At 38.1% G+C, this 48,104-nt stretch carries 52 protein-coding genes and 1 tRNA gene; 21 read left to right on the top strand and 32 right to left on the bottom strand.

Annotated features, from left to right (window positions below; translation table 11 throughout):
- Window positions 1-100 precede the first annotated feature (100 nt).
- Together QZ413_RS05015 and rpoN are read right to left on the bottom strand one after the other, a co-directional pair.
- Window positions 101-1,195, bottom strand: coding sequence for a sugar-binding transcriptional regulator (locus QZ413_RS05015; RefSeq protein WP_297077148.1), 1,095 nt, complete (start codon window positions 1,193-1,195; stop codon window positions 101-103).
- Window positions 1,196-1,336: 141 nt separating this feature from the next.
- Entirely contained in the window at window positions 1,337-2,644 is a 1,308-nt protein-coding gene (gene rpoN / locus QZ413_RS05010; protein WP_297077144.1) for an RNA polymerase factor sigma-54, read from the bottom strand.
- 51 nt (window positions 2,645-2,695) lie between these two features.
- On the opposite strand from rpoN, the gene QZ413_RS05005 reads away from it, so the two are divergent.
- Window positions 2,696-2,767: transfer RNA gene (locus QZ413_RS05005), tRNA-Arg, on the top strand.
- Between the two features lie 153 nt (window positions 2,768-2,920).
- Here the strand turns inward: QZ413_RS05005 and rpoE are convergent.
- The gene (rpoE, locus tag QZ413_RS05000) at window positions 2,921-3,532 is read right to left on the bottom strand and encodes a DNA-directed RNA polymerase subunit delta (protein ID WP_297077142.1); all 612 of its coding nucleotides are present in this window, start codon (window positions 3,530-3,532) and stop codon (window positions 2,921-2,923) included.
- 84 nt (window positions 3,533-3,616) lie between these two features.
- Window positions 3,617-4,048: a DUF1934 domain-containing protein gene (locus QZ413_RS04995; RefSeq protein ID WP_297077139.1), complete on the bottom strand. Its 432-nt coding sequence runs from the start codon at window positions 4,046-4,048 to the stop codon at window positions 3,617-3,619.
- 145 nt (window positions 4,049-4,193) lie between these two features.
- Between QZ413_RS04995 and QZ413_RS04990 the strand changes: the two genes are divergently transcribed.
- The 3 genes from QZ413_RS04990 to yidA are packed head-to-tail and all read left to right on the top strand — an operon-like array spanning window position 4,194 to window position 7,166.
- Window positions 4,194-4,988: a lipoate--protein ligase family protein gene (locus QZ413_RS04990; RefSeq protein WP_297077137.1), complete on the top strand. Its 795-nt coding sequence runs from the start codon at window positions 4,194-4,196 to the stop codon at window positions 4,986-4,988.
- Window positions 4,985-6,343 (top strand): HD domain-containing protein, encoded by a 1,359-nt coding sequence (locus tag QZ413_RS04985; protein ID WP_297077147.1) that lies wholly within the window; start codon window positions 4,985-4,987, stop codon window positions 6,341-6,343. Before QZ413_RS04990 ends, QZ413_RS04985 begins: the two co-directional genes overlap by 4 nt.
- Window positions 6,344-6,356: 13 nt before the next feature.
- Window positions 6,357-7,166 (top strand): sugar-phosphatase, encoded by an 810-nt coding sequence (gene yidA, locus QZ413_RS04980; RefSeq protein WP_297077135.1) that lies wholly within the window; start codon window positions 6,357-6,359, stop codon window positions 7,164-7,166.
- Window positions 7,167-7,203: 37 nt separating this feature from the next.
- On the opposite strand, the gene QZ413_RS04975 is transcribed toward yidA, so the two are convergent.
- Window positions 7,204-7,647 carry an NUDIX hydrolase gene (locus QZ413_RS04975; protein ID WP_297077133.1) on the bottom strand — a complete coding sequence of 148 codons (444 nt, stop codon included), beginning with the start codon at window positions 7,645-7,647 and terminating at the stop codon, window positions 7,204-7,206.
- A 136-nt stretch (window positions 7,648-7,783) separates the two neighbouring features.
- On the opposite strand from QZ413_RS04975, the gene QZ413_RS04970 reads away from it, so the two are divergent.
- Both QZ413_RS04970 and QZ413_RS04965 read left to right on the top strand, forming a co-directional pair.
- Complete coding sequence (locus QZ413_RS04970; RefSeq protein WP_297077132.1) at window positions 7,784-8,158, top strand: VOC family protein; 375 nt, start codon at window positions 7,784-7,786, stop codon at window positions 8,156-8,158.
- Between the two features lie 52 nt (window positions 8,159-8,210).
- A complete protein-coding gene (locus tag QZ413_RS04965; RefSeq protein ID WP_297077130.1) occupies window positions 8,211-8,936 on the top strand; it encodes a gamma-glutamyl-gamma-aminobutyrate hydrolase family protein in 726 nt (241 codons plus the stop codon).
- A 16-nt stretch (window positions 8,937-8,952) separates the two neighbouring features.
- On the opposite strand, the gene uvrC is transcribed toward QZ413_RS04965, so the two are convergent.
- From uvrC to zapA, 5 genes are all read right to left on the bottom strand, one after another.
- Window positions 8,953-10,740: an excinuclease ABC subunit UvrC gene (uvrC, locus tag QZ413_RS04960; RefSeq protein WP_297077128.1), complete on the bottom strand. Its 1,788-nt coding sequence runs from the start codon at window positions 10,738-10,740 to the stop codon at window positions 8,953-8,955.
- 64 nt (window positions 10,741-10,804) lie between these two features.
- Window positions 10,805-11,119 carry a thioredoxin gene (gene trxA, locus QZ413_RS04955; protein ID WP_297077126.1) on the bottom strand — a complete coding sequence of 105 codons (315 nt, stop codon included), beginning with the start codon at window positions 11,117-11,119 and terminating at the stop codon, window positions 10,805-10,807.
- Between the two features lie 74 nt (window positions 11,120-11,193).
- On the bottom strand, window positions 11,194-13,557 hold the full coding sequence (locus QZ413_RS04950; RefSeq protein ID WP_297077125.1) for an endonuclease MutS2: 2,364 nt from the start codon (window positions 13,555-13,557) through the stop codon (window positions 11,194-11,196).
- Between the two features lie 81 nt (window positions 13,558-13,638).
- Window positions 13,639-14,184 carry a CvpA family protein gene (locus tag QZ413_RS04945; RefSeq protein WP_297077123.1) on the bottom strand — a complete coding sequence of 182 codons (546 nt, stop codon included), beginning with the start codon at window positions 14,182-14,184 and terminating at the stop codon, window positions 13,639-13,641.
- Window positions 14,185-14,199: 15 nt separating this feature from the next.
- Window positions 14,200-14,640, bottom strand: a complete 441-nt coding sequence (gene zapA, locus QZ413_RS04940; protein ID WP_297077122.1) for a cell division protein ZapA — start codon at window positions 14,638-14,640, stop codon at window positions 14,200-14,202.
- Between the two features lie 125 nt (window positions 14,641-14,765).
- On the opposite strand from zapA, the gene rnhC reads away from it, so the two are divergent.
- A complete protein-coding gene (gene rnhC / locus QZ413_RS04935) occupies window positions 14,766-15,692 on the top strand; it encodes a ribonuclease HIII (protein ID WP_297077120.1) in 927 nt (308 codons plus the stop codon).
- Window positions 15,693-15,704: 12 nt separating this feature from the next.
- Here rnhC and QZ413_RS04930 read toward each other — a convergent pair whose 3' ends face one another.
- On the bottom strand, window positions 15,705-16,646 hold the full coding sequence (locus QZ413_RS04930; protein WP_297077118.1) for a glycosyltransferase family 2 protein: 942 nt from the start codon (window positions 16,644-16,646) through the stop codon (window positions 15,705-15,707).
- Between the two features lie 153 nt (window positions 16,647-16,799).
- Here QZ413_RS04930 and QZ413_RS04925 point away from each other — a divergent pair, with 153 nt between their 5' ends.
- Window positions 16,800-17,900, top strand: coding sequence for an FAD-dependent oxidoreductase (locus tag QZ413_RS04925; protein WP_297077116.1), 1,101 nt, complete (start codon window positions 16,800-16,802; stop codon window positions 17,898-17,900).
- A 145-nt stretch (window positions 17,901-18,045) separates the two neighbouring features.
- On the opposite strand, the gene QZ413_RS04920 is transcribed toward QZ413_RS04925, so the two are convergent.
- Entirely contained in the window at window positions 18,046-18,702 is a 657-nt protein-coding gene (locus QZ413_RS04920) for a Crp/Fnr family transcriptional regulator (RefSeq protein ID WP_297077114.1), read from the bottom strand.
- A 203-nt stretch (window positions 18,703-18,905) separates the two neighbouring features.
- On the opposite strand from QZ413_RS04920, the gene QZ413_RS04915 reads away from it, so the two are divergent.
- The 3 genes from QZ413_RS04915 (at window position 18,906) to QZ413_RS04905 (ending at window position 20,608) form a co-directional block, all read left to right on the top strand.
- Window positions 18,906-20,102 (top strand): MFS transporter, encoded by a 1,197-nt coding sequence (locus tag QZ413_RS04915; RefSeq protein WP_297077112.1) that lies wholly within the window; start codon window positions 18,906-18,908, stop codon window positions 20,100-20,102.
- On the top strand, window positions 20,099-20,281 hold the full coding sequence (locus tag QZ413_RS04910) for a hypothetical protein (protein ID WP_297077110.1): 183 nt from the start codon (window positions 20,099-20,101) through the stop codon (window positions 20,279-20,281). Before QZ413_RS04915 ends, QZ413_RS04910 begins: the two co-directional genes overlap by 4 nt.
- 72 nt (window positions 20,282-20,353) lie before the next feature.
- A complete protein-coding gene (locus QZ413_RS04905; RefSeq protein WP_297077109.1) occupies window positions 20,354-20,608 on the top strand; it encodes a hypothetical protein in 255 nt (84 codons plus the stop codon).
- Window positions 20,609-20,740: 132 nt separating this feature from the next.
- Here the strand turns inward: QZ413_RS04905 and QZ413_RS04900 are convergent, their stop codons facing one another.
- Both QZ413_RS04900 and QZ413_RS04895 read right to left on the bottom strand, forming a co-directional pair.
- Window positions 20,741-22,141, bottom strand: a complete 1,401-nt coding sequence (locus QZ413_RS04900; RefSeq protein ID WP_297077107.1) for an MFS transporter — start codon at window positions 22,139-22,141, stop codon at window positions 20,741-20,743.
- 84 nt (window positions 22,142-22,225) lie between these two features.
- Window positions 22,226-23,575 (bottom strand): aspartate ammonia-lyase, encoded by a 1,350-nt coding sequence (locus tag QZ413_RS04895; RefSeq protein WP_297077104.1) that lies wholly within the window; start codon window positions 23,573-23,575, stop codon window positions 22,226-22,228.
- 152 nt (window positions 23,576-23,727) lie between these two features.
- Between QZ413_RS04895 and QZ413_RS04890 the strand changes: the two genes are divergently transcribed.
- Window positions 23,728-24,183: an Lrp/AsnC family transcriptional regulator gene (locus QZ413_RS04890; protein WP_297077102.1), complete on the top strand. Its 456-nt coding sequence runs from the start codon at window positions 23,728-23,730 to the stop codon at window positions 24,181-24,183.
- On the opposite strand, the gene QZ413_RS04885 is transcribed toward QZ413_RS04890, so the two are convergent.
- The 5 genes from QZ413_RS04885 to QZ413_RS04865 all read right to left on the bottom strand — a co-directional run bounded on the left by QZ413_RS04885 (window position 24,180) and on the right by QZ413_RS04865 (window position 29,915).
- The gene (locus tag QZ413_RS04885; protein ID WP_297077101.1) at window positions 24,180-25,178 is read right to left on the bottom strand and encodes a LacI family DNA-binding transcriptional regulator; all 999 of its coding nucleotides are present in this window, start codon (window positions 25,176-25,178) and stop codon (window positions 24,180-24,182) included. The two genes, QZ413_RS04890 and QZ413_RS04885, sit on opposite strands and share 4 nt — an antisense overlap.
- A gap of 56 nt (window positions 25,179-25,234) precedes the next feature.
- Window positions 25,235-26,107, bottom strand: a complete 873-nt coding sequence (gene scrK / locus QZ413_RS04880; RefSeq protein WP_297077097.1) for a fructokinase ScrK — start codon at window positions 26,105-26,107, stop codon at window positions 25,235-25,237.
- A 13-nt stretch (window positions 26,108-26,120) separates the two neighbouring features.
- Window positions 26,121-27,545, bottom strand: coding sequence for a sucrose-6-phosphate hydrolase (locus tag QZ413_RS04875; RefSeq protein WP_297077095.1), 1,425 nt, complete (start codon window positions 27,543-27,545; stop codon window positions 26,121-26,123).
- Between the two features lie 42 nt (window positions 27,546-27,587).
- The gene (locus QZ413_RS04870) at window positions 27,588-28,862 is read right to left on the bottom strand and encodes an MFS transporter (RefSeq protein ID WP_297077093.1); all 1,275 of its coding nucleotides are present in this window, start codon (window positions 28,860-28,862) and stop codon (window positions 27,588-27,590) included.
- A gap of 162 nt (window positions 28,863-29,024) precedes the next feature.
- On the bottom strand, window positions 29,025-29,915 hold the full coding sequence (locus QZ413_RS04865) for an SDR family oxidoreductase (RefSeq protein ID WP_297077089.1): 891 nt from the start codon (window positions 29,913-29,915) through the stop codon (window positions 29,025-29,027).
- Window positions 29,916-30,195: 280 nt separating this feature from the next.
- Between QZ413_RS04865 and QZ413_RS04860 the strand changes: the two genes are divergently transcribed.
- Window positions 30,196-30,564: a ribonuclease G gene (locus tag QZ413_RS04860; protein WP_297077086.1), complete on the top strand. Its 369-nt coding sequence runs from the start codon at window positions 30,196-30,198 to the stop codon at window positions 30,562-30,564.
- Between the two features lie 93 nt (window positions 30,565-30,657).
- On the opposite strand, the gene QZ413_RS04855 is transcribed toward QZ413_RS04860, so the two are convergent.
- From QZ413_RS04855 to QZ413_RS04825, 7 genes are all read right to left on the bottom strand, one after another.
- A complete protein-coding gene (locus QZ413_RS04855) occupies window positions 30,658-31,011 on the bottom strand; it encodes a hypothetical protein (protein WP_297077083.1) in 354 nt (117 codons plus the stop codon).
- Between the two features lie 368 nt (window positions 31,012-31,379).
- A complete protein-coding gene (locus tag QZ413_RS04850) occupies window positions 31,380-31,700 on the bottom strand; it encodes a DUF1292 domain-containing protein (RefSeq protein WP_016185856.1) in 321 nt (106 codons plus the stop codon).
- A 22-nt stretch (window positions 31,701-31,722) separates the two neighbouring features.
- Window positions 31,723-32,154: a Holliday junction resolvase RuvX gene (gene ruvX / locus QZ413_RS04845; RefSeq protein WP_297077078.1), complete on the bottom strand. Its 432-nt coding sequence runs from the start codon at window positions 32,152-32,154 to the stop codon at window positions 31,723-31,725.
- Window positions 32,154-32,420 carry an IreB family regulatory phosphoprotein gene (locus QZ413_RS04840; RefSeq protein WP_297077075.1) on the bottom strand — a complete coding sequence of 89 codons (267 nt, stop codon included), beginning with the start codon at window positions 32,418-32,420 and terminating at the stop codon, window positions 32,154-32,156. Before QZ413_RS04840 ends, ruvX begins: the two co-directional genes overlap by 1 nt.
- A 92-nt stretch (window positions 32,421-32,512) precedes the next feature.
- Complete coding sequence (locus QZ413_RS04835) at window positions 32,513-33,352, bottom strand: TIGR03943 family putative permease subunit (protein WP_297077073.1); 840 nt, start codon at window positions 33,350-33,352, stop codon at window positions 32,513-32,515.
- Window positions 33,353-33,355: 3 nt separating this feature from the next.
- A complete protein-coding gene (locus QZ413_RS04830; protein ID WP_297077070.1) occupies window positions 33,356-34,276 on the bottom strand; it encodes a permease in 921 nt (306 codons plus the stop codon).
- 134 nt (window positions 34,277-34,410) lie between these two features.
- Window positions 34,411-35,067 carry a redox-sensing transcriptional repressor Rex gene (locus tag QZ413_RS04825; RefSeq protein ID WP_297077067.1) on the bottom strand — a complete coding sequence of 219 codons (657 nt, stop codon included), beginning with the start codon at window positions 35,065-35,067 and terminating at the stop codon, window positions 34,411-34,413.
- 236 nt (window positions 35,068-35,303) lie between these two features.
- On the opposite strand from QZ413_RS04825, the gene QZ413_RS04820 reads away from it, so the two are divergent.
- Genes QZ413_RS04820 through QZ413_RS04810 form a run of 3 tightly spaced genes read left to right on the top strand, consistent with a single transcriptional unit; the run spans window position 35,304 to window position 39,132 of the window.
- A complete protein-coding gene (locus QZ413_RS04820; protein ID WP_297077063.1) occupies window positions 35,304-37,235 on the top strand; it encodes an ABC-F family ATP-binding cassette domain-containing protein in 1,932 nt (643 codons plus the stop codon).
- A gap of 21 nt (window positions 37,236-37,256) precedes the next feature.
- Window positions 37,257-38,639 carry an MATE family efflux transporter gene (locus QZ413_RS04815; RefSeq protein WP_297077060.1) on the top strand — a complete coding sequence of 461 codons (1,383 nt, stop codon included), beginning with the start codon at window positions 37,257-37,259 and terminating at the stop codon, window positions 38,637-38,639.
- 13 nt (window positions 38,640-38,652) lie between these two features.
- Window positions 38,653-39,132 carry a GNAT family N-acetyltransferase gene (locus tag QZ413_RS04810; RefSeq protein WP_297077058.1) on the top strand — a complete coding sequence of 160 codons (480 nt, stop codon included), beginning with the start codon at window positions 38,653-38,655 and terminating at the stop codon, window positions 39,130-39,132.
- 67 nt (window positions 39,133-39,199) lie between these two features.
- On the opposite strand, the gene QZ413_RS04805 is transcribed toward QZ413_RS04810, so the two are convergent.
- The 4 genes from QZ413_RS04805 to QZ413_RS04790 are packed head-to-tail and all read right to left on the bottom strand — an operon-like array spanning window position 39,200 to window position 43,017.
- Window positions 39,200-40,273 (bottom strand): PotD/PotF family extracellular solute-binding protein, encoded by a 1,074-nt coding sequence (locus QZ413_RS04805; protein WP_297077056.1) that lies wholly within the window; start codon window positions 40,271-40,273, stop codon window positions 39,200-39,202.
- Window positions 40,270-41,112 (bottom strand): ABC transporter permease, encoded by an 843-nt coding sequence (locus QZ413_RS04800; RefSeq protein ID WP_297077054.1) that lies wholly within the window; start codon window positions 41,110-41,112, stop codon window positions 40,270-40,272. Before QZ413_RS04800 ends, QZ413_RS04805 begins: the two co-directional genes overlap by 4 nt.
- A complete protein-coding gene (locus QZ413_RS04795; RefSeq protein WP_297077052.1) occupies window positions 41,109-41,921 on the bottom strand; it encodes an ABC transporter permease in 813 nt (270 codons plus the stop codon). The genes QZ413_RS04800 and QZ413_RS04795 overlap by 4 nt, the downstream gene beginning before the upstream one ends.
- 10 nt (window positions 41,922-41,931) lie before the next feature.
- A complete protein-coding gene (locus QZ413_RS04790) occupies window positions 41,932-43,017 on the bottom strand; it encodes an ABC transporter ATP-binding protein (RefSeq protein WP_297077049.1) in 1,086 nt (361 codons plus the stop codon).
- Between the two features lie 229 nt (window positions 43,018-43,246).
- Between QZ413_RS04790 and coaB the strand changes: the two genes are divergently transcribed.
- Genes coaB through QZ413_RS04775 form a run of 3 tightly spaced genes read left to right on the top strand, consistent with a single transcriptional unit; the run spans window position 43,247 to window position 45,196 of the window.
- Window positions 43,247-44,002: a phosphopantothenate--cysteine ligase gene (coaB, locus tag QZ413_RS04785; RefSeq protein ID WP_297077046.1), complete on the top strand. Its 756-nt coding sequence runs from the start codon at window positions 43,247-43,249 to the stop codon at window positions 44,000-44,002.
- Window positions 43,999-44,544: a phosphopantothenoylcysteine decarboxylase gene (coaC, locus tag QZ413_RS04780; RefSeq protein ID WP_297077043.1), complete on the top strand. Its 546-nt coding sequence runs from the start codon at window positions 43,999-44,001 to the stop codon at window positions 44,542-44,544. The genes coaB and coaC overlap by 4 nt, the downstream gene beginning before the upstream one ends.
- Before the next feature lie 16 nt (window positions 44,545-44,560).
- Window positions 44,561-45,196: an ECF transporter S component gene (locus QZ413_RS04775; protein ID WP_297077040.1), complete on the top strand. Its 636-nt coding sequence runs from the start codon at window positions 44,561-44,563 to the stop codon at window positions 45,194-45,196.
- Window positions 45,197-45,262: 66 nt separating this feature from the next.
- Here the strand turns inward: QZ413_RS04775 and murB are convergent, their stop codons facing one another.
- Window positions 45,263-46,162, bottom strand: a complete 900-nt coding sequence (gene murB, locus QZ413_RS04770) for a UDP-N-acetylmuramate dehydrogenase (RefSeq protein WP_297077037.1) — start codon at window positions 46,160-46,162, stop codon at window positions 45,263-45,265.
- A 154-nt stretch (window positions 46,163-46,316) separates the two neighbouring features.
- Here murB and QZ413_RS04765 point away from each other — a divergent pair, with 154 nt between their 5' ends.
- Window positions 46,317-47,084 carry an exodeoxyribonuclease III gene (locus QZ413_RS04765; RefSeq protein WP_297077034.1) on the top strand — a complete coding sequence of 256 codons (768 nt, stop codon included), beginning with the start codon at window positions 46,317-46,319 and terminating at the stop codon, window positions 47,082-47,084.
- Entirely contained in the window at window positions 47,081-47,617 is a 537-nt protein-coding gene (locus QZ413_RS04760; RefSeq protein ID WP_297077031.1) for a 3'-5' exonuclease, read from the top strand. Before QZ413_RS04765 ends, QZ413_RS04760 begins: the two co-directional genes overlap by 4 nt.
- A gap of 154 nt (window positions 47,618-47,771) precedes the next feature.
- Here QZ413_RS04760 and QZ413_RS04755 read toward each other — a convergent pair.
- On the bottom strand, window positions 47,772-48,104 hold a 333-nt coding region (locus QZ413_RS04755; protein ID WP_297077028.1), incomplete at its 5' end, for a GNAT family N-acetyltransferase.

Below are 48,104 nucleotides of genomic sequence, written 5' to 3'. Positions count from 1 at the left end.
TACGACGGAATGCTAAGCGTCCGATACGTCCAAATCCATTAATACCTACTTTAACTGTCATTTAAGATTTCCTCCTTATGAAAATCATAAAAAATTTATTTTAAAGGGTTACCCCTTTTAAAATCTCATTTGCCGCAGCCTCATCAGTAATGAGCCACGTTTGCTTTGGTGCATTTTTCATATACGCATGAATGGCTTTTGCTTTATCTTTACCACCTGCGATCGCAAATACGTAAGGAATATTTTGAATGTCTTTTAACTGCAATCCGATTCTAGGAATCTTATGAATAATTTCGCCTTTTTCATTAAAAAAGTAACCAAATGATTCTGCGACTGCATTATGTTGTTTGAGCATCAAAATTTCACTTTCAGACATTTTTCGTCGTGCCGCCATGTGAAGGGCACGTCCAATTCCATGAATGACGCAATTTGCTTGATTGATCAGATTCAACACTTCTTTAATAGAAGGTTCCTGCAACAAGGTTTCATACGCTAATGAACTCAACTGTTCTGGGACAAATAACGACCGGTATTCTCCTTGCGAGCGAATCGCCATGACTGCACTCACTGAGTTGGCTTGGACATTAACGGTTTCACCGATCCCACCTCGTGCTGGTACGAAGATATTATGTCGTTTTTCAGTTTCCAATTTGCCTATTTCTTCGGCAACAGTAGCCATTGTTGTACCACCCATTACAGCGATGATATTTTGACCATCTGGCAATCGAGTCAGCAAACTTTCATTTACCATCTCACCAAATGAACTGATAACTTTAGTTTGTTGATTTGAGTCTCCTTTGGCAATCAAACATTTCTCAATTCCTAGATACTTCGCTAGCTGTAATTCAACTTGCTTCGTTTCAAATAATTGATCCATGATCGTTCCCATTTCAAGATAAACCAAATCCCCTTTGTTTGTCAACATCATGCCACTTTTTGAACTTTCGACTAAACCAATCTGCTTTAAAAAATCGGTCTCTGTTCTAAGCACACGCTCTGTCAAACCAAGTTGTTCTGATAAATTTCTTCTTCCTACAGGTTGCATCCAATAAATCTGTTGAAGAATACGATACCGTTCTTGCAGTACGGTCAAAATATCAGGAATAATCCCCTCTAACAATTTTAATTCGTCTTGCATTTTTCTCGATCCTTCCATTGGACGTTTAATGTCCAACATAGACTTATTACGACCCATTAAGGTTAAAAAAAATATCAATGTAAGAATTTCAATGCTTCCTACAAAAAATATGATAGCACGATTTTTCTCCTCGTGCAACTTAAAACTCCCTTTCGAAGCGAAAAAAACAGCGTGTGCCCTAAAAAGGTAACACGCGCTTTAAGAAAAACGTTTTCGCTGTTTTGAAGTCGGAATCGCTAGTGCTTCACGATATTTTGTGACGGTTCGTCTTGAGATCGTAAAGCCAACTTTACTTAATAAATCTGCTAATTTCTGGTCAGATAATGGTTTGGTCTTGTCTTCATGAGTAATCATCTGTTTCAAATGTTCTTTTACTTGAGTTGTTGCAATCTCTTCTCCAGAGGCAGTCAAGACTCTGGTGGTGAAAAAATGTTTTAATTCATAGGTACCAAATGGAGTCGCGATGTATTTTTTATTAACCGCTCGGCTAATAGTCGATTCATGCAGCTCTAAGACTTCTGCAACTTCACGCATAGTTAAAGGATTTAAAGGATGAGCATCTTTTAAAAAGAAATCAGCTTGGCGTTGGATGATCAGCTCACCGATTCGTAAAATCGTTTGTTCCCGATGGTCTAACGTTTGCTTTAGCCAATCAAAGGTTTGGCGACTTTGTTTTAAAAATTGTGAAATTTCTTGGTTGTTCACCTGATTCAATTCTTCATAATAAGCCTGATTGAACTTTAAAGGAGGTTGCATCGAACGCAAGCTAGAAAGCGTCAATTCATTATTCTCAATTATCACTTCTAGATCTGGAATGATCATCAGTCCTTCTTCACGCTCAAAAGCTGCACCAGGTTTCGGCGTTAATGTTTGAACATAATCAAAAACTTGTTGAATCTCTTTGATGTCGCAAGGTATTGTTGTCGCAATTTCCTCCCACTTTCGTTCAACAAAGGACATAAAATAAGATTCTAAAATCAAGTAAGCCAGATTAGGTGCTTGACGATCTCTTTCTGTTTGCAGCATGAGACATTCTTGCAAATTTTGAGCACCGACCCCTGGTGGATCTAATTGTTGTAAAAGTGTCAATGCATCTAGCCATTCTACATAGGATTCTTGATGCTCTGTAGCGATTTGTGATAAAGAGGTAACCAACCAACCATTCGAATCGATATATTCTAATAATCGCAAGATACGTTTTCTTATTGGTGTATCACGGTAATTCAAATGGACTTGTCCTACTAAGAAATCAAACAAAGATTGTTTAGTATCCTGTAACTGACCGAAATTGACTTCATATGTATTAGCCGTGTGCGTTTGACTTAATCCTGAAAAATACCGATCGTTTAAAGCAATCAATGGGTTTTCTAGCGTTTTTTGGTTGATAAATTCAAACAATTCTTCGCTTGAATAATTCAATACTTGCAACGATTGTTGTAACTGTTGTGTAAGGGCTAACTTTTGGGTTTGTTTTTGTTGCTGTGATAACTGTTGCTCAAATTTCATCTAACTCCCCCTTGTTTTTTTAAAAATTTCCGGTATACTTAATGAGTATTTGCATCCTTAGTGTAGTGGATATCACGCAAGATTCCGGTTCTTGAGACAGGGGTTCGATTCCCTTAGGATGCGTTGGCATGTTCAAAATGAACATGCTTTTTTTATTGGCTAAATTAAAGCGCCACCATCTCTTGTTGTAGTATAGCATATCTAATCAAAAATATTCTGTACAAAAATAGATTAAATAAAACGTGCATGAAATCCTAAGATCTCATGCACGTTTTATTATTCTTCGTTCTCTTCGTATTCATCATCGAATTCGTCTTCTTCGTCATCATCGATAATCGTTAAGTCTTCTTCAATATTTTCTGGAACAACTTCTTCATCATCAGAGTTATCTGCGCCAATTTCTTGTAAGTCAGAATTGTATGCTGAGATTTCTTCATCATCTTCATCTTCATCTTCAAATAAATCGTCATCGTCTTCATCTTCAGATAGATCAGTATCTTCTGGATCATCATCGTTGTAGTCAATTGCATCTTCATCATCATTGATAAAGGCATTTACTTTTTTACGTTTACGTTTTCTTGGTGTATCTTCATCATCTTCATCTAAGCCATGATTGATCTCTTCATCGATTGAGTCGATTGCATACCAAGAGCGTAATCCCCAACGATTATCACCTAATGAAATAAAACTTCCATCAATATTCAAATCCGTATAAAATTGAGCCAAAGCATCACGAATTTCACCATCAGATTTTCCAAGGTAGGTTTGGATTTGATTGACTAAATCAGAAAAATCCATCACATCTCCACGTTGTTCTAAAATCGCATGCGCCACTTCAATCATGGACAATTCGCTTCTATCCAGGCCTTCAAATACATTAATTTCCAATCGGGACACGTCCTTTCACAGTCTACTCCTAATCATACAAAAATGTCGCCGAAAAAGCAATTTTTTCTTTCAAATTCTTAAAATTTATGCTGTGAAGGATAACTTCATCTGATACTCGCCGGCTTTTTGATCTGCTAAATATAGATCATATGTCAACGCAATCTCACCTGCAGTCGGACGATCTTTTAAGCTAACGTGCATATCGTGCGTAAAAGTACTAAAAAACATCATGCCATAAGGAGTTTTATAATGGCTTTCGACAGTTTGTTTATACTCGAATTTTAATCTTAAACGCATCTCACTTGCTCGTATTAGCTGTAAGCTACCATCTGGTAATAATTTGATCGTAACCGGAATTTGCCCTTCTTCGGTCTCTTCTTTATACCGAATGTATAGTGTATCTCCAATTTTAACAAGTTGTCCTGTCAAATCAAATACAAAATTTTGTGTTTCGCCTTCTTGTTGCACAATCGTTTCTAAATGGATCGCGATTGCTTGCCCTTGTTTTTCTACCACACTTTGACCTCCTTGTGTTTTCTGTTCACATTTTCAACGGTTTTACTCGATTTGTCAACGATTCTTCATTTTAATGGGAAGTTTTCGCAAAAAAAGCATGAAATCGTTTATAATATAATTAGGAAATTAGAGAAAGGATTTTTTTATGACTGTTTTTTTATTCGATCAGTTGCAGCTTACTGATCAAGAAGCATTATTACCATTTGTGTTTACCGATTGTTTATTAGACGCTTTACCAGCTGATGAACAAGTTTTACACTTTTGGCAACTTCAACAATCTTTTATTTTAGGAATGAAAGACACTAAAGTTCCAGAACTTCTAAGTGGCTTAACTCAATTACGAACGCAAAAATTCACACCGATCGTACGCAATTCTGGCGGTCTAGGTGTAGTGGCTGATCAAGGCGTGCTCAATCTATCTTATATTTTCAAAAAAAATGAAACTGTCCAATCGATCGATGATGCCTACGCACACTGCATGGCCTTCATCCAACAGGCTTTTCCTGAACTTAACATTGAAGCTTATGAAATTACTCAATCATACTGTCCTGGAACATTCGATCTGAGTGTCAAAGGCAAAAAAATTGCCGGAATGGCCCAAAGAAGAATCAAAGACAATATTGCGGTAATGGTGTATCTTAGTGTCAACGGTGATCAATTTGCGCGCGGGGCGATAGCTAAAGCCTTCTATACTGCTGCGAACATTATACCCGATTCTGGCTATCCGGATATTGAACCGACATGCATGACCACCTTAGCGTCGGTATTAGGGTACGAGATCAGTATCGCTGAAACCAAGGAACGATTGATGAATGCTTTTCAAGCAACTGATGATCCTAAAGTTCAACACGCATTAAAAGAAACATTGCCGAAAAACCCTTTATTTACAAAACGCTTGGCGAATATGATCGAACGAAACGAACAAATAAAGGAGGAATAAGTTTGGCCTATAAACAACAACTGCTCCCAATGGAAAAAGTCTTTCGTGATCCGGTACACAGTTATATTCATGTACAACATCAAGTCATTTTAGATCTGATCAATTCGCGAGAAGTGCAGCGGCTACGTCGAATCCATCAATTGGGAACTGCTTCATTTACCTTTCACGGCGCCGAACATACTCGCTTTTCTCATTCATTAGGCGTCTACGAAATCGCGCGTAATATTTGTGATCTTTTTGAACGAAACTACTCTATCGAAAAAATCGGTCCATCCGGTTGGGACGATCGAGAACGCTTAGTGACGCTTTGCGCAGCCTTATTGCACGATATCGGTCATGGTGCTTATTCTCACACGTTTGAATATTTATTTCAAACCGATCACGAGGTGCAAACTGTAGCGATCTTGACTTCTCCAGAAACTGAAGTCTATCAAATCTTAAATCGCGTTGAAGCAGGATTTCCAGAAAAAGTCGCTAGCGTCATTACGAAAGAATATCCTAATCCTCAAGTAGTCCAAATGATTTCTAGTCAAATCGATGCCGATCGTATGGATTATTTATTACGTGATGCCTATTATACTGGAACAGAATATGGAACATTTGATCTAAAGCGTATCTTACGTGTGATTCGTCCATATGAGCACGGAATCAGTTTTTCAATGAATGGCATGCATGCCGTTGAAGATTATATCGTCAGTCGCTATCAGATGTATGTCCAAGTGTACTTCCACCCCACGTCTCGCGGTATGGAAGTTGGGTTATCCCATTTATTAGCGCGTGCAAAAGAACTATTCCCAACTGACATCGCCTATTTTGAACGAAGTGCTCCACTTTTAGTTCCATTTTTAAACGAAACATATCAGTTAGAAGACTATTTGAAACTAGATGATGGCGTATTAAACACTTATTTTATCCATTGGTTAGAAAGTCGCGATCCTATTTTAAGTGATTTAGCTCGTCGTTTTTTAAATCGTAAACCTTTGAAATCGGTCACTTTTTCACCAGAGACTGATCAAACACGAATCACTAGTTTAGTCGAAGCAGTAGAAAAAGTCGGGTTTAACGCGACTTACTATACAGCAATCAATTCAAGTTTTGATTTGCCTTATGATCTTTACCGACCGAATGCAAAAAACTCACGTACACAAATCGAGCTACAAGAAAAAGATGGAACACTAATCGAATTATCCCATGTCAGTGCGCTAGTGGCAGCACTGGCAGGACAATCACAAGGAGATCATCGCTTTTATTTTCCGCGTGAGATGACCCATGAAGATCATTCAACTTCTTATGATCTCTTTTATGAAACGTATTTGCAATTTCGTGCACATATTGTCAACGGTGCACTTATTTAGAAAGGATGAGACTATGTCAATCAAATTAATCGCCATTGATATCGATGGTACTTTATTAAACGATCAACACCAAGTAACTGAGGAAGTAAAAGCAGCACTCAATGAAGCCCAAGCAAGAGGGATTAAAATCGTCTTGTGTACAGGTCGTCCGATCATCGGTGTATTGCCTTTGGTTGAAGAACTAGGATTAGACAAAGAAGATGATTTTGTGATCAGTTACAACGGCTCGAACATTCAAAATGCACACACCAAAGAAAAAATTTCGTTACATGGTTTAACTCACGAAGATTTTCTGGATATCGAAATGACCGCAAGACGACTAGATGTTCATCTGCATACTGAAACAGAAGAGCACATCTATACAGCAAACCGGGATATCAGCCCTTATACTGTTCACGAAGCATACTTGGTGCAAATGCCGATTCGCTATCGTACGCCTGAAGAAATGACTCCTGATCTATCGATTATCAAAATGATGATGATCGATGATCCCAAAAAGCTGGCACAAGTCGAACAAAACCTACCTGCATTTATGCATGAGCGCTTTACAGTAGTGAAAAGCACTCCTTTCTTTTTAGAAATCTTAAATAAAAAAGTTAATAAAGGAGCCGCTGTCCATCAGCTAGCGACTCACTTGCATTTAACTAGTGAAGAAGTTATGGCAATCGGCGATAATGAGAATGATTTAGAGATGATCAAATATGCTGGAACTGGTGTTGCTATGGGAAATGCTACTGAAAATGTTAAAAACCATGCAACCGTAGTCACAAAGACGAACAATGAACACGGTGTAGCCCATGCCATTTATACGTATGCTATCTAAAAAGAGGCTGTGACAGATTTCTGTCACAACCTCTTTTTTATGATTTCATCCACTTTTGAACAGCCCAGCGATGACTTCCACGTTTCAATAACAACATCGCCTCTTCTGGTGTTGTCCACAAAAGATTATTTGTCGTTTCTGTAGGTTCAGCGACTTTTTCAAATGCATCTACAACATAGAAATAACCTGGATGTTCATAGTACGTATCGCGATGACTAGAGTAAAAGTACTCGATCGCTTCACCAAGATATTCTCCGATTTCGACTTCAAATCCGACTTCTTCTAACATTTCTCTTGCGATCGTTTCGTGATGCGTTTCATTTTGTTCAATTTCTCCACCAGGTAAAAAATAAGCCCCATTTGGTGCCTGAACCAAAATGATTTCTTGTTTTGTTTCTCGCGAAATGACAACATATGCCCCTTTACGTTCTTTGTATACTTTATCTGCTTCTTTTTTTCCAAACACAGGTTGTTTATTCATTCACATTCGCTCCTTTTAAAAGAAGTGTAGCGTGTTTTTTCTTTTGACACAAGTCTAAACTAAACAAAGTAATGTATGATTTTTATATGTTATGTTATTATGTATTTATCAATGAAAAGAATGGAGGAATCTTTTTATGAAAATGGCACATACTTGTGTACGCGTAAAAGATTTAGAAGCATCATTAGCATTTTATACGGAAGCTTTCGGCTTTGAAGAAAGCCGTCGTCGTGATTTTCCAGATGCAAAATTCACGTTAGTTTACTTGACTTTACCTGGTGATGACTATGAGTTGGAATTAACCTATAATTATGATCATGAAGCTTATGATTTAGGAAATGGCTATGGTCATATTGCTATCGCTACTGAAGATGTTGCAGCTTTACATGATAAACATAAAGCAGCAGGATTTAATGTAACTGATCTTAAAGGATTACCAGGAACACCCCCATCTTACTATTTTGTAGTAGATCCAGATGGCTATAAAATCGAAGTTGTTCGTACAAAATAATCAACATATCGAGTTGACGCTAAAAAGCGTCAACTTTTTTTAAGGAGTCTTTATGATACGTAAAATCGGAATTGCTGGAAATGAGCGTAAAGCCATCAATCCAGAAGATCAAAATGAATATACTTTTTCTTATACCCCAAAAGAATTTGTCGAAGGTGTCACTAATGCAGGTGGTCTACCTATTATCTTACCTTTAGGAAAACCTGAACAAGCAAAAGCCTATATCGAATTAATCGATGTGCTCCTCCTTGCTGGTGGCCAAGATGTCGATCCAAGTTTATATAATCAGGAACCACACGAAAAACTTGGCGAGCTATTTAAAGAACGTGATGCGTTTGAACTTGCCTTGATCAAAGAAGCTGTTCGTCAAAAAAAACCGATCGCTGGTGTTTGTCGTGGGATGCAATTGTTAAATATCGCATTTGGCGGAACCATGATTCAAGATCTATCACTTGAACCTACTTTGACGTTAGCACATGTGCAATCACCTGTTCCATTGAGTGAAACGACACATGATATCACAATTGAACCAAATAGCTATTTAGCAGAGTTTTTACCAAAAACAGTTGCAGTGAACTCGTATCATCATCAGGCTATAAGTCAAATCGCACCCGATTTTAAAGTAACTGCGCGTGCCACAGATGGTGCGGTAGAAGCAATTGAAGGTGTGATCGAAGACTCTTGTATTTTAGGAGTACAATGGCATCCTGAACAAGGTTTTAAAACCAGTCCCACGGATCAACAGTTTTTTACCTATCTAGTAGAAACATTCAAATAAAAAAATACACCACAGATTATTCCTGTGGTGTATTTTTGTGCAATGCTTGATACGTATTTTCTGCTACTTTACGAGGTAGTCCTTTAGCTTGTAATTCTTCAATTGTTGCTGCTTCGATTTTCTTCAGTGATTTAAATTCTTTCAATAACTCTTGCTTACGCTTTGGACCTAAGCCACTGATTCCATCTAGTTTTGACGCAAAGCTATTTTTACTGCGCAACTGACGATGAAACGTAATCGCAAAACGATGGACTTCATCTTGAATCCGCTGCAATAAAAAGAACTCCGCAGAATTTCGCGCCAAATCAATCGTATCTAAGTTTGGACCAAATAATAATTCACTGGTTTTATGTTGATCGTTTTTAGCTAATCCTGCGATTGGAATATCGATTCCTAATTGGTTTTCCAAAACATCACGTGCCACATCGACTTGCCCTTTCCCTCCATCGATGATGATCAGATCTGGAAATGGCAATTGGTCTTTGATAACACGAGAATAACGACGATAGATCACTTCACGCATCGATGCATAATCATCGGGACCTTTCACTGTTTTGATCTTATATTTACGGTATTCTTTTTTTAATGGCTTCCCATCTACAAATACGACCATTGCAGAAACTGGGTCAGTTCCCATGATATTTGAGTTATCAAATGCCTCAATCCGAATCGGTGTTGGAATATTCATTGCTTGACCTAATTTTTCGATTGCTCCGATCGTACGTTCATTTTTACGTTGGATCAGCTCAAATTTTTCAGTTAACGAAACCCGTGCATTTTTATTGGCTAGTTCGACTAATTTTTTCTTTTCACCACGCTTAGGCTGTGTAATTCGTGTGTCAACGATCGCTTCGACACTCATTTGATCGATCGTATCGGGAATCAGTACTTCACGTGGAATAAAATGGTGATTTTCTTGATAAAATTGACCGATGAACGTCAAAAAATCTTCTTCTGCTTCATTATAAAATGGAAACATCGAAACATCTCGTTCAATAACTTTTCCTTGGCGCACGAAAAAGACCTGTACACACATCCAACCATTTTCAATCCCATACCCAAATACATCTCGATCCAATAGATCCGTTTGCGTCATTTTTTGTTTGGTCATAATCGTATCGATCGCTTGGATTTGATCACGGTATTCACTTGCTTGTTCAAATTCCATTTTTTCTGCCGCTTGGTGCATTTTCTGTTCCAATTCTTTTTGGATCGAAGTGTGTCCTCCATTTAAAAACCTTCTGATTTCTGCTGTCATTTGCGTATAAGTATCTTTAGGGACATCAAAAACACAAGGTGCCAAACATTGACCCATATGGTAATACAAGCAAACTTCTTTTGGTAACACTTTACATTTTCGCAATGGAAATAAACGATCCAATAGCTTTTTGGTCTCATTTGCAGCCCGTACATCAGGATATGGTCCAAAATAAGATGCTTTATCCTTCATTACTTTTCTGGTAATCAGTAGTCTTGGATAGCGTTCATTGGTCACTTTGATAAATGGATACGATTTATCATCTTTTAACATAATATTGTATTTTGGATCATTTTGTTGAATCAGATTGATTTCTAATACCAATGCTTCAATATCCGATTCGGTAATGATGTATTCAAAATCCTCGATTTCACTTACCAATCGTTCCGTTTTCGTATTATGGCTTCCCGTAAAATAAGAACGGACTCGATTTTTTAAGATTTTGGCTTTTCCAACATAAATAATCGTTCCATTTTTATCTTTCATCAAATAACATCCAGGTTGATCGGGAAGCAAGGCGAGTTTATGTTGAATCCGTTCGTTCATCGACTTCTTCCTTTCCAAATTCGACAAAAAAAGATACCGATTGATTCATCAGTATCTTTTATGCTTATTGATGTGCTGCAATGACTGCTTCTAATTGATCTTTAGTGTGAACACCAACAAGTTTTTCAACGACTTGACCGTCTTTTTTAAGTAGGAGTGTTGGAATACTCATGATCCCAAATGATGATGGTGTTTCTGGATTTTCATCTACATCCATCTTCACGATTTTTAGTGTATCTTCATCGTATTCAGCTGATAATTGATCTAAAATCGGTGCTTGCATACGGCAAGGACCACACCAAGTTGCCCAAAAATCAATCAAAACTAATCCTTTATCTGTTTCTTGTGCAAATGTTGCATCTGTAATATTGTTTGCCATGTAAATTACCCCCATCAAGTTTATATACCTATTATAACACCGCTTTTTTTTTTCTAACACTAACTTGCTTAGTGTTATTTGAAGATGACGATGGTTGCACCATTTCCACCTTGATTATTTGGTGCAAAGCCAAAACTTTTTACACTACGATGATTTTGTAAATAATTTACGATTCCTTGGCGTAATGCTCCTGTACCTTTACCGTGAACGATCGTCACTTGCGGATAATTGGCTAAGATAGCCGCATCAAGATACTGATCGACTTCATTCAAAGCTTCTTCATAGCGTTTTCCTCTTAAGTCGAGTTGAGGTGAAACGTGTGCTTGTTGACTATTTTGTACCGTATGAACAGTGCGTGGTTTCGCACTTTTTTCTTGTTGCAAGACTTCGATATCTTCTTCATCGATCGTCATCTTCAAGATTCCCATTTGCACTTGCCATTGACCTTTGCCTAACGATTTGATCAATTCACCGCGTTGTCCATAAGACGTTACTTTGACTTCATCGCCTACTTTTAATGTTTTAGCAGCTTTTGCTTTTTTTAATACTTTATTTTTCTGTAACACTTCGGCGTGTTGCAGTTGATTCATCTGCGTTTTCGCATCGATCAATTGATGTTCTTTGATAACTTGATTTTTCCCTTCTAGTTGCATCTTGCGCAACTGACGGATCAGTTTGTCCGATTCTTCTTGAGCTTCTTTTACGATTCGATTGGCTTCTTTTTTCGCTTCTTCAATTTGAGCGTCACGTTCTGCATAAAAATAAGCTGTAGCATCGGCCAGTTCTTTTTTCAAACGATCTGCTTCTTTAACCTCATCACGCAATTGAGTATACTCGATTTCCGCCATTTTGCGTCGTTCTTCTAGATCAGCAATCATCTCATTTAGATCTTGACTCTCTCCATCTAGGATTTGATGGGCTTGGTCAATAATCTCATTTGGTAACCCTAAGCGTTTTGAAATCTCAAACGCGTTACTTCGACCAGGTACGCCGATCAATAAACGATACGTCGGACTGAGTGTGTCGACGTCAAATTCCATCGACGCATTGATTGTTTGCGCACGATTATAGCCGTAAACTTTTAATTCTGGATAGTGTGTCGTCGCCATTACATACGCATTTTTTGCACCAATCGCATCCAAAATCGAAATCGCTAAAGCTGCTCCTTCTTGAGGATCGGTTCCTGCTCCCAATTCATCAAATAATACTAAGCTGTGTTCATCTACTTGATCAATGATGGATACGATATTGGTCATATGTGAAGAAAATGTCGACAAGCTTTGTTCGATCGACTGCTCATCACCGATATCTGCAAAGATCTGTTCAAAAATCCCCATTTGACTTTCAGCAGCTACAGGTAGTGCTAAACCAGATTGTCCCATCAGTTGCAATAATCCCAATGTTTTTAGTGTGATCGTTTTCCCACCGGTATTTGGCCCTGTGATCACGACAGCTTGATAGTCTTTACCAATCAAAATATCATTAGGTACGACTTGGGTTTGGTCGATCAAAGGATGACGCGCACTTAAAAATGCGACTTCGTTTGCTTGACTGATCGTTGGAATAGTCGCTTTCAATTGTTTTGCGTACTGCGCTTTAGCATTCATAAAATCAAATTGACCTAATACGTAAGCATTGTGATGGATCTCTTTTTGATACGGAACCAATTCTGCAGATAATTCCGCAAGAATCCGTAAGATTTCATTTTTCTCAGCCAACTGCGCTTGTCGTAATTTATTGTTTAGTGAGACGATTTGTTTTGGTTCCACAAATAGCGTTTGACCAGAAGCACTTTGATCATGAACGACTCCACCAAAAACACCTCGGTACTCTTGTTTGACTGGAATCACGTAACGTTCATTTCGAATCGTCACGATCGCATCACTTAGATATTTTGTATTATTTCCACGGATCAAGCCATCTAAAGTCTCACGAATCACTTTTTCATTGCGGCGAATCGTTTGTCTAGTTTGGCGTAATTCTTCCGAGGCATCATCGGTCACACGTCCATCATCTTCAATGGCTATTTTGAGGCGCTTGGTTAATTCAGGTAATACGACCAGTTCATGATGAAACGCATATGCTCGTTCTAATTCGATCTCTAGTTCCATCAGTTCTTCGAAAAAGCGCGTCACTTCACTAGTCGTACTTAACACACGTGTCACTTGAGCTAGTTCTACACCATTTAGATCCGCACCAATTTGAATACGTTTTAAATGTGGATCGATATTTTCTAATTTGGAGATCGGGATCCCGCCACGTAAGCGTTGAAGCGTTAACGCGTCGCTAGTCTCTGCTAAGCGTTGGGCAATCTTTTTTTGATTAGTCAGCGGAAATAGCTTGGCTAATGTTTTTTTTCCTTGATCTGTAACCAAGTAAGAAACCAATTGTTTTTTTACTTGATCGAATTCTAACACGTCTAATATACGTGAATTCATATGTTCACCTTCTATAGTTAAATTGCGATTATATAAAAAAGCAGTCGTTTATCAACGTCCTGCCTTTTCAATTGGTCCATTTTATATAATATTGGTAATCAATAATTGATAAAACCATTTCGAGAGTATCGGAGTATGTTTTACAATGCCATATCCTAGTTCACCTTTTGCAAACCATTGTTGGATAAACGCTAACGGTACAAATGAGAGAATGTATAATAAACCAAAGAACAAGACATAGATCATCAGTACGTTGAGTATGCCAGAGACGATCCAGTCATAGCGGTTTAATAATGTAAATTCGCGCAATTTCAAAAAGAAAATGGCAATAAATTTTGTAATCAGCCAACCGAAAAACAAAAGACCGAAAAAGGCGACGGCTGCATAGTAGGCGTGCCCCAGTTCAAATCCTTGTTCCATAGAATAAAAAGCAAACGATGAATCAGGAGTGACTGACATATACGGTACGTACAGTTCAATATGTTTTCCAAGGTCCTTATATTTGCTTAAGGCAATCATAAAGGAAATACTAAAGCCTACTAAGTGAATCAGTTGTAACGCAACGCCTCGTCTAGCACCATTGTAAAATGAAAATAGACAAATTAATAAAAAAAGTACTCCTAACATCAGTTATCCTTTCTATCATCCCTGAGAAGATTTTTCTTTGATTGAGCGTTTACGCTCTTCATTTAAAATGCTTTGTGCCTCTAAATGATTTTGAATGACGGGATCTTTTTTACCATTCTTTTCTAACACTTGACGTGCTTCTTGTTCGATCGCTTCGATTCGTTTTAAACGATTTTCTAGTTCCACTGCTTTAATAGCAGTCTGTTTTAACTCTTCTACTTGATTCGTTAGACGCAAGATTTTTTCTTGTTTAGTCAATTGATCGGATACCGCATTGATCGCCATCAAAATTGCCGCTTGCTCTTTATCTAATTGTGGCGATAAACGATGCAATTCGGTTAATTGTTCATTGACTATTGATGTAACTAAATCCATGTGTTTGGTACTTTGTGTCCCAATGATCGTATAGGATTGATGATCAATGACCGCTTTATAACGCTTTTTTTGAATCGCCATTTTGTTAACTTCCTCCTAAAGTACCCAAAAAAAAGGATACCATTCTACAACTGTTATCTATTATAATAGATAAAGGAGTTTTTTTACAGTAATATTTCCTAATAATTAAGAAACGAGTGATCCTTTTGGAAACGATAGTCTTAAAATTAACCCCGTCTGAAATCACAGCTTTAATCGACTATTATCAGGCCAGCAAAACAACGACAAAAGCACAATATGTGACGTTTAGTGCAAAATACAATCACACCACCATCACAGTATATACTTCTAACAAAGTCATGTTTCAAGGCCAACATGCACAAATTGAAGCCAAGCGTTGGAAGTCTGAACTACCTGAAAAAAAAGCCAAAAAAACCAATACCACATCCACTGCTACGCTGCCTAAAAATCTTGCGACGCTCCCATTGATCGGCAGTGATGAAGTTGGAAACGGAAGCTACTTTGGCCCCTTAGTCGTATGCGCAACTTTTGTTGGACCTGAACAGTTTGACACATTGAAACAATGGGGAGTAAAAGATTCTAAGCTATTAACGGATGCACAAATTTTAGCGCTCGCACCAAAATTAAAAGCATTTCTTTTGCACCAAGAACTTGTAGTATTACCAGAAAAATACAATCAAATCCAACCCAAATACAATGCTGTACGAATGAAAGTCGCCTTGCATAACCAAGCGATCGCTTTATTAGAAAACAAAGTGCCCGAAGCTAAAGGAGCATTGATCGATCAATTTACTCCAGAACAAACCTATCGTAAGTATCTTGCTTCAGAAAAAAAACAAGCTAATCTCCCATTGTATTTTGTAACAAAAGGTGAACAATATCACCTTGCTGTAGCCAGTGCTTCGATTATTTGCCGTGCGACATTTTTAACAACACTAGCAGAATTATCGACACAAGCAAACATTACTTTGCCTTCTGGTGCTGGAAAAGCATCAGATGATGTCGCAGCTAGGATTATAAAAACAAAAGGGATCGATGCACTCAGATATTTCGCTAAATTACATTTCGCAAATACACAAAAAGCCATACAGCAAGCACAAAACAAAAAGTAGAGAACGAATTCTCTACTTTTTGTTTGTTTCTAAATCAGTTTCACGAACAAGATAAACTGGACGTCGTTTGACTTCTAAGTAGATTTTTCCAATATATTGTCCTAAAATCCCCATGAAAAATAATTGAATACCACCTAAAAATAAAATGATCGAGACCATTGAAGGCCATCCGGAAGTTGGGTCGCCAAAAATCAACGTACGAATGACAATTCCAATCATCATAACGATCGCGATAATACACGAAATCACACCACCGATTGCAGACAATTGCAATGGAAAATTCGAAAAATTAATGATTCCCTCAAATGAATAGCTTAACAATTGCCAAAATGACCATGAAGTACTCCCTGCCACTCGTTCTTGGTTCTCATAAGCTAAATACGTTGTTTTAAAGCCTACCCAGCTAAAAATTCCTTTTGAAAAACGATTGTATTCAGACATTTCTAAAATCGCATTGATCATTTGACGTGTCATCAAACGAAAATCACGTGCACCATCGACCATTTCAGTCTGCGAGATCTTATTGATAATCTTATAAAAACTTTTAGCAAAAAAACTTCTCAATGCTGGTTCGCCTTCACGATCTGCTCGTCTAGTACCGACACAGTCGTAGCCTTCTGTTGTAATCAAACGATACATTTCTGGTAATAAAGATGGTGGATCTTGTAAGTCTGCATCCATCAATGTGACCAAATCGCCTGTTGAAGCTTGAAGACCTGCATAAATCGCAGCTTCTTTACCAAAATTACGTGAAAAATCGATATAGTGGACCCTAGCTGGATCAAGCTGATGTAATCTTTTCAATTCTTTTAATGTTTGATCAGAAGAACCATCATTTACAAAAATATATTCAGGTTCGATCGGCATCTGATTTACGACCTCTTCAACCGCTTCATAAAATAATGGCAAACTCTCTTGCTCATTATAACACGGAACTACAATTGATAATTTCATTCGTCGAATCCTTTCTCATTCATTCAATTTACTAAACTAGTGCTATCATATCATCTTTTCAAAGTTTCTAGTAGTTCCATTGTCTTTCTTTTAGACAATTTTGACAGCTTTCTTAAAATATGGCATGCTTTTCATGAAAAAGGAGTGGACAATATGAAAAAAATCGCAATTATCGGTGGCGGAATCATCGGTGCGGTGACAGCTTATTATTTAACGAAAGCCAACTATGCAGTAGAAGTATATGATGAAGGTATCGGACAAGCGACAAAAGCTAGTGCCGGAATTATTGCGCCTTGGCTTTCAAAAAGACGCAACAAAAAATGGTATTCTTTAGCGAAAGATGGTGCTGCTTTTTATGCAAAATTCGTGCACGATTTAGCACTAGATGAAACGATCTATCATCAAACTGGGGCTTTATTGGTGCGCCCAAAAGACAAACTCGAATCACTCGCTGAACTTGCACAAACAAGGCGGAAAGAAGCGCCAGAAATCGGAGATATCACCTTACTTGATCCAACGCGCGTTTCAACTATTTTTCCGCTCCTAAATGCACAAGCGGCTTTAATGATCTCAGGTGGCGCCAAATTAAATGGACACGCTCTATTGATTCATCTTTACCGTCAGATTGAAGCCAATGGTGGAAAGATCATTCAGCAAAAAGCTCACTTTAAAAAAAATACTACTGGCTATCAGGTGATGACCGATACAACGACGTCTACGGTCGAGTTGATTTGTTTAACTAGTGGACCTAGAGTCAAAGAATTATTAGCACCTTTAGAGTATCACGTAGATATTCGCCCGCAAAAAGGGCAATTGATTGTCTTTGAAACGGATTTAGCAACTAAACATCTTCCTGTAGCATTATTGGACGGTGAAGCGGATTTGATTCCTTTGGCAAATGGAAAAATCTTACTGGGGGCGACTCATGAAAATGATGCGAAGTACGATCTTACGCCAACGAGCGAGGCTTTTACAAACTTGACACAATCGATTGCTCGTTTTTTAAGCTCTCCTGAAGGTCTGTTTAACACCCCGTATCGCTATCAAGTCGGCACACGTGCATACACATCAGATTTTGCACCATTTTTCGATCAGCTTCCTCATGAAGAAATCTTTGTAGCTAGTGGCCTTGGCTCTTCTGGTCTAACGACAGGACCATTGATCGGCTACTTACTGGCTCAAAAAATTCAGGGGCAATCACTTGATTTGACTCGATATCAAAAACCACTAGATACCTATATCACTAAAAGCTAGAAAATCCTTTTAGCCTATTCATAGAGTGTGACAGCAGTCGTTCCTTCTTAAATAAGCCGCATCATTACAGAAAATAGTTGAATCTATTATCTGTAATGATGTGGCTTGTTTTTTTAGAGCTGCCCACTTTTGTCACAATCTCATTTTAATAGGGAATATTTGCTTGTAGTAAAGTTCGATCTAGAATCAAAATTTTTCGTTCGACACTTTTGATAATGTGCTCTTGTCGTAACTTTTGCATCATTCGATTGACACTACTAGCAGAAGTGATCCCACAAAAACGTGCGATTTCCTCATTCGTCACTTCAAAATCAATTAATGTCCCTTCAGGAGTTTGAACGCCAAATTGTTCGCACAACTCTTCTAACTCTGCACAAATCGCGCCAAATTTACCATTCATCAACATCTGTTGCATTTTTTTCATAGTATACATCAAATAGACCCGATAGTATTCTTTGACATATTGTTGTAGTGCTAGATCTTGATTGACATCACGCCAAAATTGTTCACGCTCAATCTTATACAACGTTGCCTCAGCTGATTCGACACGAATATTAAACGGTGCTTCCACTAAAGGTGAATACTCATCTTTAAATAAAGAAACGATTTCCATGTCATTGATGTATTTTAAATTAAACTCCCTACCCTCTTTTGAAATCATACTTGTTTTCACGATGCCTTCTTTTAAGATGTAGACATAGCGATCCTTGATCCCTTCGTAAGTAAGGTAGTGTTTTTTCTTTTTTTGAACAAGTAAAAATTCATGTTGCTTCAAATAGTCTTCTAAAACTGCCTTTTTCACTCTTTTTCCCCCTAAAATCTTTACTGAGTGTTTTTGCTACTCCTAGTTAACAAGAGTTTGACTAAAAAAACAATACCATTTGTTACTGTTTTTTGGTAGTGATCTTATTCAATAGATTCGATCATACACAAAATCGCATGTTTGTTTCTGAAAATTTCATTATAGTAAACACATTCCAAAATATAAACAAAGGATGGATGATGATGGAAGAAAGTAGTTCACATTTATTTAATAAGGGATTTATGTTGATCACCCTAATTAATTTTATTGTCTTTTTGATTTACTACTGTTTTGTAGTAATTACGGCTCAATTTGCCAGCCAAGAATTAAATGCTTCAAGCGCACAAGCGGGATTGGCTACGGGTATCTTTATTATCGGGACACTAGTCGCGCGACTTTATATCGGAAAAACGCTCGAATTAACTGGTCGTAAATTGATTTTACGGCTAGGCGCTTTGCTTTATGTGCTTACCACGATTGGCTATTTATTCTCGTCAACTGTCTTGTTACTTGATGGGGTACGGTTTCTAAACGGATTTGCTTATGGTATGGTATCCACTGCTGCAAATGCGATCGTGACAAGCTATATTCCTGAGAGTAAACATGGTGAAGGCATCAATTATTATGGATTGAGTACAAGTTTAGCCGCTGCTGTTGGGCCGTTTATTGGCATGCTCTTACTGCCGCTTTTTGGTTTTCGTTTTATTATTTGGGTGGCCATTTTATTATCGCTTCTCACGTTGATTTTATGCTTTACCTTCCCCGTAAAAAATATCACGTTATCGCCAAAAGAAAAAGCTGCGCTCACCGGTTGGACTTGGGATCGGTTGATTGAAAAAAAAGTATTGTTTATCTCAACGATCGCCTTTTTTATCGGTTTAGCTTATTCTAGTGTCTTAACGTTTTTATCTACTTATGCAACAGAATTGAATTTAATTTCCGCTAGTGCTTTTTTCTTTGTCGTATATGCGCTAGCCGTAACGTTTACTCGTCCGATGACTGGCCGATTGTTTGATGCTAAAGGTGTCGATTCTGTGATGTATCCTAGTTTTATTTTCTTGACGCTAGGATTAGGTTTATTAGCTTTTACGACAACTAGTTGGATGCTTTTAGTGTCTGGTGCGTGTATTGGTTTGGGATATGGTACTTTTATGTCTAATGGTCAAGCTGTCTGTTTGAAATCAGTCGACTTATCAAAAATCGGAATCGCACTTTCTACTTACTTCATTGGACTTGATCTAGGCTTAGGCGTTGGCCCTTACATTTTAGGGATATTGCATTCGGTGTTGTCTTATCAAGGGTTATATTTATTATGTGCCTTGATTCCCGTTATTATCGCTATCATTTATCGTTTGTTTTATCATCCTGTATTTCAAGAAAGAAAGGAAACTGTCTTATGAACCAAAATGAAGAAATGATGCTATTATTGACTACACTTACACATGAGATCCATGCATTACATGAAGAGATCCATCAAATCAGAACGATCAATGCAAATTTGCAAAAAGAGCACACCCTAGTCGATCACGAACTACGATCGATCAAATTGGCTATTTTAAATGATAATATTATGGGATAGAGCAATGGATATTCGTTGCTTTATCTAAAAGAAAGCGCTATAGTAATAAAAAAGAAGATTGGAGTGTTTTGCATGACAGATTATGAGAAAAAAGAAGATCACGTACTTGACCATATCGCAAATGCGGTATTGAAATTGGAAGATGAATTGACCAAATTGGATTCGTTAGAAGAAGACGATGCCAAGAAACACGAAATCAAAAAATGGTACGCTGAAAAGAAAGCCTTACATGAAATCAAGAAAATTCTTCATGAAGCTGGAAAATACGACAAATATGAAGAAAAAGAATTGGAACATTTAGATAAATATTTAGATAAATTAGACTAAAAAAGACGGTGACAGAAGTAACCCTAAAAAATAAGCCACATCATCCCGATAGTAGGTTCACCTATTTCGGTAATGATGCGGCTTATTTTTTAGACCACTTTTTATTAGCTTATATGACAGTTTGCTGTTATATCATTTTTTAACAAAACGTTTTTTTAGTGTCATCGTCAAAATAAATACAAATGCACTAAAACATAACACAGTCGACACAGCAAAAGTCACGTGCATGCCATTGACAAATGCACCTTTATCACTGGTCAAACTAGCAATCGGCTTGTTTGCAAAAGCATGGACAGCTAGTGTTAAAATCGTCGTAGACAATCCGACACCTAATACCATTCCTAGGTTTCTTGAAAGTGCATTTAATGCACCTGCGATTCCTAAGAACCGTTTTTCGACAGCATTCATAATAATCGTATTATTTGGAGCTTGAAATAATGAATTTCCAGTTGACGATAAAATAATAGATGGAATAATGACACTTAATGGACTAGTGACTTGCCAAAATAGATAGGTCACTTGGCCACAAGTCAATAATGCCAATCCAATAATCGTCAGCACACGTTTATTAAAACGATCTGCCAAATATCCTGCCACTGGGGCTAAGATTACTTGGACAATTGGAAATACCATCATGATCAACCCTGCTTGACTGGTCGAAAATCCTTTGATCTCTTGTAAGTAAAATGGCATGATCATCGTGAAAAAAAAGGCACAGATAAATACGAATAGAGCGCTTAATAGACTTTCATCGAATAATTCATTTTTGAATAAAGAGAGTTCAACTAAAGGATTTGATACTTGCTTTTCCCAATAATAAAACGCAATAAAGCAGATGATCGTCCCGATAAACAAACAGCCACTCAACATAACCGCACTTGTTAATAATTGGATTCCCGCATAAAAGGTCAAGATCAACCCAGCTAATAGTCCCATCCCAATATAATCCAAACGTTGTTTTTGACGGTGTGTGCTGCGTGGTAAAATACGATAGCCAAAAGCTATCCCAATCAAGCCAATCGGCACATTAATCAAAAAAATCGCATTCCAATTCCATTGACTCAACAACAGTCCGCCTAAACCAGGTCCTGTGATCGCACCTAACGAGACAAAAGCGGCTAAGATCCCTAACGCTCGACCACGCTGTTGTTTTGGAAACGTTTCGGTAATGATCCCGTTACTATTGCTCATGATCATTCCTGAACCTAATGCTTGTAAGATACGTGAGGCAACGAGCATCAGTAGGTTTTGGCTCAGTCCACAGCAAAGTGAACCTACAATAAAAATAATCCCCCCTACTTTATACACAGTAGTCTTTCCTAGCATGTCTCCAAGTTTACCGAAAATCAGTAACGTACAACAAATCGTCAGCAAATAACTTGATACCACCCACTCACTTTGAGTTAATGGAATTGAAAGTTCTCGACTAATCGTAGGCAAGGCAATATTGACAATACTTGAATCTAAAGTTGACATAAAAATAAATACGCAAATCGTCAGTAAAATCCAGATATTTTGTTTTAATTCTTTCACAACTTTCGCTCCTTTTCCTATCCATCTTATTATGACGGATAAAAAGATGAATCGCAAAAGAATTTTAGTGATGTGACAATAGTTTTAGTTATGTGCTTTTTCTAATTTCAAGATCACTTCTTCGCTTAAAAAGGTTTCGATCGGTTGATTTTCTTGTAAGGCTTTTGAAACGAGTTCGCTTGCTTTTTGATACCCAATCAATGGTGTCAAACGTGTAGCTAAGCTCACGCCTTGCTCGACTTGTTGCTGACAATGCGTTTCATTTACGATAATCCCTTCCACACACTTTGTTTGAAATACATGACAAACTTGAGTCAAGCTCTTTAGCGAAAGAAATAAATGATGAAATAAAATGGGCTCAAATGGATTCAATTCCAATTCACCAGATTGCGCAGCTAATGTAATCGTCAGATCACTGCCCATAACTTGAAATGCCACTTGTTGGACGACTTCAGGAATGACGGGATTCACTTTTCCAGGCATGATCGAAGAACCTGCTTGACGTTTCGGTAGCTGAATCTCACCTAAGCCACTACGCGGACCGCTAGCCATTAAACGAAGATCATGTGCAATCTTTGATAAGGCTACGGCTAAAGCTTTTAAACTACTTGAGATCTGCACGAATTGATCAATGTGTTGCGTTGCATCGACTAAGTGATCAGCCGGATAGACTGTAAATGGCAACAAGTGATTAAGTTCTTCATAAACAGCTTGTTGATAAATCGGACTAGCATTCACACCCGTACCAATCGCAGTTCCTCCTAAGTTTAGACGTGTGATTTCTTTTCGACTAGCGTATAACCGTTTTTGACAACGTAGTAAACTCGTCGCAAATGCTGAAAATGTTGTCCCAAAAGTCGTAGGCACAGCATCTTGTAACTGAGTACGCCCCATTTTTTGAGCGGTCGCGTATTCTTGTGATTTTTTATGAAATGCTTCGATCAGCGTTTCTAAAACCGTATCTAATTCCATCATGTATAAATAAACTGCGATTTTCCCAGAGCTTGGATAAACATCATTCGTTGATTGGCTACGGTTGACATCATCTAGTGGATCAAGAAATTGATATTCTCCCTTATGATGACCTAAATATTCCAAGCCACGATTTGCTAAGACCTCATTGATATACATATTTGTAGACGTTCCCGCCCCACCTTGGATGGCATCAAGTTTGCAATCTAATAGAATCGTATGGTCCAATAAATCGCACGCAGCTTGTTTGATCGCTGTCACTTTTTTAGGATCAATCACCTCTGCTCGACCATTCGCACTCGCTGCTGCAGATTTGATCAAAATCATGGCCTGTAGCATTTTAGAATCGACTGTCGATGAACTGATTGTAAAATTTTCTTTTGCACGATACGTATGGATCCCCTCGTAAGAATCTTCATGGAGCAACACTTGTCCTAAACTATCTTCTTCAATACGCATCATCTTTTTTCCCCCTCGCTATTTATATGATAAACTATCATAAATCAGGAATTAGTGTAAGGTGATTGGCTGACTTCATTCATTATCAAAGTTCGCAATCGCTTACTTGTTTTTTATCAAAGAAAAATACCCTAAATCCAGAAAAGAGGAAAGCCATGGATCACTTAGATTATCAATTACTGACTTTATTGCAACAAGACGGACGTAGCTCGATCAAGCATTTGAGCGAACGCTTATTTATTAGTGGTCCGGCCATCTCACAACGAATCAAACAGCTAGAAGAGCAACAAGTGATTACCGGCTATCACGCTTCTTTAGATTACGAACAAACAAATCTAGCGATCAAAGCCTATGTTCAAATATCTGTTGAGCCACAACAAAAACCACAATTCTATACCTATATTCAAGATATTCCCAATATTTTGGAATGTGATTGCGTGACTGGTCCCTATTCTATGCTCTTAAAAGTCGTCTTTCCAACGACTTCAGCATTGGATCATTTTATTAACCGTATCCAAAGTTTTGGTCGAACGAATACGCAGATCGTCTTCTCAACCCCACTACCTTCTCGTGGTTTTACATTCAAAAAAAGAGACGAGCAACTTGATTAAGTGCTCGTCTCTTTTTTTGTTCCAGTTTTGCCATGATGCACAGTCACTGGGCAAATATATTCATTTTCGGTCGGTTGTTTGTTCAACCGTTGTTCGAGTACCTCGATTGCTTGTAGCGCCATCATTTTTATCGGTTGAACAATCGTCGCAAGCTCAGGAAATAACGTGCGCATTAACGTAGTCCCATCATAACCTACGATCAGCAAGTCTTCTGGCACACGGTAGTGTTTTTGCTGGGCAATCTGATAGATCATCATCGCATCGACATCATTTGATGCAAAAATCGCTTCAACCGTTGGATGTTCCTCAAATAAACGTTGAAAAATAGTTTGCTTTTCTTCATAGGAAATATTGAAATCGACAATAATCGTTTCGGGTTTCAACCCGTGAGCTTTCATCGTCGCTTCATACGCTTGACGTCGACGCATTGCCGGCGTATCTAAATCAGCTGGACCATTCGTATGTAAAATCACTTTAGCACCTTGTTTGATCAGTAATTCAGTTGCTTTTTGACCACCTAAATAATTATCTGATTCAATGATCGGAATATCTTGGTTCATCACACGATCGATCGCTACAATCGGTAAATGTTCGTATCGATACTCCTCAATTCCTTGATTATGTGCCCCTACAATTAAACCATCTACTTGTTCGTTCAGTAATTGATTTAGATAATCTGTTTCTTTTTGACGATTATTCATCGAGTTGCCAATAATGACCTTATACCCTCTTTGATAGAGCTCATTTTCTAAAATAGCAACTAATTCTCCAAAAAATGGGTTGGCTACGGTCGGAAAAATCAAGCCGATCAAATTGGTTTTTTTATTGTAAAGTTGTCTTGCTACCACGTTAGGTTGGTAATTTAATTCTTGCATCGCCGCTTCGACTTTTTCAATGGTTTCTTGACTTAAATAGCCTCGTTTGTTTAAGACTCTAGATACCGTCGTTTTTGATACATTTGCTAATTTTGCTACATCTTCTAGTTTTGGTCGCATGCTGTCACTCCTTAAAAAAATCCCCGTCATACACAAAGGCATCACGGGGCAATCGCTTATTCTTGTAACAAACGTAGTCCTAATGCAAAGTTTCCTAAAGTTGCAGATCCATTATTTTGGATCAGAGGACGTGTAATGTATTTTTCTAATGGAGGCAATTCAACGTAATCGTTTAGCATTTCAGCTGTTTTTTCACGGATCTTAGTCAACAACACGTCATTGACCACGCTACCACCAAAAACGATTTTATCTGGACGTGTAATCAGTGTTGCCTGAATCACTGCTTGAGCTAAATAATATGCTAAGATATCCCAAACTGGATCAGTTAAGGGTACGGTTTCGCCTTTTTGACCTAAACGTGCTTCAAAGGTTGGTCCAGCAACTAGGCCTTCTAAACAATCCCCATGATACGGACAGATACCGTCAAAATTTAGATCTTCTGGATGGCGTTTTACAAACGTATGTCCCATTTCTGGATGACCTGCATCGCCTAAAAGACGACCTTCAATCACTGCACCACCACCAACTCCTGTTCCGACAGTATAGTAGACAACCGAGTCGATTTTTTCATTTGTCAATGTCGACATGATGTATTCCCCATATGCTGATCCGTTTACATCTGTAGTAAATGCTGCTGGAACACCTAATGATCGTTCCAACTGACCTAGCAAATCGGTATCTTGCCAGCCTTTTTTCGGTGTTGTCGTAATATACCCATATTTTGGTGAGTGCTTACGAATTTCGATTGGGCCAAAAGATGCTACTCCTAATGCCTCGATGTCGAATTGTTTAAAATAGTCGATTGTTTTCGCAATCGTTTCTTCAGGTGTCGTAGTTGGGATCGTCACCTGATCTTTCACACGATAGTCTTCATCGCCTACTGCACAAACGAACTTTGTACCGCCTGCTTCAATACTTCCAATTAACAAAATGGAACCCTCCTTAGATATACGTAATAGCCTCACTTTCCAAAGCGTACACTGTATGCGCAATCGTCGTTTTTTGATCCACAGTCAAACGACATGCTAATGGCACTTCAGAATAATAACGCTCAGTAAATACCGTTTCACCATCATTGAGGAAAATCTCAATCGAACTTGTGTCGATAAATACTTGACATGAGAAAACTTTCTCCTCTTGGATTGTACCATATCGGGCTTCGTTATTGTCGTTTCTACGTAAAATTAATTCACGATTTTTTGGTTCATAACTAAGCGTGATCACTTGGGCTATATTTGTTTCAAAAGATAACGTCCAAGCTGTGTTTGCAGCCATCTGTTCAAAGTCAAATACTAATTCATGATGTCTTAATGCTGAAGCGATTTCTAGTTTTGTCTCGACAGTTTGAACGGTATCACTTTCTTGTTCTTGACGCAAAGCAATTAATTCACGTGCTGGTTTCATATACAGATGTCCATTTTTTAAAGACAGTTCACGCGGTAACGTCAATGCACCCGCCCAGCCATCTGCTTGCTCTGGCATGTCGCTTTCCCACATATCCATCCAACCAAATACTAGACGACGACCGTCAGGAGCTTGTGTAGTTTGTGTCGCATAAAAATCATGACCACGGTCCAATTCTTTAAATTCTTTATGTGTATATGTCATGTCAGATTCATTCAACGTTCCTACAAAGTAGCCTGTTTGAAAAAGATTCAAATATTCTTTCCCGCATGCTTCGATTCCTTGTGGCGATAATAATAAAACAGCTGAACCATCTAATTCAAAAAAGTCTGGGCACTCCCACATAAATCCTTCTTTAGCTAAACTTTTTGCTTTCGTCATTGGACCAACATAATCCCAATTTAGTAAATCTTTAGAACGATAGACAATTACGCGGCCTAGTCCATCGTTTTCTTGACTCCCTAGGATCATGTAATAAACACCATTTTGTTCCCAAACTTTAGGATCACGAAAATGATGCGTATTATCTGCAGGTTCTTTTGCAATCACTGGATTGTGTTCGTATTTTGTAAAATGAATTCCATCTTTACTGTAGGCCATATTTTGATTTTGCCAGAAATGATCAGGATCGTTATCTCCATAATAGTGATGTCCTGTATAAAATAAGTAAAGCGTATCATCTTTTACGATCGCGCTACCAGAAAAACAACCATCTTGATCTTCCACATCCCCTGGTGTTAGTGCGATCGGTAACGTTTCCCAGTGAACGAGATCTTTACTTCTCGCATGTCCCCAATGCATTGGGCCCCATTTGGCACTGTAAGGATGATGTTGATAAAAAATATGATAATACCCTTGAAAATAAACGAACCCGTTTGGATCATTGATCCATCCATTACTTGCCATCACATGATAGCCTAAACGATAGCGTTCATTATTTACTTTAATAAATTCTTTTTCCATTTCAATTCCTTCTTTCTTTATCTAATCTGTATGTTTTTAATTTTATTGTCGAATGAATGGGTCACCTAAAACATCTTGATCGTCGTTTTTCAATAAGAATGCTGCAAAAATACCTGAAACCAATACGATCAATGAAATAATTCTAAAAGTCATAGTAAATCCAACATTGTCCCGCAAGATTCCTAATGGTGTCGATAAAATGACTTGTCCAACTTGAGCGGCAATTTGAAAACCGATCATATAAAGTGTAGCAGACAATTTCGTATCAAAATGAAGAGTGAAATAACGAAACATTGGTAAAATAAACATTGGAACTTCTAGTGCGTGAAGCATTTTGATCATCGATACAGCAACTGGACTAGTCGTTACACTACATAACCCAATACGTAAGCACATGATCGTAACACCGATCAATAGCGTTTTCTTTACACCGATTTTGCGCATGATCAATGGAACGACGCCTAACATGGCTGCTTCACAAAAAACTTGGACAGAATTGAGTGTTCCATAAACTTGTTGACCTACTTCTTGAGAAGAAAATAGATTAGTATAAAACCCTGGAAACATCTGTTGATCAAATACATTATAAAACGTCCAAGTAAACATGATAAAAATAATAACGACCCATAATTGCTTTAGTTTTAATAACGAAAACATTTCACCTAAAGAAGGAACTGTTGATTCTGTAGAAGCATCACTTAATTTATCAATGGCTTCACGCTCTGCTTTTGGTTTCCAAAAAAGAACGTTTACTAATAAACATAATCCAAAGAATGACCCTGCCCAAAAGTTTAAATTGGGATTAATAACGAATAAAAAGCCAGCTAATAATGCAACAATAGCATATCCAAATGATCCCCACGCACGCGCTTGTCCATACTCAAAATCAAACAAGCGACTAAACCGTTCTGAAACAGCCTCAAAGATTCCGACTGCTGAAAGGTAGCCTGCAGATAACACAATCGCCCCTACAACAATACCGATATTGAATTGACTACGAAGTAACGGACCATAAACGTAGATAAAAAACGGACCGATTAAGGTAGCGATTACAGAAGCAAAAACCAAAAGTGAACGTTTGATCACTAATTTATCTTGGACAGCACCGTAGATGAACATCAAGACTAACGTCACAAGTGAATTCACTGAAAACACAGTTCCAACTTGACTACCAGACAGACCTAACCCACTTTTTGGAGTCGTTAACCATAATTGGAAAAATGACCACCAAACACCCCAAGATGCAAAGAACAACATTAACGTGACAGAACTTTGTAAATAAGATTGATTTTTAAAAGCCTTTTTTAATTTCGACATCTTCTTTTCCTCCAGATCGATTATACTAACCGGTTGACACAAAAAAATATAAGCGCTTTCTATAATTGGATTATAAATCGCTTTCAAAAATATGTCAACCGGTTATCACAAAAAAATAGAAAAAAAACTCGACACCTAATAAGTGTCGAGTTTCTACTCAATTTAATTAATGGCTTCTCCGCCAGTTACACCATATATTTGAGCCGTAACGTAACTTGCTTTATTTGAAGCTAAAAATACATATACAGGAGCTAATTCTACTGGTTGTCCTGCACGTTCTAATAATGTATTTTGCCCAAATTCAGGTAAGTCCTCTTCTGGTTGCCCACCATCTAATTGTAGTGGTGTCCAGATTGGTCCTGGTGCTACACCATTAACACGGATTCCTTTATCCGCTAATTTTTTTGCTAACCCAATCGTAAAGTTGGTTACAGCAGCATTTGTTGAGGCATAGTCTAGTAATCCTGGGCTAGGATTAAATCCTTGGATTGACGTCGTCGTCACAATCGCACTACCGGGAGGCATATGTGGTACTGCTTCTTTTACTAAAGCAAACATGGCGATAATGTTCACTTTATAGGTTTCTTCTACTTGTTTCATGGTCAAGTCTTCTAAAGTTGGTTGAGAGATTTGTTGTGCAGCATTTAAAATCAATGTATCTAGTCCACCAAATTCTGAAACAACTTTTTCCACCATTTCTTTCGAGTGGTCGCCTTCTTTAAAATCATATCCTAAAAGGAGTGCTTTTCGTCCTTCTTTTTCAACGAGTTCTGCAACTTCTTTTGCATCAGTCTCTTCACCAGGTAAAAATTGAATCGCTACGTCTGCTCCTTCTCTAGCAAAAGCAATCGCAGCTGCCCGACCAATCCCAGAATCGGCACCTGTAATCAATACACGGCGATTTTCTAATTGATGGTTTCCTTCATAACTGGTTTCACCACAATCGGGAAGTGGTCCCATTTTATCGTCTAATGCTGGTGTATCTTGATCTTGCTTTGGAAATTTTTCAGTGTGGTACATTTTTCTTGGATCAACTAAATGTGGTTTTGTCATAAGTTTTACTCTCCCTTAGTGTTCGTTTTTATTATTGTTATAATAGTGACGCGATACTTGAATGAGTTTCTTTGTTTCAATAATCCATAAAGTTAACTTACTAATGATTTCCTGTGCTCGATCACTGTACTCCCCCTCTTTATATTCGAGCTAATACAATTAGACTATCGTGTTTGTGAAATTTTGGCAAAAATTTTGCTTTTAAGCGATTTACTTGACAAATTCACCTTCACATAGAGTTTTTCATTTGGTAGACTGTACACAAAGGGAGGGATTTATTATGGAAGAACAATCATTTAGAACAGTGCCCCAAGAAATCAAAGGCTGGAATTGGGGAGCATTTATGTTCAATATTTTGTGGGGAATTGGAAATAAAACCTACTTACCGCTATTATGTTTAATTCCGATTTTTAATTTAGTTTGGATTTTTGTTTGTGGTTTTAAAGGAAACACTTGGGCTTGGCAAAAAGGGGATTATCAAGATGTTGAAACTTTTTTAGCTGTTCAAAAAACTTGGAACCGTGCAGGAATCGTCTATTTTATTATTAGTATCGCGTTATTATTCCTTTACATTTTCTTTATCGGTACCATGTTGACATTTTTTATTAACGGATTCAATGAAATTTCAAACACTTCTTATTATAATTAAACCAAAAATAGGCGTATGACAAAAAAGTTCCTTTTGAAGTACGATTTATTTTTTTTAGGGTGTGTGACAAACTTCTGTCACACACCCTATTTTTTAATGATTGATATCGAACATATGTCGATAGATTTCCAAAAAATTCCGACGTAATGTATGGGGATTCATCCATTGTTTTTGATCAAACTTCGCTTTAAATATTCCATTGCAATAACGACTGGTTAAATTCGATTTAAAAATGAGGTGCTGAGAAAACGTAGCTTTGGTGTATTCTCTACATTCAGCATTCAAGTTGTAATTGATGTCTTTTAATATATCCATCGCTTGTGTAATTTCTCCATCATCTAAATACTGGTTGCCTTCACTTATTTTTGCTAAATATTGATCGACTTGCTGATTGATCGATTGATCCGAAACAGTGATTTTATCAAACTGAAAGACTGTTGTCTTCATGTTTTCACATTCCTCTCTTGTTGCATATTCCTTGAGACATTCCCCTATTCGAGTATACTATAACAATCAAAATTTTATAGTAAAGACTTACGTAAATAGCGAGATCACAACAAAAAGAAACATATATAACGTTATTTTATAAAATATAATACTTGGTTAATTTACTAGAAACACTAGTTTAACAAGCTTTCACAAACTCATTAAATAGCTATCGTTATCGTTGGATGTATTCTGTTCATTTTATTCGTCTTTTCCAAAAAAAAATGACCTTATTCTAACCTTACTCAGACGTTAGGCTAGATACAATCCAGATAATGATGCAAAAAAAAGGAGAAACCCTAATTCATCAAGGTTTCTCCTAGTAATTCTTACTCTGCTTCTTCTTCGGCCATGAAGGTGTTAAATACTTCTTCGATCATGTCCCATTCTTTTTCAGTTTCGATTTGTTCTAGATCGCCTTCCATGCCGTCTTCTTTTTCAACGTAAGCATAGGCTAATAATTCTACGTCTTCATCTTCTGGAACTCCAGCTGGATAAAGTAATACGTAGTTGCGACCAAACTCTTCTTGGCCATCGATTGTTAATAGAATTTCGTATAACGTTTCGTTACCTTCGTTATCGACTAATGTAATATGTTCATGTCCTTCATGATCGTGATCATGATTATGATCGTGTGTATGTTCTGCCATTATTTTTCCTCTTTTCGTTGTTTTAAAATAGTTTTTTACCCGGACCGTCAAGATAATTTTGTAAAATCATCACTGCAGCAACCTTATCGATTACTTTTTTACGTTTTGCGCGTGAAGTATTGGCTTGCTCCACAAGCATCCGTTCTGCTTGAACCGTAGTCAACCGCTCGTCTTGATAGTCGACAGGTAAACCAAACAATTCTTCTAACTGTTTCCCGTAAGCCATTGATGCTTCGGCACGCGGACCAATCGAATTGTTCATATTTTTAGGAAGTCCTACGACAAAACGAGAAATTTCATAATCCGCAACTAATTCTTTGACGCGATCAAACCCAAATTGGCCTTCATCTTCATTGATACGAATAATTTCAACACCTTGCGCGGTCCATCCCATTGGATCACTTACGGCGATTCCCACTGTGCGTGATCCAACATCTAATCCCATAATTCGCATTACATATTAACCCCATGATTTCCCAGATATTCACGAATCAATACTTCTAAGATTTCATCTCGTTCATAACGGCGAATTAAATTTCGTGCATCTTGGTAACGCGGAATATAGGCTGGGTCACCCGAAAGTAGATATCCTACGATTTGGTTAATCGGATTATAACCTTTTTCCTCTAGTGCAGTGTACACAATCGCTAACGTCTCGCTCACTTCTCGCTTGCGGTTGTCTTCAAAATCAAACCGAACTGTCTTATCTGTAAATCCCATAGTACGACACCTCTTTCGTAAAAGAATACTGTTCTTCTTTCCTATTGTACTAAAAATAACGAAAAACTACAATTAAATCCTTCTATTGAATACTAAAAAGTCCGATACACATATTCATTTTTAGGCGCATCGATTTTTTTGATTTTTTCTACTTTAACAGTCGGCAAATCCCTTTGGAACGGCTCATAGTAATCAGATTCAATGACGCCATCGATTGAAAACCATTCATTATCAGCAACAGTGGCACCATCTGGTAACACGATACGTAACCCGAATACACCTGAATCTGCCACGCAATGGATGATTCCAAAGCGGAATAAAAAGTCACCTTGATTTTTTGGCGCTTTAAATAAAAAACCTTCATAATGAATCGGGCGATTGATAAATTCACTTGGATAATTATAAATCAGTTCCATCACTTCTAAATAATTGTCATCTGTAACAATCAATTTTCCATCTTTGATGTATTTTTTGCGTAAGCCATCCATTTGTTTTTGATAATCTTCTTTATTGTAATAAATACTCGTGTTTGGCTGTAGGTACTGCGTATTCATTTCAGGATCGCCCACAGATTCTTTACTAACTGGAAATTGAAATCCTTTGGCTTGTACGATCGTCGCATCTAAACTTACTGTTGGAAATAATAGACCGACAATCAGTGGTAAAAGCAGTAACGTATAGGCAATCACCTTTTGCGGTCGCGATAAGTGATGATCATGATCGTGGTCGTGATCATGCGTGTGCGCTTGTGCTTTTTTGGGATCTTCTTTGACCCAAAAATACATTTGAATCAACCCTAACAATAACGACAATACCATCGAAATAATCGCTAGATATTGGTAATGGATATTGATAAATTGATCTAATTTACCAGTCAATTGTAAATACATCATCATTTGGCTGTAGCCAATCAAAATTAAACTTCGAATCATCTTTTACACCACCCAAGCAAAAATCGTGACGACAATCGCAATCAATGAGACCAGTTGGACGATAAATTTAGTTCCAAAATAACGTTTCATCATCAATAAATTTTTGATATCGACCATTGGACCAAAAACCAAAAAGGCAATGACCGGTGCTACACCAAATAAACTCAATAAGCTGCTCCCAATAAAAGCATCGGCTTCAGAACACAGCGACATAATGACTGCTAGAGCTAACATGACTAAAATCGCAAATAATTTAGTCGATCCTAATGTCAAAATAATACTAGTTGGCAAATAGACTTGTAAGCCTGAGGCAATCAATGCCCCAATAATCAAATAACGTCCAGTATCAAAAAACTCATCGATGCTGTGTTCAAACATGTGACTGATTTTTTGCATCTTCTTGACTTGAGGTTTGTGGGTACATGTTTCATTTGTCAGACTGTGTTCATGATGGGTATGAGTAGTCTGGTACGATTCTTTTAACGGATTTTTAGTATAAATATACGCCAACCAAATCCCAACAACTAAAGCGACTAGTAAACTTCCTGTCACACGTAACAAGACAAATTTCCATGAATTGCTAAAAGCAATAAATGTCGAAAATAATACGATCGGATTGATAATTGGTGCCGTTAGCATGAATGGAAAAGCTGTATAGGTTGGCACTTCTTTTTTTAAAAATTGATGAACAATCGGGACGATCCCACATTCACATGATGGGAAAAACACCCCTAGGACTGACCCAACAATGATTGCTAAAAATTTATTTTTCGGTAATAGTTTATTCACACGTTCTGCACTTAAAAAGACATGCAAAAAGCCTGAGATCAAACATCCCAATAACACAAAGGGTAATGCTTCGATCACGATCGACAAAAAAATCATGCCCATCTGCAAAATCGAAGTTGGCAATGACTCAAACATAAGATTCTCCTTTTGATTTACTTTGATCCTTTTCAAACGATACACTTAAATCGTCTAAAAAACTAGTACTGATGTATTTTTTTAATAAAATGTAAAAAACCACATACCGCTTAGAGGCATGTGGTTGTGTTTACTTATATAATTTCGTCCGTAAACGTAGTGGTATCACCAGAATGAAGGAAGTAAATCAATGTTTGGAGCTCATTGGTTAAATCAACATTTTGCACTAAAATATCACTTGATGCTGTAATTCGAGCAGGTGTGAAGTTTAAGATCCCCTTGATCCCCGCTTCGACCAATTCATTGACAACATCTTGTGAACGTTGTGCAGGAACGGTTAAAATCGCGATATCAATTTGCTGAATGGCGATCTGCTCTTTCATGTCTGTCATTGGATAAACTGGAATGCCATCGACGATTCGACCCACGATATCTGGATTCACATCAAATGCTGCACTCACACGGATACTATTACTTTGATGAAACTTATATTTTAATAGCGCGCTTCCTAAATTCCCGACGCCTATTAAAGCGACATTAGTCATATGATCATCATTTAATGTACGTGCAAAGAATTGCATCAAGTCATTAACGTCGTATCCATATCCGCGTTTTCCTAACTCCCCAAAGTAAGAAAAATCGCGTCTGATCGTCGCACTATCGACTTGTACAGCTTCACTTAACTCTGTTGATGATACTTTCTTTTTCCCCGCGTCATTTAAAATTCTTAAATAGCGATAATACAAAGGCAACCGCTTAGCTGTTGCTTTTGGAATTTGATTGTCTTTCAAAATTAAAACCCTCCATTGTGAACAATTCACTAGTACAAGTGTTATAATACAAAATTCACGTGTAAAAGGCAATTTGATTGCTCAAAATTTAGCAATTTTTCACAAATTTCTTTTCACTACTTCTCACAAGTATCGCTAGTTTTAGCAAAATATGATAGACTAAGCATGCACAAATCCTATTATTACACGGATTTAAGATCAATTGCTATTACGATACAGCAAAGAAAGAGGATCCTATGATTTTATTACAAGTCAATCAAGTTGCCCGATTATTTGGTGCAGATGTTTTATTTCAACAAATTCAAATGGAAATCAGCCAACATGCTAGAATTGGCTTAGTTGGGCGTAACGGTGCTGGAAAATCCACCTTACTCAAGATTATCGCTGGCGTGGAACAACCCGATGAAGGCGCCGTCATCAAGACAAAACAAGCTACACTAAGTTACCTAGCACAAGATACCGGACTGATTTCAGATAAAACAGTCTACGATGAAATGCTCGATGCTTTTTTTGATATTCGTCAGTTAGAAGAAAAAATGCGCAAAATGGAATACAAAATGGGCGAAATTGATCCTACTACAACAGCCTATACCCAACTTTTAGCAGAATACGACCGAATCCAACATGAATTTACTGAGCGTAACGGTTACGGTTATGAAAATGAAATCCGCTCTGTCTTACACGGATTTCAATTTGACAAGTCATTTTATGACCAAGCGATTGCGACCCTTTCTGGTGGCCAAAAAACCCGATTAGCCTTAGCGAAAATGCTCTTACAAAAACCGGATATCTTAATTTTAGATGAGCCGACAAACCATTTAGATATCGCAACACTCTCTTGGCTTGAAACCTACTTGCAAGGCTATAGTGGTGCGTTACTGATCGTCTCTCACGATCGCTATTTTTTAGATAAAGTAGTCACCGAAGTCTATGAACTTAGTCGCCATAAGATGCGCCATTACAAAGGAAACTATAGTCGTTACCTTGATGAAAAAGCTGCACAACTTGCTACAGATATGAAAGCTTTTGAGAAACAACAAGACGAAATCGCAAAATTAGAGGATTTTGTTGCGCGTAATCTAGTGCGTGCCTCTACGACAAAACGCGCCCAAAGCCGTCGAAAACAATTAGAAAAGATGGATCGTCTCGATCGGCCACAAGGTGATGAAAAGTCTGCTCATTTCTTATTCGAAGTCGAAAAACCCTCAGGCAATATCGTCTTACAAGTTGCAGATGCTGCTATTGGATATGAAGATACAGTGTTAGCCGAGCCAATCAACCTTGATATTCGCAAACACGATGCAGTCGCGTTAGTCGGCCCAAATGGAATCGGAAAATCGACTCTGCTAAAATCGATCATTCACAGACAACCGTTTTTAAAAGGAACTGCAACCTTTGGCGCTAACGTTTCTGTCGGTTACTACGATCAAGGACAAGCTGAACTTTCGCTGCGCAAGACGATTTTACAAGAACTATGGGATGCGCATCCTACGCTACCAGAAGGTCAGATCCGGACTGTTTTGGGTAGTTTCTTATTTTCTGGCGAGGATGTGGAAAAACCCATCGGCTTATTAAGTGGTGGTGAAAAAGCGCGTGTTGCTTTGGCAAAACTTGCGATGGATCATGACAATTTCTTGATGCTAGACGAACCGACAAACCATTTAGATATCGACAATAAAGAAGTACTGGAAAATGCGTTGATCGATTACGATGGTACGATCTTCTTCGTTTCGCATGACCGCTATTTCATTAATCGAATCGCCTCGACGGTTGTTGAATTATCTGAAGAAGGTTCCCGTGTCTTTTTAGGTGATTACGATTACTATCTAGAGAAAAAACAAGAAGAAGCTGAGTTACAGGCATTGCTAGATAAGCCAAGTGTCGAAACGGTCGTCTCTGAAGGCAAGCAAAATTTTCAACAATCAAAAGAAAAACAAAAAAAAGTCCGTCAACTGCAACGAAAAATCGATGAGATCGAAGCACAACTGTCGGATCTAGAAAATGAACATCGTCAGTGTCAAGAAGAAATGGTGAAATCAGAAAACTTGAACAATCATGTCCTCTTGCAAGAGCTGACAGAAAAAACGAATACGATCGAAGCACAACAACTCCAGTTAATGGAAGAATGGGAAACGGTTAGTTTAGAATTGGAAGAAGAATCCGTGTAAAAGCGGATGATGAGGGAAAAGATGAAAAAATTTATTGGGGATCGTGCATTTTATCTGCACGTATTAACGATCGCGGTCCCGATTATGATCCAAAATGCCATTACAAATTTCGTGGGTTTACTCGATAATTTAATGGTTGGTCAAATCGGTACCGCACAAATGTCGGGTGTCGCTATTGTCAATCAACTGATTTTTGTTTTTAACTTAAGTATTTTTGGGATCGTTTCTGCTGCGAGTATTTTTGGGACGCAATTTTATGGAAAACGAGATTTCGTCGGGATGCGTGACGCGTTTCGCTTCAAGTTAGTTGGCAATGCACTAATGTGTATAGTAGCCATCTTAGCCTTATGGTATGCACAAGATTACTTGATCTCTTTATATCTACATGGAGATACAGAGATTCAACAATTGCAACTAGCCCACGATTCCGCACGTGACTTTTTATGGATCATGTTGTTCACCTTACCTTTTTTTGCGCTCTCTCAAAGTTATGCGAGTTCATTGCGTGAAATGGGGAAAACCATTGTACCAATGTTTGCCAGTAGTACGGCTGTTATTATCAATACCGCGCTGAATTTTTTACTGATTTTTGGATTATTCGGCTTTCCCAAATTAGGTGTTGTTGGTGCTGGTATCGCAACTTTGGTGGCCCGTATTTTGGAATGTGCGATCACTGTCATTTGGGTGCACGCGCATGCAACTGAGCACCCTTTTTGTCTACACGTTTATCGGCAATTTCATATTCCGTGGTCATTGTCAAAACGTATCTTGGTCAAAGGTTCTCCTTTGATGGCCAATGAAATTTTGTGGGCGATCGGCCAAACAATGATTCTCCAAGCGTATTCAGTTCGTGGATTATCTGTCATCGCATCGTTAAATATCGCTTCGACAGTTTCAAATTTGTTTAATATCGTTTATATGGCTTTAGGTAGTGCGGTAGCTGTCATTATCGGCCAATTGCTTGGATCAAATAAGATGCAAGAGGCACGTGATGCAGCTCGCAAATTATTATTTTTTGCGGTGATGAGCTGTTTCACGATCGGGATCATTATGCTAATCGTTGCCCCCTTATTTCCTGCTGTCTATCAGACTGAACCCGAAGTCAAAGAACTTGCCAGTAAGTTTATTCAAATTGCAGCGATCTGTATGCCTCTTTATGCGTTTAATCATGCGAGTTACTTTATTTTGCGCTCTGGCGGCCAAACGTTTATTACCTTTTTATTCGATAGCGTCTTTGTCTGGACGATCACATTTCCGTTAGCTTACGTCTTGAGTATGCACACGGCACTTTCGATCGTTTTTGTTTACTTTATCTGTCAAGCGGTCGAGTGGATCAAAAGTTATCTAGGCTATCGTTTGATTCGTTCTGATGCCTGGATGAAAAACGTCACCCAAACGATTTAAAAGGAGGAGCATAATGCAATTACGTAGATTAGAAGCAAAAGACAATCAGCAGTTGGCTGATTTGATTCGAAAAAGTTTAGAAGAAGCCGATCTAGCGATTCCTGGAACAGCCTATTTTGATCCGGAATTAACTACGCTTTATTCGTATTATGATCAAGCAAAGGCTGCTTATTGGGTCATTTCCGATCAAGGAACTATTATCGGTGGGATCGGTATTGCACCATTAGCCGGTGTGTTGCGAACATGCGAATTACAAAAACTGTATGTATCTTCTGCCTATCAAAAACAAGGACTTGCCCAAAAACTTATGGAAACAGCCCTTTCGTTTGCTAGTCAGCAGTATGAAGTTTGTTATTTAGAAACACATCATTCACTAGAAGCTGCCTGTCGATTATATGAACGCTTTGGATTTCAAGCATTATCTGCACCGCTTCTTGATACAGAACATCAGGCGATGGATCGTTGGTATCAAAAGAAATTTTACGCAAACTAAAAAATAGGACACAAAAAGGTGTAGTACATCACTCCTTTTTTGTGTCCTATTTTTGGTTAACGATCCGTTAATTACGATACATCTTCAATTCTAAAAATAGATCATTATAGATTCCTAGATACTCAGGACCCAGGTCTTTGTAGACTTCCATTTTTTTCAAGGCATCTTCTGACGGATAAAATTGTTTATCTTCAGTAATGTCTTTTGGCAACAATTTCAATGCCGCTTCATTTGGTGTCGAATACCCAATGTATTCTGCATTTTGAGCTGCATTTTCTGGTCGTAGCATAAAATTGATGAAGGCATACGCACCTTCTTTATTTTGGACCGTTTTAGGAATCACGATATTGTCAAACCAAAGATTGGTTCCATCATCTGGAATGACATAGTGTAGATGCTCATTTTCAGCCATCATATCGGCTGCTTCACCTGAAAACGTCACGGCAACCGCACTTTCTTCGTTTTCCATATACATTTTGATTTCATCTGCAACAATCGCTTTGATATTTGGTGTCAGTTTTTTTAATTTATCATAAGCTTGATCTAATTGATCCATCTGTTTACTATTTAAAGAATAACCTAGACTATTCAAGCCTAATCCAATGACCTCACGCGCACCGTCAATCAACATAATATTATCTTTTAACTCTGGGCGCCACAAATCATTCCAAGACGTAATGTCTTTTCCATCGACCATCTTATCGTTATAGACGATGCCTAATGTTCCCCAAAAGTATGGAATCGAGTATCGATTATCCGTATCAAAATCAAGATTCAAAAAGCGTGGTTCGATATTTTCTAATCCGGTGATTTGTTTGTGATCCAAAGGAGTTAACAAATTCGCTTTGATCATTTTTTGGATCATGTATTCACTAGGAATCGCAATATCATACGCCGTGCCACCTTGTTGGATTTTCGTAAACATCGCTTCGTTTGAATCAAATGTGTCATAATTGACTTTATAGCCAGATTCTTGTTCGAATTTCTTCAAAAGCGCTGGATCGATATAGTCGCCCCAATTGTAAATATTTACAACCTTCGCACCAGACATTCCAGTTGACCGTTCTAATTGATGTGCGGTGGCAATCAATACAAAGATCACAGCGACAATCCCGATAATTAAAGAAGTCAATTTTCTCATCGTAAAATCGTCGCCTCCACTCTAGTCTTTTTCGCACGTTTTGGTCGATTGTCTTTACTGATAAAGTAATACCCGATCACTAATAACATGGAGAATAAAAAGACTAACGTACTTAACGCATTGATCTCTAAACTGATTCCTTGTCTTGCTCGGGAATAGATCTCCACCGATAACGTAGAAAAACCATTTCCAGTTACAAAGAACGTTACTGCAAAATCATCTAGTGAATACGTAAAGGCCATAAAATAGCCGGCAATGATCCCTGGAGATAGATATGGCAAGATGATATTTTTCACGACTTGAACTTGATTGGCACCTAAATCACGGGCTGCATCGATCATCGAATCATTCATCTCTTGTAATTTAGGCATGACCATCAAGACAACGATGGGGATACTAAAGGCAATATGTGACAATAGAACACTGAAAAAGCCTAAACTAAATCCTCGGATCCACGAGCCGATCAATGTGAAAAAGATCAAAAAGCTGGCACCGATAATAACATCTGGTGAAACCAATAAAATATTGTTTAACCCTAAAAACAGCGCGCGTGTTTTACGTTTTTTCGTGTAATAGATCATCATCGCACCGATCGTACCGATTGCTGTTGCCATCAGTGAAGATAAAAAAGCCAACATAAACGTATCAAGTACAATAATCAATAAGCGAGTATCTTCAAATACGGAACGATAATTATCCCAAGTAAAACCAGTAAACTCATTCATCGTGCCCCCATCATTAAATGAATAGTAGATCAAATAAAAAATCGGCGCATAGAGCACAATAAAGACAAGTAAAAGATAAAGATTGGACCATTTAAATGCGGTTAATTTTTTCATTTGCTTCCTCCTTTACCTTTACGCGATTCACCAGTAAAGAACATCACGATAAACATGGCAATAATCAAGACGACACCGATCGTCGATCCCATTCCCCAGTTTTGTGTCACCAAGAAATGTTGTTCGATCGCTGTTCCTAATGTAATCACACGATTTCCACCAATCAAACGTGTCAGCATGAATAAGGAAAGTGAGGGAATAAAAACAGCTTGTACCCCGCTTTTTACCCCACTTAAAGACAATGGAAAAATCACGCGTCGAAATGTCTCAAATGAATTCGCTCCTAGATCCCGGCTCGCACTGATCAAAGATGGATTCAATTCTTCTAATGCATTGAAAATCGGCATGATCATAAATGGCAACTCAATATAGGTCGCAACCGTTAAAAAACTAAAATCAGTAAATAAAATCTGTTCTGGTCCGATCCCAAATAACCCCAAGAAATTATTGATGCTACCGTGAATACCAAAAATCCCAATAAAAGCATACGCTTTTAGCAATAAATTGACCCAAGTAGGCAAAATAATCAGCAACAACCATAAATTTTTATGTTTGAGTTTCGTCAAAAAGTAGGCTGTTGGATAACTGATGATCAAGGTAAATAAGGTAATCAAAAAGGCATACCATACAGAATTTAAGGTCATCGTTAGGTATTTTCCTGAAGTGAAATACGTTTGATAATTGATCAAAGAAAACTGACCATCGATGTTAAAAAATGATTGATAGACAATCAACAAGACCGGTGCGATCACAAATAGCAACAGCCAAAAAAAATACGGGATCGCATACAACGGGCGTTTTTTAGTCATGTGCTTCCTCCTATTCTTCGTAACTTTCTAGACGAGCATCAAAATCTTCTTCAGACTCATTAAAGCGCATGACGTGGATATCTTCTGGCTCAAAATCTAATCCGATCTGACTACCTTCTTTTGCTTTTTTCGTTGAATGGACCATCCATTCGTTGCCTTGTTCATCATAACAAATGATTTCATAATGAACGCCACGGAATAATTGAGTATCGACATTGACACTCAGCTTGCCTTTTTCTACTGTAGTCAGTGAGAGATCTTCTGGTCGAATCACGACTTCTACTGGTTCATTTTGACGCATGCCACCGTCGACACATTCAAAGACTTTTCCGACAAATTCGACTTTATTGTCTTCAATCATCACACCATTAACAATATTGCTTTCGCCAACAAAATCTGCCACAAAATGATTGATCGGTTCATCATAAATATCCACCGGTGTCCCACTTTGAACGATCTTTCCTTTATTTAATACAAAGATTTCATCACTCATTGCTAGTGCTTCTTCTTGATCGTGTGTGACAAAAATAAAGGTGATCCCCAAGCGTTGTTGTAATTCGCGCAGCTCGTATTGCATATCTGTTCGCAGCTTTAAATCAAGCGCAGATAATGGCTCATCAAGCAATAATACTTTAGGTTCATTAACGATCGCTCGAGCAATCGCCACTCGTTGACGTTGACCACCAGACATTTCACTGATTTCTCTTGTTTCATATCCGGCTAGTTGAACAAGTTTTAAGGCCTCCGTTACTTTTTTAGCAATTTCAGCTTTAGGTAATTTTTTTATTTTAAGTCCAAACGCTACATTATCAAACACATTCATATGTGGAAATAAAGCATAATCTTGAAAGACCGTATTCACTTGGCGTTGGTTTGCTGGAACGTCATTGATTCGCTTTCCTTCAAAAAACACATCCCCTTGCGTAGCCTCTGAAAACCCTGCGATGATCCGTAAAATCGTCGTTTTCCCGCAACCAGAAGGGCCTAATAAAGTGTAAAACCTTCCCTCTTCGATTTCAAAATTGACTTTTTTTAAAATCACTTCATCATCATATTGCTTCACGACATTTTGGAATGAAATAATTGGTTTCCCCATTTGTTTCCTCCTTCTCATTTTTCCTATACACGTACTAGTACTTTCTTGTACAAAACATACTGCTTAAGAATAGAATTTTTTTCAAAAAAACACAAGTCTAGAAGGCTACGTTTTGTTAAAAAATCACGAAAATCTAACCAAATTTTCCGTTGAAAAACAAAAATTATGTTATGATATTCGTGATTTACAGATTACAAAACACAATTGTATACACTCAAGGAGGAACTCCATGCGGATCTTAGTCACTCTAGGCGGAACAAGCGAATCGATCGATCAAGTTCGCGAAATTACCAATCAATCAACAGGACAACTTGGCACGTTTATCGCCGAACACTTTTTAGCTCAAGGTGCAGTCGTAGATGCTGTCGTTACCAAGTATGCAAAACATCCCAAAATGCATCCTAACCTTTCTTTACATTTAATACACGATACTCAGGATCTCACGCACACATTAAATCACTTGTTGCAGCTTCATCCCTATGATGCAGTCATCCATAGTATGGCTGTCAGTGATTTTACACCTAAAGTCACCTTATCTGAAGCGCAATTATTAGCCGCGATGAATGCATGGCTAATCGAGCATCCTAACGAACCTTTTTGTGCTGACTGGTTTCACACACTGCATGTGCAAACTGAAAATAAAATTTCATCTGCCACCGACCATTTGACTGTCATTTTAGAAAAAACACCTAAAGTCATCCAAATGATCAAACAACTACAACCAGATACCTTGTTAGTCGGATTTAAATTGCTCGTAGGTGTTTCAAAAGAAGAACTGTTAACGGTAGCGGCCAATGCATTGGCGAAAAATCAAGCTGATTTTGTGTTAGCCAATGATTTGAGTGACATCAATCAAAAGCAACATATCGGCTACTTGCTCAATCAAGATGGGATCGTCGCCAAAGCTACCCAAAAACCAGCTATCGCGCAGATGATCTGTAACACATTAGTCCCTATTTTAAATGAAAGAAGGAACCAAGCATGACCAAACGCATTGTTTTAGGTGTAAGTGGCAGCATTTCTGCCTATAAAGCAGCCGATTTGACGAATGAATTAACTAAAGCTGGCTATGAAGTCGATGTCTTAATGACCCAAAGTAGCCAAGCCTTTATTACCCCACTTACCTTGCAAGCACTCTCTAAACGCAAAGTACATATAAGTGTTATGGATGAAGAACAACCGGAAAAAATCAATCATATCGAGTTGGCTAAACAAGCCGATTTGTTTATCGTCGCTCCAGCTACAGCAAATATCATTGCCAAATTAAGTCATGGACTTGCAGATGATCTGATTACGACCGTTGCCTTAGCTTTACCAAACGATGTCCCTAAATTGATTGCTCCAGCGATGAACACCGTAATGTATGAACATGTCTTGACACAAAAAAATCTTGCTTCCTTAAAGGAAATCGGCTATGATGAAATTCTTCCAAGACAAGCATTATTAGCTTGCGGCGATTACGGACGAGGTGCGCTCGCGTCACTCGATACGCTCTTGGAAGCCATCCATACTAAATTTAAGGCATAATCAGGGGGAACTTGTCATGAATCGTCGATCAAAACACTTCGACTTGGTATTAACCGCATTTTTTTTAGCTATTTTATTGTTATTAGCATCTGTACCGTTTTTAGGCTTTATTCCTTTAGGACCAATTAACGCAACGACGATGCACATTCCTGTAATCATCGCTTCTATCGTATTAGGACCGAGATTGGGAGGATTTTTAGGGCTATGTTTTGGCATTATGAGCATGATCCGCTCTACTGTGATCATCACACCGCTCTCATTTGTTTTCTCACCTTTTATCGCTCCGATTGGCGCTGAACACGGAAGTCTCTTTGCTTTATTTGTTGCATTGATCCCGCGAATCTTGATCGGGATCGTTCCTTTTTATGTCTATCGCGCCACGATGAAACTGACAAAAGAACGGTATCAACCAGTAGCGCTCTTTATCGCTGGGATTTGCGGTGGATTGACCAATACGATTTTAGTCATGAATGGAATCTACTTTTTCTTTCAAGGTCAATATGCACAACTGATTGGAAAAAGTGGAGCTGCAGTATATACTGCCATCAACGGCATTATTTTAACGCAAGGAATCCCAGAAGCTCTAGTCGCTGGGATCGCAACGGCGGCGATCGCTACCGTATTATTAAAATTATATCAACGAACGCAATAAAAAATAGACCTTCAGGAAATGTGGCCACTCGTTTACCGATTGTGCCACTCACCTGAGGGTCTGTTTTTATTGTTCGCCGATAATCCGAACTTCCGTTTCTAGCGTAACATCGAATTGCTCTTTGATCACTTTTTTGATATGTGCAATTAATTGGATATAATCTGTTGCTGTCGCATGATCGATATTGACGATAAAGCCTGCGTGTTTCATCGAAATCTGCGCGCCTCCTAAAATCATCCCTTGTAATTTTGCATCTTGGATCAATTTTCCAGTAAAGTGCCCTTCTGGACGTTTGAAGACACTCCCACAAGACGGATATTCAAGTGGTTGTTTTTCTTCACGTAATCGTGTCAATTCTTGTACTTTTTCATCGATCGTGATTTGCTCACCTATTTTTAGAGCAAACGTCACCGATAAAATGATCCCTTTTTGTTCTTGAAGTGCGCTATGTCGATAAGAAAAATCCATCTCGTCTAGCATCAATGTCTGAATTTCTCCTGTTTCATCTAAATACTCACAGCTGACAAAGACATCTTTGATCTCCCCACCATACGCGCCAGCATTCATATATACAGCGCCACCAATACTTCCTGGTATCCCGCAAGCAAACTCTAGACCAGTTAGCGTATGTTTAGCAGCAGCTTTTGACACGTCGATCAAGCGCGCCCCTGCTTCGACCGTGATCATCGTGTGCTCGATCGTCATGGTCTTCATTTTTGTCAACATCAAGACCACTCCACGAATTCCACCATCACGCACAATCAAGTTACTCGCATTGCCTAAGACGATCCAAGGTACGTTGTGTGTCTTACAATACTGTACGACTTGTTCTACTTCATGTTTTGTTTTGGGAAAGATCAAGTAATCTGCTGGCCCGCCTGTTTTGGTATAGGTATACTTCATCAACGGTTCATGTGTCAAAATCTCCATGTTTGGAAATTCCATCGTTAATCTTGCATTGTCCATTTTGTACATTCCCTCTCTTTTTTAGCATCTGTTATAGTGTAGCATGATTTGCTTGTTCTTGCCTTAATTTCCTTTAAAAGCTTAAGAAAGATTTGGATAGCTTTCATTTAAAAACAAGATTCAGTAAAATAGAGGTAAGCAAGGAGGAATACAGATGAAATTTATTTCGTGGAACGTCAACGGCTTACGTGCTGTTATGAAAAAAAACTTTATGGACATTTTCGAAGAATTCGATGCTGACTTTTTCTGTCTACAAGAAACCAAACTACAAGAAGGCCAAATCGAAATGCCGCTAACTGGCTATCATCAGTATTGGAACTATGCTGAAAAAAAAGGGTATTCTGGAACGGCTATTTTTACAAAGCATCAGCCACAAAACGTTACGTATGGGATCGGAATCACAGAACATGACCAAGAAGGACGGGTCATTACTTTAGAATATCCACAAGCCTTTGTGGTAACGTGTTATACACCAAACTCACAAAACGAGTTAAAACGTTTAGACTATCGAATGGATTGGGAAGATGCGTTTTTAGCGTATCTAAATACCTTAAATACAAAAAAACCTGTCATTTTATGTGGAGATTTAAATGTCGCACATCAAGAAATCGATTTGAAAAATCCTAAAACGAATCAAAAAAATGCTGGGTTTACCCCACAAGAGCGTGAAAAATTTACAGTCCTATTAGAAAATGGCTATATCGATACTTACCGCACTTTACATCCTGAACAAACTGGGGCTTACTCTTGGTGGAGTTATCGTTTTAATGCACGTAAAAATAACGCTGGATGGCGAATCGACTATTTTGTGATCAGCCAAGCGTTGCAACCTTATTTAAAAGAAGCCAATCTTTACCCGCAATTACTCGGTAGTGATCATTGTCCCGTTGAATTGGTATTAGATTTAGATATTACAACATGAATTTCTTAGCATTGGACTTTGAGACAGCTTCTTCAAAACCTCACAGTGCGTGTGCGATCGCGTTGACGATGGTCCGTGACAATCAAATCGTCGGTGAATTTTTTACACTGATCAAACCAGATAGTGAATTTTCACCACATACGATTCGTATCCACCATATCACACCTGAAATGGTGCAAACAGCACCCACTTTCGATCAGGTTTGGCCTGTAATCGCGCAATATTTTAATCCACATAGTTTGATTGTTGCGCACAATGCACCATTTGACAATCGCGTATTGAGTGCTTGTCTAGCTTATTATCATCTCGAACAACCTACTTATCTTACTTTAGATACAGTAAGGACGAGTCGTAAATGTTATCCTACGCTAGCCAACCATAAACTCAACACGGTCGCTGATTTTTTAGCTATCCCTCTAAATCACCATGATGCGCTAGACGATAGCCGTGTATGTGCTAAAATTTTGATCCATCAAGCACGTCATGTTGACGAATCCGTGTTGAGACCTTTTGTCTCACTCTATCCACATTAATGAAAAAAAACTGTAACAGAAGTAGATCGCTTAAAAAAAGCCGGATCATTTTCGACAATAGGTGCACCTATTGCGATAATGATTCGGCTTATTTACGGGATTACTTTTATACTTGCCATTCTTTTTTAATGAGTGTGACAGAAGTCTGTCACACTCATTTTTTCAAAGACATGAAGGTTACTGCTTCAAATGGCACTTGCGGCAATATCTTTGCCATTTTAAGATCAGAGTGAAATCCAAATTTTTCGTAAAGATGAAGAGCGGCTCGATTTTCTTTTAGTACGCTTAAACCTACTTGCGTTAATGTAGACTCTAATTGTAGCCATTCTAAAGCTTCTTCAACTAAAATAGACCCAATCTGCATATTTTGATAAGCTGGAGCAACGGCCACACCGACTTCACCGATTTGTGGTGTAATCTTTTGAATCGTCACTACACCAAGGCATTCCGTCGTTTTGGCAATTAAAAATAGGTGTTCTGTCGACTC

The sequence above is a fragment of the uncultured Enterococcus sp. genome (assembly GCF_913775425.1).
GTDB lineage: Bacteria > Bacillota > Bacilli > Lactobacillales > Enterococcaceae > Enterococcus_G.
The sequence above is the reverse complement of the archived record's forward strand: the minus strand, read 5'-3'. Positions and strand labels throughout refer to the sequence as shown.

What these genes read in the sequence shown, in the direction of transcription:
- QZ413_RS04820 (WP_297077063.1), top strand. Translation starts at nt 35,304, where the DNA reads ATGATTTTATTACAAGTCAATCAAGTTGCCCGATTATTTGGTGCAGAT.
- QZ413_RS04800 (WP_297077054.1), bottom strand. Translation starts at nt 41,112, where the DNA reads ATGAAAAAATTAACCGCATTTAAATGGTCCAATCTTTATCTTTTACTT.
- QZ413_RS04850 (WP_016185856.1), bottom strand. Translation starts at nt 31,700, where the DNA reads ATGGCAGAACATACACACGATCATAATCATGATCACGATCATGAAGGA.
- QZ413_RS04805 (WP_297077056.1), bottom strand. Translation starts at nt 40,273, where the DNA reads ATGAGAAAATTGACTTCTTTAATTATCGGGATTGTCGCTGTGATCTTT.
- QZ413_RS04855 (WP_297077083.1), bottom strand. Translation starts at nt 31,011, where the DNA reads ATGAAGACAACAGTCTTTCAGTTTGATAAAATCACTGTTTCGGATCAA.
- QZ413_RS04760 (WP_297077031.1), top strand. Translation starts at nt 47,081, where the DNA reads ATGAATTTCTTAGCATTGGACTTTGAGACAGCTTCTTCAAAACCTCAC.
- QZ413_RS04945 (WP_297077123.1), bottom strand. Translation starts at nt 14,184, where the DNA reads ATGTTAGGAGTACTTTTTTTATTAATTTGTCTATTTTCATTTTACAAT.
- yidA (WP_297077135.1), top strand. Translation starts at nt 6,357, where the DNA reads ATGTCAATCAAATTAATCGCCATTGATATCGATGGTACTTTATTAAAC.
- rpoN (WP_297077144.1), bottom strand. Translation starts at nt 2,644, where the DNA reads ATGAAATTTGAGCAACAGTTATCACAGCAACAAAAACAAACCCAAAAG.
- QZ413_RS04765 (WP_297077034.1), top strand. Translation starts at nt 46,317, where the DNA reads ATGAAATTTATTTCGTGGAACGTCAACGGCTTACGTGCTGTTATGAAA.
- QZ413_RS04830 (WP_297077070.1), bottom strand. Translation starts at nt 34,276, where the DNA reads ATGTTTGAGTCATTGCCAACTTCGATTTTGCAGATGGGCATGATTTTT.
- uvrC (WP_297077128.1), bottom strand. Translation starts at nt 10,740, where the DNA reads ATGAACGAACGGATTCAACATAAACTCGCCTTGCTTCCCGATCAACCT.
- QZ413_RS04795 (WP_297077052.1), bottom strand. Translation starts at nt 41,921, where the DNA reads ATGACTAAAAAACGCCCGTTGTATGCGATCCCGTATTTTTTTTGGCTG.
- QZ413_RS04975 (WP_297077133.1), bottom strand. Translation starts at nt 7,647, where the DNA reads ATGAATAAACAACCTGTGTTTGGAAAAAAAGAAGCAGATAAAGTATAC.
- QZ413_RS04990 (WP_297077137.1), top strand. Translation starts at nt 4,194, where the DNA reads ATGACTGTTTTTTTATTCGATCAGTTGCAGCTTACTGATCAAGAAGCA.
- QZ413_RS04965 (WP_297077130.1), top strand. Translation starts at nt 8,211, where the DNA reads ATGATACGTAAAATCGGAATTGCTGGAAATGAGCGTAAAGCCATCAAT.
- QZ413_RS04885 (WP_297077101.1), bottom strand. Translation starts at nt 25,178, where the DNA reads ATGCGACCAAAACTAGAAGATGTAGCAAAATTAGCAAATGTATCAAAA.
- coaC (WP_297077043.1), top strand. Translation starts at nt 43,999, where the DNA reads ATGACCAAACGCATTGTTTTAGGTGTAAGTGGCAGCATTTCTGCCTAT.
- QZ413_RS04895 (WP_297077104.1), bottom strand. Translation starts at nt 23,575, where the DNA reads ATGATGCGTATTGAAGAAGATAGTTTAGGACAAGTGTTGCTCCATGAA.
- QZ413_RS04810 (WP_297077058.1), top strand. Translation starts at nt 38,653, where the DNA reads ATGCAATTACGTAGATTAGAAGCAAAAGACAATCAGCAGTTGGCTGAT.
- coaB (WP_297077046.1), top strand. Translation starts at nt 43,247, where the DNA reads ATGCGGATCTTAGTCACTCTAGGCGGAACAAGCGAATCGATCGATCAA.
- QZ413_RS04905 (WP_297077109.1), top strand. Translation starts at nt 20,354, where the DNA reads ATGACAGATTATGAGAAAAAAGAAGATCACGTACTTGACCATATCGCA.
- QZ413_RS04950 (WP_297077125.1), bottom strand. Translation starts at nt 13,557, where the DNA reads ATGAATTCACGTATATTAGACGTGTTAGAATTCGATCAAGTAAAAAAA.
- QZ413_RS04865 (WP_297077089.1), bottom strand. Translation starts at nt 29,915, where the DNA reads ATGACAAAACCACATTTAGTTGATCCAAGAAAAATGTACCACACTGAA.
- QZ413_RS04840 (WP_297077075.1), bottom strand. Translation starts at nt 32,420, where the DNA reads ATGGGATTTACAGATAAGACAGTTCGGTTTGATTTTGAAGACAACCGC.
- ruvX (WP_297077078.1), bottom strand. Translation starts at nt 32,154, where the DNA reads ATGCGAATTATGGGATTAGATGTTGGATCACGCACAGTGGGAATCGCC.
- QZ413_RS04925 (WP_297077116.1), top strand. Translation starts at nt 16,800, where the DNA reads ATGAAAAAAATCGCAATTATCGGTGGCGGAATCATCGGTGCGGTGACA.
- QZ413_RS04915 (WP_297077112.1), top strand. Translation starts at nt 18,906, where the DNA reads ATGGAAGAAAGTAGTTCACATTTATTTAATAAGGGATTTATGTTGATC.
- QZ413_RS04835 (WP_297077073.1), bottom strand. Translation starts at nt 33,352, where the DNA reads ATGATTCGAAGTTTAATTTTGATTGGCTACAGCCAAATGATGATGTAT.
- QZ413_RS04930 (WP_297077118.1), bottom strand. Translation starts at nt 16,646, where the DNA reads ATGAAATTATCAATTGTAGTTCCGTGTTATAATGAGCAAGAGAGTTTG.
- QZ413_RS04790 (WP_297077049.1), bottom strand. Translation starts at nt 43,017, where the DNA reads ATGGGGAAACCAATTATTTCATTCCAAAATGTCGTGAAGCAATATGAT.
- QZ413_RS04775 (WP_297077040.1), top strand. Translation starts at nt 44,561, where the DNA reads ATGAATCGTCGATCAAAACACTTCGACTTGGTATTAACCGCATTTTTT.
- QZ413_RS04860 (WP_297077086.1), top strand. Translation starts at nt 30,196, where the DNA reads ATGGAAGAACAATCATTTAGAACAGTGCCCCAAGAAATCAAAGGCTGG.
- trxA (WP_297077126.1), bottom strand. Translation starts at nt 11,119, where the DNA reads ATGGCAAACAATATTACAGATGCAACATTTGCACAAGAAACAGATAAA.
- QZ413_RS04870 (WP_297077093.1), bottom strand. Translation starts at nt 28,862, where the DNA reads ATGTCGAAATTAAAAAAGGCTTTTAAAAATCAATCTTATTTACAAAGT.
- QZ413_RS04910 (WP_297077110.1), top strand. Translation starts at nt 20,099, where the DNA reads ATGAACCAAAATGAAGAAATGATGCTATTATTGACTACACTTACACAT.
- QZ413_RS04970 (WP_297077132.1), top strand. Translation starts at nt 7,784, where the DNA reads ATGAAAATGGCACATACTTGTGTACGCGTAAAAGATTTAGAAGCATCA.
- QZ413_RS04815 (WP_297077060.1), top strand. Translation starts at nt 37,257, where the DNA reads ATGAAAAAATTTATTGGGGATCGTGCATTTTATCTGCACGTATTAACG.
- zapA (WP_297077122.1), bottom strand. Translation starts at nt 14,640, where the DNA reads ATGGCGATTCAAAAAAAGCGTTATAAAGCGGTCATTGATCATCAATCC.
- QZ413_RS04875 (WP_297077095.1), bottom strand. Translation starts at nt 27,545, where the DNA reads ATGGAAAAAGAATTTATTAAAGTAAATAATGAACGCTATCGTTTAGGC.
- QZ413_RS05015 (WP_297077148.1), bottom strand. Translation starts at nt 1,195, where the DNA reads ATGGGTCGTAATAAGTCTATGTTGGACATTAAACGTCCAATGGAAGGA.
- murB (WP_297077037.1), bottom strand. Translation starts at nt 46,162, where the DNA reads ATGGACAATGCAAGATTAACGATGGAATTTCCAAACATGGAGATTTTG.
- QZ413_RS04890 (WP_297077102.1), top strand. Translation starts at nt 23,728, where the DNA reads ATGGATCACTTAGATTATCAATTACTGACTTTATTGCAACAAGACGGA.